Source organism: Pseudomonas sp. F-14 TE3482 (genome assembly GCF_053629455.1).
On record NZ_JBRJII010000001.1, the window covers coordinates 2,146,717 to 2,204,236 of the forward strand.

Below are 57,520 nucleotides of genomic sequence, written 5' to 3' on the forward strand. Positions count from 1 at the left end.
CGCCCATGGCGTTTCCCAGGCCGTGCGTACCGAAGCCGCAGGCCGTGGCCTGAAGGTGTTCGACGCTACCTGCCCGCTGGTGACCAAGGTACACATAGAAGTCGCGCGCTACAGCCGCGACGGCCGTGAATGCATCCTCATCGGCCACGCCGGTCACCCGGAAGTCGAAGGCACCATGGGCCAGTACGATGGCAGCAATGGTGGCGCGATCTATCTGGTCGAGGACGAGAAAGACGTCGCCGCGTTGCAAGTAAACAACCCTGAAAAACTGGCCTTCGTCACCCAGACCACCCTGTCCATGGACGATACCAGTCGCGTGATCGACGCCCTGCGTACTCGGTTTCCGGCCATCGGCGGCCCACGCAAGGACGATATCTGCTACGCCACGCAAAACCGTCAGGACGCCGTCAAGCAACTGGCAGACGAATGCGACGTGGTGCTGGTGGTCGGCAGCCCGAACAGCTCCAACTCCAATCGCCTGCGTGAACTGGCTGAACGCATGGCCACCCCGGCCTATCTGATCGACGGCGCCGAAGACCTGCAAAAGAGCTGGTTCGATGGTGTCGAGCGTATTGGCATCACCGCTGGTGCCTCCGCTCCGGAAGTATTGGTGCGTGGCGTGATCCAGCAGTTGCAGGCTTGGGGTGCCACCGGGGCCGATGAGTTGGCCGGGCGTGAAGAGAACATCACGTTCTCGATGCCTAAAGAGCTACGCGTCCGCTCCCTGCTCTGAATCTTCTCCTCCCGCGCACAGCGCCTGTTCAGTCTTATCGCTGCGCAGGCTGACCCGTCCGGTCCGGGACAGCACCACCTGGTGCAGGCTGACCGGTTTGCGGCTGGCGCAAATATGTAACGTCCCCGCTTGAAAGGCACCACTGGGCAACTGCGGTTCGCCCAGGCTGCTGAACTGTACGAAATTCTTGACCGGCCGATTACCGACAATGGGCACTCGAGCGTCGCTCTGTTGCTCGACCAGCAGCGGATTGCTGCTGTCCTCCGGGCCTTTACCGCTGACATCCAGAATGATCCGCCAACCCTGGCCCCAGTCGCCGTTGATTCCGTGTATCACCACACTCTGATTGCGTGTGATAGCAGCGGTTCTGGCATTGCGCATACCACTGACAATCGACTGCGCCGCCTGCTCTCGATGGTTCGATTCTGTCAGTGCCGCGAACGCCGGGCTGACCAGTTGCAGAACAATCCCGACAATTGTCAGTCCCATGAGCAGTTCGATCAGGCTGAAACCTTGCTGATGCATGTTATCTCCCTCCCTGGAGTGCTGCGGCCCGCGCGATCCCTGCGCGAGTAATGGCAAAACAACCGTACATCTGCCGGTCGAATGTTCTAGCGTGTAGAAGCAGGTATAGCCGACGGCAACGGAGGGCACCGATGGATCATCGTACAAAAGGTTTCACGCTGATCGAGCTGCTGATCACGCTCGCCGTGTTTCTGATCCTGATCAGCCTGGCCGTTCCGGCGTTTACCCGCTCGGTGCAAAGCACCAAGGCCGACACCGAGATCGGCGACCTGCAACGCGCGCTCAATTTCGCCCGGCTTGAGGCGATCGACCGGGGTATTACCACCCGGGTTCGCCCGACAGCAGGCGGGAGTGTCTGGACCGGCGATCTGACCGTTTATGACGGTACCGGCAATCCGGCCAATGTATTGCGGGTTGTTCCAGCGATGAGCAGTGGCGCCACTCTGACGCTAACCTCAGGAGTGACCGCTATTGATTTCAACAATCTGGGTGGTTTGTCGGCGCCGTCCACGGCCGTCGTGATCAGTTATGTACTGGGGGCACAGAGCAGGACGCTGAATGTGTGTTTGAACGGACGAATTCTATTGGGTGGAAGTTGCGGATGAGGGGTTGGAGCAAGCGCGCACAGGAGGGCATGACGCTGATCGAGGTACTCGTCGCGTTGTTGGTTCTGGCCGTGGGGTTATTGGGCGCGGCGGCGATTCAGCTCAATGCGCTGAAGTACACCGACAGCTCGCGGATGACCAGCCAGGCGAGTTTTATCGCCTACGACATGATGGACCGCATTCGTGCCAACTCCGGCGCTGATTACACCGTCACGCCACCGACCTCCGGCAATTTGAGCGTGGCCCGGGATCAGGACCTTTATGATTTCACCAGCAACATTGTCAATTTCGGCGGCGCCACGGCGACTGGCAGCATCACCCGAAACCAACGGGTGTACACCATCACCATCACCTGGGACGACTCACGGGCCGCCAATACCGCCGACTCGCGCCGCAGTTTTGTCCTTACCAGCCGCGCCACCGTTGATCCGGCGACGACACCATGAACAGAAACAGCAAAGGTTTCGGCCTGATCGAGTTACTGATCGCCCTGGCGTTGAGTCTGGTCGTGGTTCTTGGTGTGGCGCAGATCTTCATCGCCGCTAAAAACACCTACGTCAGCCAGAGTACCGCCGCCGGCATGCAGGAAGATGCACGGTTTGTCCTGAGCAAGATGATTCAGGAAATCCGCATGGTCGGCATGTTCGGTTGCCTGGGCACGATTATCGATGCCAGTTCGGCAGGGAGTTTCAATGCCAGTCAGATCACGCCGATCAGTTGGGACAATGCCAACCTCAAATTAACGCTTGTCACTGCCGATGTCGGCGGCAGTGGCGGGACGCCGACCTGGACGGTGGTTTCGGACTGTCGTAACACTGCAACGGCCTACTCCGGCCTACGAACGACCACATCCGGGCAATTGGCGTTTCCGATCCGGCGGTTGATCTACAGCTTCAGCAATAACCAATTGCTGATGGGCTCTGGTGTCGACACGCCGACCCAGCAGGTGCTGGTGAACAATGTCAGTGCCTTCAATGTGAGCTTCGGCCTCGCGAGTTCCGCCACGGATACGGCCGCCTCCAGCTACAGCAGCAACCCGTCCGATCCGGCACGGATCCGAAGTGTGCGACTGACCCTGACACTGAGCGACCCGAACCACCGGGTCAGCGATCAAACCTTCAACGTGGTTGCCGCCTTGCGCAACCGGTTGCCATGAGGGGAGAGCCGATGAGTATTGCTCCCATGACCCCTCACGCCCAGCGCGGCATGGCGCTGCTGGTCAGCCTGGTGTTTCTCCTGGTGCTGACGTTGATCGGGCTTTCATCAATGCAGAGCGCCACGTTGCAGGAAAAAATGGCCAGCAGCGTGATCCTGCGCAATCAGTCGTTCCAGGGCGCAGAAGCGGCATTGCGTGTTGGCGAAAGCGCGGTGCAACTGGACACCTATTCATTGCCGGTTTGCAGCGGTACCAGCCAATGCGCGCCACCGGCCGAAGCGTCGGTCATTACCGCCACCGGGTTCAACTCCACCTCGGGGGTGACCTGGATCGCCTCCGGCAGTGGCTTTTACGGGGTGCAGAACATCGGCACCACCTTGACGGCCGTGAACGTACCGAGCAACACGTCGGCAACGCTGTACCGGGTGACCGCCGTGGGCATCGCGGGCAATTCGCGCAGTGTGGTGGAGAGTATCTATGCGAAGTACTGAGACCCGCCCAGGCTGGCGCCGCTGGTTATTGCAGCTGTTCTGCGGCGCGGCATCGAGCCTTTATCTGGCAGCGCCGACTTACGCCTTCACGCCCTCGGATTCGCCGCTGTTGAACGCCGCCGCCGTGACGCCCAACGTGATGCTGTTGCTCGACGACTCGAAGAGTATGAACAGCATTATCTGGGCGCCAGGTTTCGACCCGACAATCGCACGCACCCCGGTGGCTATTTGCCTTTCGAATGGTTCGTGTTTGAAAGGCCGCGAACTTGACATGACCGATAACAATATTGCCCTGTCGAGTTTGACTCACGGGACATGTTCGAAGGATGGATGGTACGGTTTTTATAAAAACAGCCTTCTCGGTCTGGATTCACTTTGCCTGAAGCTTCCCGATCCGGTGGGACGCGAGGACACGCTCTATTCGGCGAAATACTTGTCGTACCTGATCAGCCTGGCCAACAACTCCGACCGGGATTTCACCGATGGTTCGATCCCCAATGATTACCGCATGAACGTAGCGCGCAACGTTTCCAAGACGTTGGTGGCCAGCAACCGCTCGCTGCGCATTGGACTGTCGACGTTTAACCTGGCGGTCGGCAACCATAAGAATGACGGCGGTTACATCGTCCGCTCGATCAGTGATTTGTCGGCCGTCAGCGGCACCGTGACTCAGGCTCAGGCCGATACCAACTACAACGAGTTGATCGCCGGAATCGATGAACTGAGCGCGCAGGCCAATACGCCCTTGGCTGAAGCCTATTACGAGCTCACCCGTTATTTTCGTGGAATGACGCCGTACAACAACGCGACGCCCACCACCTACACCAGTCCGATTCAGTATCGCTGCCAGAGAAATTACGGGGTGGTGATCACCGGTGGTCTGCCAACCTTCGACCATACCTTTCCGACCGACGATCCACTCGGTGGCGGTGCATTACCGAACTGGGACGGTATCAGCAGTAACGATGGCGCCGATCCTTTCGGTGACAAGGAGGGCGATACCTTTTATCTGGATGACATCGCCAAGTTCGCCTTTGACATCGACATGCGCTCCACGGGGACCGATGCCACGGGCAAAAGCTGGAATACCCCTGATTTTCCAAAACAAAACATGAATACCTACACCCTGGGTTTCACCGCGGCAAACCAGATGCTGGCGGACGCCGCGACCTACGGGCAGGGCAAGTATTACCAGGCGATCGACGGTGCCGAGCTCAACAGCGCATTGTCTTCAGCCCTGAGCGACATCACCGCCAAGGCGGGCTCAGGTGGCAGCGGTGTGGCCAATGGCACGACTTTGACCAGCAGTTCCAGCTACTTCCAGACCAGCTACGATCCCAAGGACTGGCGCGGCACCATCAAGTCTTTTGGCTTCACCTCGGCGGGCGCGGTGAACACGGCCGCGGCGCTGTGGACGACCGATACCACGATCGTGCCCGGTGCTACCGCCCCGACCTACCAGTCCTGGAATACCCTGACCAACGCCGTCGTTACCCTGGCCTATAACAATTTCTCTTCGGTCCAACAGACTTCCCTCAACCAGAGCCTGCCCGTCGGTATTACCGGCAGCGATCTGGTGGAGTGGAGCAAGGGCACCAACAAAACCGGATTGAAAACGCGCAGTGTATTACTCGGCGATATCATCAATTCGCCTCTCGTACTGGCCGCGCCCACGGACCAAACCGCGTCCGATTTGGTGGGTGATACCACCTACAGCACCTACCTAGCCACTAAAGCCGCCAACATGAATTCCAGCCTGGTGGTGAACGCCAACGACGGTTTTGTAAACGTCATCAACTCGACCAACGGTGTCAGGCGCTACGGCTATATGCCCTCCAGTGCGTTGCCATCATTGCGCTACATCGCTGATCCCACTTATACCAACGGTGTGAGCCACAAATATCTGGTCGACGGTCAGGTCGGCGTGTTCGATGCCCAACTCGACAGCGCCTGGAAAACCCTGGCGATTGGTGGAACAGGGGCGGGCGGCAAAACCTTCTATGCGCTGCAACTGTTCGACGCCTCGGCCGGGAACGTGATTAACGCGTTGTGGGAAATCAGTGCGCCGACCACGGCCAGTACGACGAATGTTTTCAATGATCTGGGTTATGCCTATGCGCGCCCCGAAGTGGCACGCTTGGCCGATGGTCGCTGGGCCGCGTTTATCTCCAACGGTTATGGCAGCAACTCCGGGGTGGCTGCACTTTATGTGGTGGATATCCGCGACGGTTCGCTGATCAAGAAAATCGTGGTCGACAGTACAGAAACCACCAACGGCCTGTCGTCGGTGAAGCTCAGGGTCAACTCGCAGAATGTGGTGCAGGCTGCCTATGGTGGCGACCTGAAAGGGCGGTTGTGGAAGTTCGATTTGAGCGGTACCACTACCGATACCTGGGGTGTGGCGTTTTCCGGCAAGCCGTTGTTCACCACCGCGGGCGGCGCGACTCAGCCGATCACGGTACAACCGCTGCTCGCCGATCATGCATCGGGCGGCAAGCAAGTGTTTTTCGGTACCGGCAAACTCAACGAGAGCGCTGACAAGACCAACAAGGATCTACAAGCGTTCTACGCGGTATGGGATGCGGAGGGTGGCGCGGGGCAAATCACCGCTTCCAGCCTCCAGGCGCAGGCGGTGACCGGCGTGTTCTCTGGCAGCAGCGGGCAATTCATCACCACCAGCCAGAATGAGGTGACCTACCCGGCAAAGAAAGGCTGGTACTTGCCGCTGGTCTACAACAACCTACTGACCGGGGAGCGGGTGATCAATCAGGCCAGTCTCGTGGCAGAGCGAATCGTTTTTACCACAGCCAGTATGGATACCGTTGACCCCTGTGCCGGCTTCGGCACCGGCAAACTGGTCGAACTCGATGCGTTCAGCGGTAAGATGCTCAATTACGCGGTGCTCGATACCAACGCCGACGGGGTGGTCGATAGTACTGACACGATTTCCAGCGGGGTGATTTTCACCGGTGGTATCCCGACCCTGAACGCGGTCGTCGATGACGCAACCCGCAAGGTTGTAAACGACTCCGGCGGTGGCGTGACCACTCTGGTGGAAAAATCCGGTGGCGGCAGCGGCCGTCGCATCATGTGGCGACAAATACAGTGAGTGAGAGTTGAGGCATGCGCAGATCCAACCGAGGTTTTACCCTGATCGAAATCATGATCGTGATTGCGATCATCGGGATCGTCATCACCATTGGCTATCCGAGCCTCACCGAGTACGTGAAAAAGGGCCGCCGTACTGAGGTGGCCGGTCTGCTTTCCGAACAGGCGCAGATTTTGGAGCGTTTCTATTCGAAGAATAATGTCTACACCAATGCTACCGGTCTGAGCGCCGGCAATGATTTCTATACCATCACCCCGACCCTGACCGATCAGACCTTCTTGCTGACGGCCACACGCAAGGCCGGTTCGACCATGGCGAGCGACAAGTGCGGTGATTTCACCCTCACCAATACCGGCGTCAGAAGCATGGTCAATGCAACATCCGGCCTGACCACCAGGGATTGCTGGGGTCGCTGAGTTTCTCTTTCGGGCGCCCTTTGCGCCTCTGTCTATCTAACGGTTGGATCAGAACATGAGCAGGCAACAGCAAGTGGTGATTGTCGGCGGCGGCGTGATTGGCCTGCTGACGGCGTTCAATCTCGCGTCCGAAGTACAGAGCGTTGTGCTGCTGGACCGCTCGAATGTCGGTCAGGAGTCGTCCTGGGCCGGTGGCGGGATCGTTTCGCCACTCTACCCGTGGCGCTACAGCCCGGCGGTCACTGCGCTGGCTCATTGGTCCCAGGATTTTTATCCACAGCTGGCGGAACGTCTGTTCGCCGCCACGGGTGTCGATCCTGAAGTGCACACCACCGGGTTGTACTGGCTGGACCTGGATGACGAAGCCGAAGCGCTCGCCTGGGCCAAACGGGAAAACCGCCCGCTGCGGGCTGTGGATATCTCTGCGGCACACGATGCGGTGCCGGTATTGGGCGCCGGTTTTTCGCGGGCGATCTACATGGCCGATGTGGCCAATGTGCGTAATCCACGGCTGGTGAAATCCCTCAAGGCCGCCTTGCTGGCGCTGCCGAACGTGACGATTCATGAGCAGTGCGAGGTCAGCGGGTTTATCCGTGAAGGTGCTGCGGTGGTCGGGGTACAGACCTCGAGGGGGGCCATTGCGGGTGATCAGGTGGTTTTGACCGCAGGGGCCTGGAGCGGTGACTTGCTGAAAAGCCTGGGCCTGGAACTGCCGGTCGAGCCGGTCAAAGGCCAGATGATTCTCTACAAGTGCGCGGCGGACTTCCTTCCAAGCATGGTTCTGGCCAAGGGTCGTTATGCCATTCCTCGGCGTGACGGGCACATTCTGATCGGCAGTACGCTGGAGCATGAAGGCTTCGATAAAACGCCGACCGACTCAGCGCTCGAAAGCCTGAAGGCCTCGGCGGTGGAGTTGATTCCGGCGCTGGCGGATGCCGAGGTGGTGGGGCATTGGGCCGGGTTGCGGCCGGGGTCGCCGGAAGGGATTCCCTATATCGGTCGGGTACCGGGGTTTGACGGGCTCTGGCTTAACTGCGGGCACTACCGCAATGGGTTGGTGCTGGCGCCGGCGTCGTGTCAGTTGTTTGCGGATGTGATGCTGGGTCGGGCACCGATTATCGATCCTGCGCCGTATGCACCGGCCGGGCGTCTTTGACCGCATGATTTTTGTTGTCGGTCAGATCGCCTTCGCGGGCAAGCCTCGCTCCTACAGGTTTGTAGTCGATCAATAAGTTTGTGAACGACATCAATCTGTAGGAGCGAGGCTTGCCCGCGAAGAGGCCCTCAATCCAGCCCCAATTTCTTGAGCCTGTAACGCATCGAGCGAAACGATAGATTCAACCGCTGAGCCGCCGCCGTGCGGTTCCAGCGGGTTTCTTCCAGGGCCTGGAGGATGAGTTTGCGTTCGACGTTTTCCAGATAGGCTTCCAGATTGTCGATCTGCGTCAGGTCCGGCACGTCGCCGTCCGGGTTGCAGTTGCCTTCGGCCAGCCGCAGGTCGCTGGCTTCGATTTGTTTGTTCTCGCACAAGGTGTGCGCCCGCTCGAGCATGTTCTCCAATTCCCGCACGTTTCCTGGAAAACGATAGCTTTTCAGTGCGTCGAGGGCTTGCGGGTGGAGTTTTGCCGCGGGTTGGCCAGTGCCAGTTGCCAGTCGCTTGAGCATATTGTTGGCCAGAAGCTCAATGTCGTCGCGACGTTCGCGCAAGGGCGGCACCCGCAATTCGATCACATTAAGGCGGTAGTACAAGTCCTGGCGAAAGCGTTCGGCGGCGACTTCGGTATCGAGATCTTTGTGGGTGGCGCAGAGAATGCGTACATCCACCACGGTTTCCTGCTGTCCACCGATGCTGCGCACGGCTTTCTCTTGAATGGCCCGCAAAAGTTTGACCTGCATCGCCAGCGGCAGGTCTGCCACTTCATCGAGGAACAAAGTACCGCCATGGGCGGCCTGGAATAGCCCGGGTTTGTCTTCGATGGCACCACTGAAACTGCCTTTGCGATGGCCGAAAAATTCGCTTTCCATCAATTCCGACGGGATAGCCCCGCAGTTCACCGGCACGAATGGGCGGGTGGCGCGTGGGCCTTGATCGTGGATCAGTCGGGCGACCAGCTCCTTGCCGCTGCCGGACTCGCCGCTGATGTACACCGGGGCCTGGCTGCGGGCCAGTTTGTCGATTTGTTTGCGCAGGCTGCGCATTGGCAGGGAGTCGCCCAGTAGGCGACGGTCGATGGTACTGCTGGCGCCGCCTGGCGCAGGCAAACTCAGCGCGCAGGTGACCAGTTCGCGCAAACGGGTGAGGTCGACCGGTTTGGTCAGAAAATCGAAGGCGCCAGCCTTGAGGGCGTTGATTGCCGTTTCCAGGCTACCGTAGGCGGTAATCATCGCCACTGGCACTTGCGCATAGCGCTGCTGGATGTGCTGCACCAGTGCCAGACCGGTGCCGTCGGGCAGGCGCATGTCGGTCAGGCACAGGTCGAATGTCTCCCGTGCCAGCAGTGCTTGCGCTTCTGCGAGGTTGCGGGCACTAAAGGTGTCGAGTTTCATCCGTCCCAGGGTTATTTCCAGGAGTTCGCGGATATCCGGCTCATCGTCGACGATCAGGATTTTTTGCCGTGGGCTCATGTTCAACTTTGTTTCCGTCCGTGAGCAAAGGTGATGCGAAAGCAGCCGCCGCCTTGGCGTGGTTTGAAGTCTAGGCGGGCTTGATTGCTTTCGCACAGCTCACGGGACAGATAAAGCCCCAGGCCAGTGCCCTGGCTGCTGGTGGTGAAGAACGGTTCGAACAAATGCGAGCGCTGGTCCGGCGCCACGCCGGGGCCATTGTCCAGGACTTCAAGGATCGGCAACTGGCTGTCCGGGTCAATAAACAACTCGAGCCAGACCTGCGCCTGATCATGGTTCAGGGCACTATGGCGCCAGGCGTTGCGCAACAGATTGTCGAGAATCTGGGTCAGTTGATTCGGATCCATCAGGGTTGTGAAGTCCCCCGAACCGATTCGCAGGTGAACTAGCTGACGCTCGGTCGCACCCTCGCGGGTTTCGGCCACGAAGTGCTCCAGCCACGGCCGCAGATCCAGCCGTTGCGGCACGGTTTGCTGACGACGGGACAGCTGCAGGACGTTTTCGATTACCCGATTCATTCGCTGAGAGTGGTCTTGAATAATCTGCGTCAGACGCCGATCCGCGCCGTTCAGTTCCTCGGATTCTTGCAGTAACTGCGCGGCATGACTAATGGCGCCTAGTGGATTGCGGATTTCATGGGCAATACCGGCAGTCAGGCGGCCGAGGGCGGCGAGTTTAAGTTGCTGGGCCTGCTGGGCGATTTGGGCGAGGTCTTCGAGAAAAACCAGCGTCTGGTGGTGCGGGCTTTGGTCCAGGGCAATGAAGCTCGGTTGCAGCTCCAGGCCATTGCTGGCGATTTTCAGGCTTTGCGGGCGCAAAGTCGGATTGTTGAACCACAGTTGGAGTCGCTCGACCAACGGCATCGAATGGTCGTCGATCAGTTGGCCATCGAGTTTTTCCTGCCCCAGCAAGGTCAAGGCGCTGTGATTGGCCAGTTGCACACGCCGCTGGTCGTCGAGCACCAGAATGCCCGTGCGCATACGTTGCAGGATCAGTGCGTTGAGGGCTTCGAGACCGAGCACTTCACTGGCCCGCTGCTCGGCCAGGGTTTCGCTGACTTCAACTCTTCGGATCAAGCCTTGCACCAGCAATGCCGCGACAAAACACAGAGCACCGAGCGTGCCGATTTGCAGGTAATCATTGGGACTGGTGGGGTGGCTGAAGCTCAGAAGAAAGCTCAAACCCACGATGCCGAGGGCGCCAACAGCCGCAATCAGCAGACCGATGCGCCCGCGCAGCAGGGTATTACTGATAACCACCGACACGATCAACAGGTTGCCAATGGCACTGGGCATGCCGCCAGCGGCATAGAACAGACCGCATAGCAGCAGGACATCGACCAGCGCCAGACCGAACAACTGCGCCGGGCGACGGGTGTTCTCCAGAAAGACCACCAGCAGGATATTCAGCACCAGGTACAACCAGCTGCCGTTGCGCAGCAGGTCGTCATTGGCAAACGTCAGCAACTGGCTGTCCATGTTGCTGGAAATCAACAGCACCAAGGTGATGCCGATGCTTAAACGGTAGAGGTGATAGAGGCGCAGCAGTCGCTGGGCCTGTTTGTTGCCGGGACTGGACGTCTCAGCGATCACTGGAACCCGGGCCTTGCTCAAGGTGAGCCTGGCTGCAATACCACTGTTGTTGAAGGCTCAGCGCGCGGTCGCGGGGCAGATGTACGCCGCAATGAGCGCAACGGACCATGGGTGGAGCATCTTGCTCTCGCGGCGTGTTGGCGCCCGAAACCGGGGCCTTGAACTTGCGCCAGAGCCATACCGCAGCGGCAATCAGTGCGATCCAGAATAATAAACGAAGCATGGTGAGCTGCTTTTTGAGTAGTGAATTGGCAGTTTAGCCAAGGACGGGTCGGTCGCACAGCGCAATACGCTCACCCCTGAAATCCGGTAATAAAAAAGGCGCCTCGAAAGGCGCCTTCTCGGCACAACACTCAGCGTCAGTCGAACACGCCGAAGGTCATGTAGCTGAACCACGAGCGGTCGGCGTTGTTGGCTTCAGACTCGTGCTGCTCTTCTTCGATCACATCGCCGTTCTCATCTTTAGGCTTGAGCTCGTTCGGAATCGAGTCCTTGGCGTCCTGGAACTGTCTCTGCACGTCCTGGTTGGCGCGGGTTTCACCTGGCGGCAGCGGCGGACGGGATTCGATCAGGCCCAGGGTGGCCTTACTCAGCCACGAACGGTTGTCGGCTTCGTCCTTCGAGGGCACGAACTGACCGTCCACCAGGCTTGGGTGGTTCGGGTAGTTGAGCTTCAGGGTTTCGAGCGTGGTCGCGGCCAGTTCGTCCAGGTGCAGACGCTGGTAGGCTTCAGTCATCACCGCCAGGCCGTCACCGACCGAAGGGGTTTCCTGGAAGTTTTCCACCACGTAACGACCACGGTTCGCGGCGGCGACATAGGCCTGACGGGTCAGGTAATAGTCGGCCACGTGAATCTCGTAGGAAGCCAGCAGGTTGCGCAGGTAGATCATGCGCTGCTTGGCGTCCGGCGAGTAGCGGCTGTTCGGGAAGCGGCTGGTCAGCTGGGCGAACTCGTTGTAGGAGTCGCGAGCGGCGCCCGGGTCACGCTTGGTCATGTCCAGCGGCAGGAAGCGCGCCAGCAGGCCGACGTCCTGGTCGAAAGAAGTCAGACCCTTGAGGTAGTAGGCGTAATCGACATTCGGGTGCTGCGGGTGCAGGCGAATGAAACGCTCGGCGGCGGATTTCGCAGCCTCGGGCTCGGTGTTCTTGTAGTTGGCGTAGATGAGCTCGAGTTGAGCCTGATCGGCGTAGCGACCGAACGGATAACGCGACTCCAGCGCCTTCAGCTTGGCTGTGGCGGCGGTGTAGCTATTGTTGTCCAGATCGTGCTGAGCCTGCTGGTACAGCTCGACCTCGCTCAGGTTTTCGTCTACGACTTCCTTCGATGAGCAAGCAGCGGTCAATGCGAGGATGGCGATCAGCAGCAGGTGTTTCACTTGCATGGCGGCTTGCGTCCCTATGACGGCCGCTGTCTTGGGCGGGGCCGTCCTGTTATGATGAGCGCCCCGTTGAAAAGCCTCGGGGCAAAAGACGCCGTATTTAACCACAAGCGCGCAGCCGAAACCAAAGGCTGTGCCGACGCCTAGTCTGAGCATGTCCGATAAAATTGAACTTCGCGCAGAGGTGCCGTCCGAATTGGGCGGCCAACGCCTCGATCAAGTCGCCGCACAATTATTCGCTGAGCACTCGCGCTCGCGCCTTTCCGCCTGGATCAAAGACGGCCGCCTGACTGTGGATGGGGCGGTTATCCGCCCGCGAGACATCGTTCACGGTGGCGCCATTCTTGAACTGACTGCCGAGCAGGAAGCTCAGGGCGAATGGATCGCTCAAGACATCGAGCTGGACATCGTCTATGAAGACGACGACATCCTGGTGATCAACAAGCCTGCGGGCCTGGTGGTGCATCCGGCTGCCGGCCACGCCGACGGCACCTTGCTCAACGCCTTGCTGCACCACGTGCCGGACATTATCAATGTGCCCCGCGCCGGTATCGTGCATCGCCTGGACAAGGACACCACCGGTCTGATGGTGGTGGCCAAGACCATTCAGGCGCAGACACAGCTGGTCACGCAATTGCAGAGCCGCAGTGTCAGCCGGATCTACGAGTGCATCGTGATTGGTGTGGTGACGGCCGGCGGCAAGATCAACGCGCCGATCGGTCGTCATGGCCAGCAACGCCAGCGCATGGCCGTGATGGAAGGTGGCAAGCAAGCCGTCAGCCATTACCGCGTGCTCGAGCGTTTCCGTTCCCACACGCACGTGCGGGTGAAGCTGGAAACCGGCCGTACGCACCAGATTCGCGTACACATGGCGCACATCAACTACCCGTTGGTCGGAGATCCTGCCTATGGCGGTCGTTTCCGAATTCCGCCGGCCGCTAGTGTGACCATGATCGAATCCCTGAAAAATTTCCCGCGTCAGGCGCTGCATGCGCGATTCCTGGAGCTGGATCATCCGACCACCGGTAAACGCATGAGCTGGGAATCGCCGCTGCCGGACGATTTCGTCTGGTTGCTGTCGCTGCTCAAGCAAGACCGTGAGGCGTTCATCGGATGAATGACTGGCTGATTCCCGACTGGCCTGCGCCTGCCGGGGTGAAAGCCTGCGTTACCACCCGTGCGGGCGGCGTCAGTCTGGCGCCGTTCGACAGCCTCAACCTCGGCGATCACGTCGACGACAGCCCCGAAGCTGTTGCCGAGAATCGCCGTCGCCTCACTGATCATTTCTCTATTCAACCGGCCTGGTTAAAGCAGGTTCACGGCATTGTCGTGAACCAAGCGGATCCAAGCCTGGTAGCCACTGCCGATGCCAGCTGGACGGCAACACCCGGTATCGCCTGCGCGGCGATGACCGCTGATTGCCTGCCAGCGCTGTTCTGCGACCGCGCCGGCACCCGCGTCGCTGCCGCCCATGCCGGTTGGCGCGGGTTGGCGGCGGGTGTGCTGGAGGCGACCCTCGACAGTCTGGCCGTACCGCCTGAAGACGTGCTGGTCTGGCTTGGCCCGGCCATTGGCCCACAAGCCTTTGAAGTCGGCCCGGAAGTACGCGATACCTTCGTCCAGCAATTGCCTGAAGCCGCCAAAGCCTTTGTGCCGAGCCAGAACGCCGGCAAGTTCATGGCCGACATCTATGAGCTGGCGCGTTTGCGCCTGGCCGCTCGCGGCGTTACCGCTGTTTATGGTGGTGGTTTTTGCACCGTGACCGATCCTCGTTTCTTTTCTTACCGCCGTAGTCCACGCACCGGCCGGTTTGCCTCCTTGGTCTGGCTTGAACGCTAGACTTCTCTGATCTACATCAACACCACGACGCTTGAATCTCCCAGAATCGACCGCATCTATAGCGGTATCTGGCAGGTTTCTTCATTCAGGATGTTTATAGGTCCGGCCTGCTCAAAAGGAAGGTGACCCATGCGTATAGACCGTTTAACCAGCAAGTTGCAGTTAGCCTTGTCCGACGCCCAATCCCTGGCCGTCGGCCTCGATCATCCCGCCATTGAGCCGGCGCACTTGATGCAGGCCATGCTTGAACAGCAAGGTGGTTCGATCAAACCCCTGCTGATGCAGGTGGGTTTTGACGTCAACAGCTTGCGTAAAGAACTGACCAAAGCCCTCGATCAGCTGCCGAAAATCCAGAATCCCACCGGCGACGTGAACATGTCGCAGGATCTGGCGCGCCTGCTCAACCAGGCTGACCGCCTGGCCCAGCAGAAGGGTGATCAGTTCATCTCCAGCGAGCTGGTGCTGCTCGCCGCCATGGACGAGAACAGCAAACTCGGCAAATTGTTGCTGGGCCAAGGCGTGAGCAAAAAAGCCCTGGAAAATGCGATCAACAACCTGCGCGGCGGTGAGGCAGTCAATGACGCCAACCACGAAGAATCCCGTCAGGCGCTCGACAAATACACCATCGACCTGACCAAGCGTGCCGAAGAGGGCAAACTCGATCCGGTGATCGGCCGTGACGACGAAATTCGCCGCACCATTCAGGTCCTGCAGCGCCGCACCAAGAACAACCCGGTGCTGATCGGTGAGCCTGGCGTGGGTAAAACCGCCATCGCCGAAGGCCTGGCCCAGCGCATCATCAACGGCGAAGTGCCGGATGGCCTGAGAGGCAAGCGTCTGTTGTCTCTGGACATGGGGGCTCTGATTGCCGGTGCCAAATACCGCGGCGAGTTCGAAGAACGCCTCAAATCCCTGCTCAATGAACTGTCAAAGCAGGAAGGGCAGATCATTCTGTTCATCGACGAACTGCACACCATGGTCGGCGCCGGCAAGGGCGAAGGCTCGATGGATGCCGGCAATATGCTCAAGCCGGCACTGGCTCGTGGTGAGCTGCACTGCGTCGGTGCGACCACGCTCAACGAATACCGCCAATATATAGAAAAGGACGCTGCTCTCGAGCGACGCTTCCAGAAAGTATTGGTGGATGAGCCGAGCGAAGAAGACACCATCGCCATCCTGCGTGGCCTGAAAGAGCGTTACGAGGTTCACCACAAGGTGGCGATCACCGACGGCGCGATCATCGCCGCGGCCAAACTCAGTCATCGCTACATCACCGACCGCCAGCTGCCGGACAAAGCCATCGACCTGATCGACGAAGCCGCCAGCCGCATCCGTATGGAGATCGACTCCAAGCCGGAAGTGCTGGACCGCCTGGAGCGTCGCCTGATTCAGCTGAAGGTGGAATCCCAGGCGCTGAAGAAAGAAAGCGACGACGCGGCGAAGAAACGTCTGGAAAAACTGCAGGAAGAAATCGCCCGTCACGAGCGCGAATACTCGGACCTCGAAGAAATCTGGAACTCGGAAAAAGCCGAAGTGCAAGGTTCGGCGCAGATCCAGCAGAAAATCGAACAATCCCGTCAGGAACTGGAGGCTGCGCGCCGTAAGGGCGACCTGAACCGCATGGCCGAGCTGCAATACGGGGTGATCCCGGACCTGGAGCGCAGCCTGCAAATGGTCGACCAGCACGGCAAAAGTGAAAACCAGTTGCTGCGCAGCAAGGTGACTGAAGAAGAGATCGCTGAAGTCGTGTCGAAGTGGACCGGCATCCCCGTGGCGAAAATGCTCGAGGGCGAGCGCGAAAAACTGATGAAGATGGAAAGCCTGTTGCACCAACGTGTGATCGGTCAGGACGAAGCGGTGATCGCTGTCTCCAACGCGGTGCGGCGTTCCCGCGCCGGGTTGTCCGACCCGAATCGCCCGAGCGGTTCGTTCATGTTCCTCGGCCCGACCGGTGTCGGTAAAACCGAGTTGTGCAAGGCGCTGGCCGAGTTCCTGTTCGATACCGAAGAGGCGATGGTGCGGATCGATATGTCCGAGTTCATGGAGAAACATTCCGTGGCTCGACTGATCGGTGCGCCACCGGGCTACGTGGGCTATGAAGAGGGCGGTTACCTGACCGAGGCAGTGCGTCGCAAGCCTTATTCGGTGATCCTCCTGGACGAGGTCGAGAAGGCCCACCCGGACGTGTTCAACATTTTGCTGCAAGTGCTCGAAGATGGCCGTTTGACCGACAGCCATGGCCGCACGGTGGATTTCAAAAATACTGTGATCGTCATGACCTCCAACCTTGGCTCGGTGCAGATCCAGGAGCTGGTGGGGGATCGCGAAGCGCAGCGCGCGGCGGTGATGGATGCGATTTCCACGCACTTCCGGCCGGAGTTCATCAACCGGGTCGACGAAGTGGTGATTTTCGAGCCGCTGGCTCGGGATCAGATCGCCGGCATTACCGAGATCCAGTTGGGGCGCCTGCGTAGCCGCCTGACCGAGCGCGAGCTGAAGCTTGAGCTGAGCCCGGAAGCGATGGACAAGCTGATCGCCGTCGGTTACGACCCTGTGTATGGCGCACGGCCGCTGAAACGGGCGATCCAGCGCTGGATCGAGAACCCGTTGGCACAGCTGATTCTGTCGGGTCGATTCATGCCCGGCGATACCGCCAAAGGTGTCGTGGAGAACGACGAAATCGTTTTCGTCTGACGCTCGGCGGCAGTGCAATAAAAGGAGGCCTCGCATTGCGAGGCCTTTTTTTCGCCAGGCTGTTGAACTCAAAGGAAAAGGCTTGTAAAGTGCGCCCCGCAGTAAGTCGCCCTGAAGGGTTTCTGCTCCCCAAGCAGGAATCTGAAATAAGTTGCAAATCATTAACTTGAAAGCAATTTAGGGGGTTGACAGAGGTGCTTAAGATTGTAGAATAGCGCGCCTCAGACACACGAACGCAGCGATGCGATCGGGTCGAAGAGGTGAAGCAAGCTTCACAGTTGTAAATTGAAATATCAGTTGTAATTGAAATATCAGTTGTAATTGAAATATGTAGTTCCGTGATAGCTCAGTCGGTAGAGCAAATGACTGTTAATCATTGGGTCCCAGGTTCGAGTCCTGGTCACGGAGCCAATTTCAAACCGGGGTATAGCGCAGTCCGGTAGCGCGCCTGCTTTGGGAGCAGGATGTCAGGAGTTCGAATCCCCTTACCCCGACCATTTTTGGGTCGTTAGCTCAGTTGGTAGAGCAGTTGGCTTTTAACCAATTGGTCGTAGGTTCGAATCCCACACGACCCACCATTTTTGAAACCAGTTAACGCTGGAATCGAATCTTAAGATCAGACGCCAAAAGCTCTGTTCGCAGAAGGCGCCTTTCAAAGGTGCCTTTTTTTACCGGGGTATAGCGCAGTCCGGTAGCGCGCCTGCTTTGGGAGCAGGATGTCAGGAGTTCGAATCCCCTTACCCCGACCATATTAAAAATCCTCGTATCGAAAGATACGGGGATTTTTTTTGCCTGCTGTAAATGCAAAAAAGCCCTGCTTCTCGACGAAGAGGCAGGGCTTGGGCCTTCAGAGGCTTAACTATTGTCTTTCAGGTGCTCGAACAAGCCCTTTGGCATCTTTTTACCATTGGCTTCGTAGTTGGCTTTCACGTTATCAAAAGCCTCTTGTTCCGAGATTTGGCCGTCATGGTTGGTGTCGATCTTGTCGAAGTCAGCCTTGGGCGCCACTTTCAAAAACTCCGCGCGGGATACCTTGCCGTCATCATCGGTATCGGTCCGGGCCATCGAAGCATCGCCGCACTTGCCTTCGCCACATTTGCCTTCCGGCGTCTTCACGACCTGTTCCGCCGAGGCCAGCAGGTAGCCCTGAGTCAGCGGCTGCGAAGCGAATACGGAGCCGGACAACATCATGCCTCCGGCCAGGACAGCGCCGAGCAGGCCAACAGTGTTTTTGCTGAGAGTAGTGGTACGGGACATTACAAATCTCCTGGGTTGCACAACACAACCGCTCGATAAAGGACGCCACGTGAGTGCGGCGATGACCGAAGCAGGCAGTGCCTTGCTCGGGTGTGGCCATTTAGCGGGCGTGGTGTATCGCTACTGTGTCGCACAAGGGGGGGCTTTGTAAGCGAAGGGATGGAATTAGCGGGGGAGATACAGTGAGACACACAAGTGTCCGCAGGTTGGACCGAGGCGCCTGCATCGCGGGCAAGCCACGCTCCCACAGGTTATGTATCGACCATGGATCTGGGTCCAACACATAACCTGTGGGAGCGTGGCTTGCCCGCGATGGGGCCCTGACAGACGCCGAGTATTTAGTGCAGCTTCAGCCGCGGCTCAGTCCCGCGCCCAATTTTGCTTCCCAGCATCAACATCGCCGTGCGGAACGCGCCATATAGCGCCATCTGGTGCATGCGATACAGCGACACGTAAAACATCCGCGCCAGCCAGCCCTCGAGCATGACGCTGCCGGTCAGGTTGCCCATCAAGTTACCCACAGCCGAAAAACGCGACAGCGAAATCAGCGAACCATAGTCGGTGTACTTGTACTCCGGCAGGGCTTTGCCTTCGATCCGCAGTTTCAGCGATTTGGCCAGTAACGAAGCTTGCTGGTGCGCGGCCTGGGCACGCGGTGGCACATTGCGGTCGGTGCCCGGTTGTGGGCAGGCCGCGCAGTCACCGAAGGCGAAGATGTTCTCGTCACGAGTGGTTTGCAGGGTCGGCAATACTTGCAGCTGATTGATGCGGTTGGTTTCCAGGCCATCGATGTCCTTGAGGAAGCCCGGTGCACGAATCCCGGCGGCCCAGACTTTGAGGCTGGCGTTGATCTCTTGGCCATCGGCGGTAATCAGGCTGTCTGCCGTCACTTCGCTGACTGCCGCATTGGTCATGACGTTGACCCCGAGTTTCTCCAGGGTTTTATGCACAGGGCCGCCGATCCGTTCCGGTAGCGCAGGGAGCACCCGTGGCCCGGCTTCGATCAGGGTAATGTGCATGTTTTCCGGTTTGATCCGGTCCAGGCCGTAGGCCGCGAGTTCATGGGCGGCGTTGTGCAGTTCCGCGGCCAATTCGACCCCGGTGGCACCGGCGCCGACGATCGCTACGCTAATCTGCTCGACCTTATCGGTCTGCCCGGCGTGGGCGCGCAGGTAATGATTGAGCAATTGCTGATGGAAGCGCTCGGCCTGTTTGCGGGTGTCGAGGAACAGACAGTGCTGCGCCGCGCCCTGCGTGCCGAAGTCGTTGGTGGTGCTGCCGACGGCAATCACCAGCGAGTCGTAAGGCACTTCGCGCGCCGGCACCAGTTCCAGGCCTGCCTCGTCATAAGTGGCGGCCAGCTGGATTCTCTTCTGTGCGCGGTCGAGCCCGCTCATGCGCCCCAGCTGGAACTCGAAGTGGTTCCATTTTGCCTGGGCAACATAGTTGAGTTCGTCTTCGGAAGAGTTCAGGGAACCTGCCGCCACTTCGTGCAACAACGGTTTCCAGATGTGGGTCAGGTTCGCGTCGACCAGCATCACACTGGCCGTGCCGCGCTTGCCCAGAGTCTTACCCAGACGGGTAGCCAACTCCAGACCGCCGGCGCCGCCGCCAACGATGACAATACGATGAGTCATGGGGATATCTCGCAAGGCTAAAAGAAATCGGTGCAGTCAACCGAGCGAGCGCGATGCAGCTCATAGCGTCAGGTAACTGATAAGTCGGCTCAACAGGCCTAAACCCATGGTCACTGCCAACACCACCACCAGGAGCATCCACGGCCGGAAAGGCCGGCGCTCGACTTGGTGCTGGGACAGGTTCAGGTACTCTTCGACATGTTTCTGGTCGTCGGGGTTCAGGCGGCTGGTCATAAAGGCCTCGTCAGGTAGACGTTGCTGAATGTGTAGACGCTACAGCGCGCAGCGATGTTGCGACCTATCCGGTGTGGAACGGAGCATAGTTGCTGGCGGGAATGGCGAATGATTCCACTTTGTAACACTCGGCGACCAACGCCTGCAACGGACTCACAGGCTGATCCCGACGTCGAAAACGATGCTGCGCCCCAGGTTGCTGCGCAGGAAATCCGGGGCTTCCGGGTGTGCGAACAACACTCGGGCGAAGGTCGGGCCGACCAGCGACAACGAGCGCCAGCCCTGACGCAGGTATTCGGTGGGCGGCGGAAAGTGGCTGTTGAGGTCCAGCACTTCGCGCTTGAGGCTGGCGAAGGCGATGATGTCCAGCTCCCCCAGGTCCATGCCGCGCTCTTTGTAGTTGTGGGCTTTTTTGCGCAAGGTCGGCGCCAGTCTCAGCAGAAATTCATTGGCCGGGATGCGCCGGGGCTTAGCCTCGCGGCGCACTAGCTGGCTCAGGGAAAACGCGCTGCGTCGACGTTGCAACTCGTCGCGCCATTCATCGTTGAGGCGCCGACCCTCGTCGAGCACGAAGAACACTTCGAAGTTCGCGTCGCGGAACAACACGTCCGGTGGCTCCCCGGCGGGGGCAAATTCGTCGGCGCGATAGGGAATGTTCAGGCCTTGCAGCAGGCGCTGGCAAACCCAACGCTCACGCTCCCATTTGCGGGCATTGGAGAGGAACGTGTTGGCTTGCTCGGCCGCAATGGTCAGCAGGCGTAAATAATCTGAATCATCCATAGGCCCAAGCTTAGCGTTCAAATGTGATCTGAATAATAAGTCTGTCGCAAAAGAAAAAAGTCTGTCGGGATTTCTTCAGCCGTTTTTTCTGGCATGCCTATGGGGGTTTATCAGCGAATATCTTCTACCGCCGTATCAGGTCCTTGATTATCTGGCCCGGGCTCTTGCGCTTGATCCACCCATTCCCAGAACAGCTGATAGCCGACCGCGAGTATCACAGGGCCGATAAACAGGCCGAGGATACCGCCCGTGACCATGCCACCCAAGGCGCCGATCAGCACCACGGGCATCGGCACATCGACACCACGACCCAGCAGCAGCGGTTTGAGGACGTTATCGACCAATCCCGCGATGAAGACATAAATGGCAAACACAATGGTCGCCGTACTGGCACCTTCGCTCATGAAAACAAAGACGATGACCGGAAGGGTAATCAGGGTTGCCGGTAATTGCATGATGCCAAGAAGCAGCACCGCCAAGGCGAGAAGGCCGGCGCCGGGGACGCCCATGAATACAAAGCCGATGCCCACCAACAGCATCTGGATGAACGCGATGCCGACCACCCCCAATGCCACTGCCCGGATGGTGGCGGTGCACAGATCGGCGATTTTCGGCCCCTTGATCGGACCGCTGAAGCGCGAAACGATTTGCACCGCGCTGCGGTGGCCGCTCTCGCCATACGCTAAAAAAATACCGGCAATAATCAGGGCGACGATGAATAAAAGGAGCCCCATGCCGACACCCGCAAGCTTGCTCAGCAGGGAGAGGCTGACACCTTTGATCTGCGGCATGAACTTGTGTGCCAGATCGGGCAGGTCAGTGGTGGCTTGCGCCCACAAGTTATAAAGAGGTTCGCCCACCAGTGGCCAGCTGGCTATCGCATCGGAGGGTGGCGGAATATGGAAACTGTCGGTTTTGACCATGGTCATGACCCTTTCCACCGAATCCGCAAGTGAGGCTCCCAATAAATAAATAGGCACCATAAGAATACTGATGACGATGAATACGATCAGCGTCGCGGTGATCCCGTCCTTGTTTCCCAGCTTGCCTTTGAATCTGATCTGCAAGGGGTAGAGGGTGATTGCCAGGATCACCGACCACAGCATCAGGTCGAGGAACGGGCTGAATATCTGAAAGCAGAACATCACCAGAACGGCAATCACTCCGGCACGAATCAGTACATCGAGCAGGTCTCGGGAAAAAACCTTTTCGAGAAGGGGTATGGGAACCATGGATTACCTCCTGTAGAGAGTGGCAAGGGCCTGCATTTGGTAAGTCCGGCCCTGGTCGCAAGTGAGCCGGTGAACATGTCGCTCAGCGACTCTTGTCATCCCGACCCATCCAATCCACCGGATGTATCGCGAGATAGCTGTCGACTGCAGAGCCTATTGTTGGAAAGAACGCTGTTTCGCCAAGCCGCGCAAAAAGCCCGAATCGCTTCAGCTTGTCCTTGACCGGGTCCTTCATCTCGGCCACGCACAACTTGATACCCGCCGCGTGCAACGTTTCATCAAGTTCCGCCAACATGTCGGCGGAGGTCACGTCCACGCTGGTGACGGGTTCCGCCGCAACAACCAGCCAGCGCACTGGCGTAGGCGATGCGGCCACGGCGTCCAGCACTCGGTCATGGAACAATTCGGCGTTGGCGAAAAACAACGGCGCATCCCAGCGAAACAGGACCAGGCCGGGTACAAGGCGCGCGTCGGGATAGCGCTTGATGTCGTGATAACCCTTCACGCCGTCCGCGCGTCCCAGGACGGCAGAGTAAGGACGCCAGCCATCCCACAGAAATTCGATGACGGCGATCACGATGGCCAGGCCGATCCCCTCGATCGCACCCAGCACGGCCACGCCGACGGTGCAGACGATTGACAACCAGAACTCCCAACGCTGGATTCGATAAATGCGTCGCAGGTCGCTGACCTCAATCAGGCCGATGGCGGAGGCGATCACCACCGCAGCAAGTGCGCTGGTAGGTAAGTCCTTCAACAGGTCCGGCGCGACCATTAGCAACATGGCAACCGCAAGCGCGCCGACGACTCCGGTCAACTGGGTTTTGGCGCCTGCGGCTTCGGCCACGGGCGTACGGGACGAACTGCTGCAAATCGGAAAACCCTGAAACAATCCGGCGGCGAGATTGGTAAAACCGAGCCCCACCATTTCCTGGTTCGGGTCCACATAGGTACGGCTTCGTGCCGCATAGACACGTGAGAGCACGCTGGTATCGGCGAACGAAACCAGGGCAACGGCGCAACCACCGATCAGGACGGGGACGATGTCGTCCCTGGTGATCCAGGGGATGGCGAACGCAGGCAGGCCTTGTGGAAGAGAGCCGAGGACTGACACTCCCGCGCGCGCTGCAAGGTCCAGCACACCCACAACGACGGTCGCTCCCACCACGGCGATCAAAATGCCCGGCACGCGCTTGTTGCCCTTGAGCAAAAGAATCACGGCCAAGGTGGCTGCGCCGACCATGAAGGCGGTCCAGTTGGTTTTCCCCTCCATTACCGCCGTAGCGATCGCCCACAGGTTTCTCAGCGGGCCATCGGACTCAATCGAAAAACCGAAAAGCTTGGGCAGTTGGCTGATCAATACCGTCAGCGCGATCCCGTTCATGTACCCGTAGCGGATCGGTTTGGAAAGAAGCTCCGTGACGAAGCCCAGGCGCGCGATGCCAGCCAGGATGCACACAGCCCCCGATACGATCGCCATCATGCCCGCAAGGGCGATTGCACGATGCGGGTCGCCACCGGACAGTGGCAGGACGACTGCGAGAATGACGGCCGCCAGCGAGGAATCGGGCCCCAGCACCAGAATTCGGCTGGGGCCGAACAGCGCATACGCGAGTAGCCCGACGATGGTCGCGTAAAGGCCATAGATGCCGGGTACGCCCGATGCCACTGCGTAGGCGATGCCGACAGGTACCAACATCGTGGTCAGCACCAGTCCGGCCACGAGGTCGTGCCGCAACCAGGTTATTTTGTAACCGCGCAGCGTGCGTAGTCCGGGAAGCCAGCGACTCCAACCGGTGTCGCCGCCGGTGTTGCGATGGGCAATGCGGCCCGGTTCCGGGACGGGAGGCGAAGCATCCGAATGGCTCATAGGACTGTGGCCCTTTGGTGTACAGCGCAGATCCGCTTGAACGTGCCGGTCAGAACTTTTCCGGAATTCGCCGCAACGGATAATCCGGTTCACGATAGCCGCCTGATTTCTGCCGCTTGGGCAAAATCACCTTCTCGCGCGGTACATTCTTGTACGGAATACGGCTGAGCAAATCAGAGATGATGTTGAGGCGGGCCCGCTTCTTGTCGTTCGAGTTGGCCACAAGCCACGGAGCATGATCGGTGTCGGTCGCCTTGAACATGTCATCACGTGCGCGGGAGTAGTCGTACCAGCGGCTGTATGACTTGAGATCCATTGGCGTCAGTTTCCAGATTTTGCGGCCATCCTTGATCCGCGCCTCGAGCCGACGGGTCTGCTCCTCTTCGCTGACCTCCAGCCAATACTTGAACAGCATGACGCCCGAGTCGACCATCATGCGTTCCATCAGGGGGGCCAGGGCCAGGAAACGGGTCACCTGCTCATCGGTACAAAATCCCATCACACGCTCGACCCCTGCGCGGTTGTACCAACTGCGATCGAAGATCACCACTTCGCCAGCCGCTGGCATGTGCGCCAGGTAGCGCTGTATATACATCTGGCTCTTCTCGCGATCGGTCGGGGCCGGTAGCGCCACCACCCGAAAGACACGCGGGCTCACCCTCTCAGTGAGCGCCTTGATCGTCCCACCCTTGCCGGCGCCATCGCGCCCCTCGAAGACGATACAAATCTTGATGCCCTTTTGTTTCACCCATTCCTGCAACTTGACCATTTCGACATGCAGTCGGCGTAACTGCTCAAGATAGTCTTTGTTCTTCAGTTTCAAGGGTTCAGCGGAGTTGCTTTTAACAGGGGTTTTCTTCTTGTCCTTTGCCATGACCCAAGCCTCACCTATGCCAGTCGCTGACTGCCGATAGATAGACCCTGCAGGTGCAGCTATCAGCTTGCAGATCGCGCATTGCTTCGAGCAAACCTGGCGTCAGTCGTGGACGGCCCTCTGCTCTTGACGTTCAACTTCATCACTAACCGCGTGAGTCTAGTCCATGAATCAACCCTCTACAGGGTTGCTACAGGGCCTTGCACAAAACGGATAACGATCTGCGCAAAGCGGCTATTGCCCCGTGCCCGGCGTCTCTACCCTCGGCTGTACGGACGTTAGCCGCGTTACCGACTCTTAAAAAAACAACAACAAGAGATAGATGCCATGCGCAAGATCGACGTACATGAGGTGATCGACAACGCTCGATTCAACCGCTTTCACTGGATGGTGCTGTTCTGGTGCGCCCTGATCATCATCTTCGACGGATACGATTTGGTGATCTACGGCGTGGTGTTGCCGATGCTGATGAAAGAGTGGGGGCTCAGTCCCCTGCAAGCTGGCGCGCTGGGAAGTTATGCACTGTTCGGGATGATGTTCGGCGCGCTGTTTTTCGGCCCGCTGTCAGACAAGATTGGCCGCAAGAAAGCCATCACCCTGTGCGTGATGCTCTTCAGCGGTTTTACCGTGCTCAATGGTTTTGCCCGTAACCCCACCGAGTTTGGCCTCTGCCGGTTCGTTGCCGGGTTGGGCATTGGCGGGGTGATGCCCAATGTCGTGGCGCTGATGAACGAGTACGCGCCGAAAAAAATCCGCAGCACGCTGGTGGCGATCATGTTCAGCGGCTACTCGGTGGGCGGCATGCTCTCGGCGGGGCTCGGCATCGTGCTGATCCCCAGTTTCGGCTGGCAGTCGGTGTTTTACGTGGCGGTGCTGCCGTTGCTGTTGTTGCCGTTGATCATGTACTTCCTGCCTGAATCGGTGGGTTTCATGCTGCGTCAGGGGCGTAATCAAGAGGCGCGCAACGTTCTGGAGCGGGTTGACCCGGCTTACGTTGCACTCGCCAGCGATCAGTTGCACATGAGCGAAGTGAAGGGCACTGGCACCCCGGTGTTGCAGCTGTTCCGTGAGGGGCGTGCGTTGCGCACGCTGATGCTGTGGCTGGCATTTTTCTGCTGCTTGCTGATGGTCTACGCCTTGAGTTCCTGGCTACCGAAACTGATGGCCAACGCCGGTTACAGCCTGGGCTCGAGTCTGTCGTTCCTGCTGGTGCTCAACTTCGGCGCCATTTTCGGCGCGGTCGGCGGCGGAATGCTGGGCGACAAGCTCAACTTGCCGCGCGTGTTGGCGGTGTTCTTCGTCGTGGCTGCGGTATCGATCACCTTGCTGGGCTTCAACAGTCCGATGCCGGTGTTGTACCTGCTGATCGCCCTTGCCGGCGCCACCACCATCGGCTCGCAGATTCTGCTGTACGCCTGCGCCGCGCAGTTCTACTCAATGACCATTCGCTCCACCGGTTTGGGCTGGGCGTCGGGCATCGGCCGCAACGGCGCCATCGTCGGCCCACTGCTGGGCGGTGCCTTGTTGGGGATCAGCCTGCCACTGCAACTGAACTTCATGGCGTTTGCCTTGCCGGGTGCGGTGGCCGCCCTCGCCATGACCGTGTTCGCCATCAGCAGTCAGCGCAGCGCCAAAGGTGCCACCCAGACGCTGGCGCCGACCAGCGCTTGAGCCAGGCAGCGGTCGGCACGGCGTCATGCCGTGTCGCCTGCCTGGTCACCCGCACTTTTTTCCGAACAAGAGCGGCCGGGCCTGTGCCACGGATCGCCTGACGAGTCTTGCGGCGAGGTTTCATGAAAGCGTTAATTCAGGACTTTTCCCTGTCTGCTGCCGTCGCCGGATTTATCGCCACGGTGATTTCCTACGCAGGCCCCTTGGTGATCATCTTTCAGGCCGCCGAGACCGCACACCTCTCGCGGGAAGTGTTGTCGTCCTGGGTCTGGGCGATTTCCATCGGCAGCGCCGTGCTCGGTATCGGTTTGAGCCTGCGTTACCGCGTCCCGGTGATCATCGCGTGGTCGGCACCGGGCTCTGCGTTGCTGGTGGCACTGTTGCCGGGAATCTCCATGCCGGAGGCGGTGGGCGCTTACCTGGTCAGCAGCCTGATCATTTTCCTGGTCGGCGTGTCGGGGGCGTTTGACCGGATCATCGGCAAACTGCCCGCGGCGATTGCGGCGGCGATGCTGGCGGGGATTCTGTTCAGCTTCGGCACGGGGTTGTTCGTCTCGTTGCAAGGCAAGCCATTGCTGGTGCTGGCGATGTTTGCCACGTACCTGATCTGCAAGCGGGTGATGCCGCGCTATGCGGTGTTGATGGTGCTGCTGGTGGGCTGTTCGATGGCGTTTCTTTCCGGTGATTTGCACCGCGAAGCGCTGGTGATCGGTTTGGCCACGCCGGTGTGGATCACCCCCGCGTTCAGCTTGAGTGCAACGCTGAATGTCGCCTTGCCGCTGGTGATGGTGGCGCTGACCGGCCAGTTTGTTCCCGGCATGGCGGTGCTGCGTGCCAGCGGTTACACAACGCCGGCCGGCCCGATCATCGCCAGCAGCGCGTTGGGCTCTGCGCTGTTGGCACCGTTCGGTTGTCACGGGTTGAATCTGGCGGCGATTACCGCCGCCATTTGTACCGGTCGCGAGGCCCATGAAGATCCGCGCAAACGCTATGTGGCCGGGGTCGTGGGCGGGCTGTGTTACCTGGTGCTGGGGATCTTCGGTGCCACGCTGGTTTCGTTGTTTTCGGCGTTCCCCAAGGAACTGATCGCAGCCCTGGCCGGGCTGGCGCTGTTCGCCGCGATAGCCGGGGCGTTGGCCGGCGCAATGGCCGTGCCGAGTGATCGCGAAGCCGCGCTGGTGACCTTTCTCACCACCGCCTCGGGCATGTCGCTGTTTGGTTTGTCCGCCGCTTTTTGGGGGCTGATTTTCGGCATGGTCACGCACGTGCTGTTGAGTGCCCGGCGTCCCGCACCGGCGACTCAAGCGGCCCCTGCGCAGGAGGTGGCGCGCTGACCGAGTAAGTAATCGCAACCCCGATCCTTATCCGTTTTTAACCATCCCCCGTGGCGAATCCGCCACGGGTGGAGCACTTCAACCTGTCGATCAATAACAATAAGAGAACAGCGATGAAACAGATTTTTCCAGCAACCGGTTCAGTGTTGTCCCTGGCGGTCGTCTCGGGTTTTTCCGGTGGCGTGATGGCCGCCGAGGGCGGCTTCATCGAAGACACCACGGCCACCTTGCAGGCGCGTAACTACTACTTCAGTCGGGACTTTTCCGACATCGTCGGGGCCAATCAACAGTCGAAGGCCGAAGAGTGGGCGCAAGGCTTCATCCTCAACGTCAAATCCGGTTATACCCAGGGCCCGGTCGGTTTTGGTGTGGATGTCATCGGCCTGCTCGGCCTCAAACTCGACAGCAGCCCGGACCGGGTCAATACCGGTTTGCTGCCGGTGCACGATGATGGTCGCGCGGCAGATGATTACAGCCGTCTGGAAGGTGCGCTGAAGATGCGTTACTCCAGGACCGAGCTGAAAGTGGGGGAGTTGCAACCCAACGTGCCGGTGCTGGCCTTCAGCGATATCCGGCTGCTGCCGCCCAGCTATCAGGGCGCAAGCATCAGCTCCAATGAAATCGATGGCCTGACCTTGCAAGGCGGCCACTTGAATTCGACCAGCCTGCGCAACGAAGCCGGCGACGAAAAGATGCAAGCCATGCTCGGTCATGTACCGCAGCGTCAGGTCAGCAGCGATGGTTTCAACTTTGCTGGCGCCGACTACGCCTTCAATGACAAGCGCAGTTCGGTCAGTGCCTGGTTCGGGCAATTGGAAGATATCTACAACCAGCGCTTTCTCGGCCTCAAACACAGCCAGCCGATGGGCGACTGGACCCTGGGTGCCAACCTCGGCTACTACGATTCGCGCGAAGACGGCAAAAAGTTGCTGGGCAATATCGACAACCAGGCGTTCTTCTCGTTGCTGTCGGCCAAGCGCGGCGGCCACACGTTTTATGTCGGCTATCAGGGCATGTTCGGCGACAGCGCCTTCCCGCGGGTGTTTGCCAACATCTCACCGCTGGGCAACGAGGTGCCGACCTACGAGTTCGCCTACACCGATGAACGCTCCTGGCAAGCGCGTTACGACTACGACTTCGCGGCCCTCGGCATGCCCGGCCTGACCAGCACCGTGCGTTACATCACCGGCTATAACGTCGACACCGGCAAGGGCTTTGAAGGCAAGGACCGCGAGCGCGATCTGGATATCGGCTATGTGCTGCAGAGTGGCAGCCTCAAAGGCCTCGGCATCCGTGTTCGCAATGTGATGGCGCGTTCCAACTACCGCAGCGATATCGACGAAAACCGCCTGATCCTCAGCTACACGTGGAAGCTGTTATGAGCCCGGGTGCAGTCACCTATGGCTTCGTACGTTACGCGATGGGTCTGGCCCTGATGGTCGACATGCTCCATGGCGCATGCCGTCCACCCGGCCAAGACCTTCCAGCGCAATGTTGGGGCCTGGTTGCTCGTTTACGTCATCCCCAGCGAGTTCGGCAGAACCAGAGAAATCCACGGGACATAGGTAATCAATACCAGGAACAGCAGCAGGATGATCAGCCAAGGCATTGCTGCACGAATGGTGGCGGTCAGTGACATGCCGGTCACCGCCGATGTGACAAACAGGTTCAGGCCCACGGGCGGCGTAATCAGACCGATCTCCAGGTTCACCACCATAATGATTCCCAAATGAATCGGGTCGATTCCCAACTTCATGGCAATCGGGAACATGATCGGCGCCAGGATCAGGATGATTGCCGAGGGCTCCATGAAGGCGCCAGCCACCAACAACACGATGTTCACCACGAGCAGGAATGTCACCGGTGTCAGGCCCGCGCCGATGACCCAGGCGGTGATTTGTTGAGGTAATTGCTCGGTGGTCAGTACGTGGGCGAAGAGCATGGCGTTGGCGATGATGAACATCAGCATGATGCTCAGCTTGGCAGATTCGAGCAGTACCTTCGGTATCTCGCGAAACGACATGTCCTTGTAGACGAACAGCGCAATGAATGCCGCATAGACCGCTGCCACGGCCGCCGCCTCGGTCGGGGTGAACATTCCGGAGTAGATGCCGCCCAGGATGATGAACATGAGCAGCAAGCCCCAAATGGCCTTGCGTGCCGCACTCAACCATTCACGAACAGTCGCCCGTGGCATGGCAGGCAAGTTTTTCCTCACGGCGACGACGTAGATGGCCACCATCAGCGCTGTACCCAGCAGCAGGCCTGGCACCACGCCGGCCATGAACAGCTTGCCGACCGAGGTTTCCGTCGCTGCGGCATACACCACCATCACAATAGAAGGAGGAATAAGAATCCCCAGGGTGCCGGCGTTGCACACAATACCGGCACCGAACGCCTGTGGATAACCGGAGCGGACCATCCCGGCAATGGCGATGGAGCCCACGGCAGCTACCGTTGCGGGGCTTGAGCCAGACAACGCGGCGAACAGCATGCACGCCAGCACCGCCGCGATGGCCAGGCCGCCGCGAATATGCCCAACGCACGCGTTGGCAAAGTCGATCAAGCGCCGCGCCACCCCTCCCGTGGTCATGAAGGCACCGGCCAGCAAAAAGAACGGGATGGCCAGCAACGTGTAATGTTCGGAGGTCTCGAACAGCTTGATGGCCAGTGAGCGCACGGAGTCAGGGCTGAAAAAGATGATCGTCAGCGAACCGGCCAGGCCAAGGGAAATGGCGATCGGCACGCCGATAAACATCAGCGCGAACAGGGCAGCAAAGAGGAAGAGAATAGTCATTTTTTGTCATCCTCATGCTCGGTCAGTTTCATCACCTCCGCGGCCTCGTCGGCCAGGCCCAGGCCCGTTTGACGGTTTTGCACGATGCGCACCAGGATTTCGGCAAAGCGGATGAACACCAAGGCAAAACCCACCGGCACAATCAGCCCGATGTGCCATTGCATGATGCCGTAATGACCGAGGTCCTCGGCACCGATGCCGGCGATGAACAAGGTTTGAATCCATTCGAAACTGGCGACGCTGAGCAGGCCCGCATAAACCAGACTGCAGAGGCAGGCAATGATGCCAATGATTCGCTGAACCGGTTTGCTGGCCAGTTTCACCAAGGCATCGACACCAATGTGCCCGGCCGTGCGCACGCCATAGGACAGGCCAAAAAAGATCAACCAGGCGAACAAGGCCTTGGTCAGCGATATGCTCCACGTCATGGCTTGGGCCATCCCCATGATACTGTCGCCAATCGCGAACAAGGGTTCACTGGCGCTCTGCCACTGCTCGGCGAGGCTGTAGAAAACGCTATAGAGATTGTTAAGGATGACGTAGACGAACGTTACCAGCGTCATTGCCGCCAGCAGGAAGACGATAAAACCTTCTTCGAAGTGATCCCAGATTCGCCGTAAGGCATTCATGAGTGGCATCTCCCGATCGAGTGACGACGATGAAACAGGGGCCGCCCTTTCAGGCGGCGCCCGCCGGCAGATTACTGAGCCTGGTTGGCGGCTTCGGCGGCCTTGATCAGGTCGGCACCGATATCACCTTCAAACTTCTTCCAGACCGGTTTCATTGCTTCGCGCCACTCGCCACGTTGCTCTGGGGTCAGGGTGATGATTTCAGTGGTTTTGGCGTTGATGATGTTCTGTTTGGCATCCTGGTTCAGTTTCTCTGCGTCTTTGTTCACCTGAGTGGTGACCTCGACGATGATCTTGTCCAGTTCGTTTTTTGTATCCGGCGGCAGGCCACTCCAGAACTTGGTGTTGGTGATCAACATGTAATCGAGCAAGCCATGGTCGGATTCAGTGATGAACTTTTGCACTTCGTGCATTTTCTGGCTGTAGATATTCGAGTAAGGGTTTTCCGCGCCATTGACGACACCGGTCTGCAAGCCCTGATAGACCTCGGCGAAGCTCATTTTGCGAGGGTTGGCGCGCACCGCCTTGAATTGCTCTTCAAGCACGGCCGAAGCCTGCACGCGGAATTTCAAACCACGGGCATCGCCCGGTTTACGCAGCGCCTTATTGGCGGACAACTGCTTCATGCCGTTGTGCCAATAGGCCAGACCGGTGATGTTTTTGCTTTCCATGGACTTGAGAAGCCCCTGGCCTTCAGGGCTTCGCTGGAAGCGGTCGACTGCCGAGATGTCGTTGAACAGGAAGGGCAGATCGAACAATTGCAGCTTGGGTGTGTATTGCTCGAATTTGGCCAGCGACGGCGCAATCATCTGCACATCGCCCGACAGCAGCGCCTCCATTTCCTTGCCATCACCAAACAGCGAAGAGTTTGGATAAACCTCTACCTTGACCTTGCCGGACAGGCGTTCTTCGACGAGTTTCTTGAACAGCAGGGCGCCTTGGCCTTTAGGCGTTTGTTCGGCAACCACGTGAGAAAACTTGATAACGACTGGATCAGCCGCCAGCGCCAGGCTCGACGAGCCCAGCGCGAGTGTGCAGGCGAGCGCGCTCCACAATGATTTGAGCATTTGGACGTTCCTCTTGTTTTAGTTCTCGTGCCGTTCATGTCTGAAACGCGTTTGCACGGTGGACAAGAGGAGTCTAGGCAATAAATCACCATTGGTCGTCAGGGTAGGGGGCGTTCTCAATTGATTCCCGGCGCGGCGGGGAAACTCATTGAGAACGCCCCTAGTACTTCCAGAAAACCGGGATAAACAACACCAGAACAGTGAGGATCTCCAGTCTTCCCAGCAGCATGCCAATGGTCAGCAGCCATTTGGCCGAATCGGGCAGTGTCGAGAAGTTACCTGCCGGGCCAATGATCGAACCAAGGCCAGGCCCCACGTTACAGACGGCGGTGGCCGCGCCACTCAATGCCGTGGTCCAGTCCAGGCCGATGAGCGCCAACCCCATGGCGATCGCCCCGATGGTGATGGTGAAAAAGAATGAAAACGTCAGGAGTGAGCGGGCGATATCTTCATCGATGGGGCGATTGTTGTATTTCTTCTGGATGACGGCGCGAGGATGAATCAATTGTTTCAGGCTGCCCATGAGCAGGGCGCCAGCCACTTGAAAACGGAAGATTTTAAGACCGCCGGCAGTGGAGCCGGAGCAGCCGCCGACAAAGGTCAGATAAAAAAACAGCAACACGGAGAAGCTGCCCCATAACGTGTAATCCCCTAGCGCCACCCCGGTCGTCGTGACCACCGACGTCACGTTGACCGCCACGATCCGGAACGCGTCCCACCAGCCGTACTCGCTGTTCAAGCACAGCCAGGTGCCGAACAGCAGCCAGGTGATGAGCAAAAAACCAATGAAGCCGCGTACCTGATGATCGTTGAACAAGGCCTGTTTATTCCCGCGCACCATGCTCACGTACAGCGTAAAAGGCAGGCTGCCCAAAATCATGACAACCACCGACACCCAATGAATGGCCGGTTGCGTCCAGTGCGCCAGAGAAGAATCGGAGGTGGAAAATCCTCCTGTAGAAATCAGCGCCATTGCATGGTTGATGGCTTCGAACGGCGTCATTCCGGCTATCCACAGGGCCAGCGTGGAAACAGCGGTAAGCCCGACATACAGCCCCAGAATATATTTGGCGGCGACATGGGAGCGTGGTGTGACCTTCTCTGACCAGTCGGATGATTCGGTCTGGAACAGCCGCATCCCCCCAACCCGCAATAGTGGCAGGATGGCCACGGCCATGCCGATGAAGCCGATCCCGCCCAGCCAATGCAGCATTGAACGCCAGATCAGCAATCCGGGGGAGGCGGTGTCCAGACCGGTCAGAATGGTCGATCCGGTGGTGGTGATGCCGGACATCGTTTCAAAAAAAGCGTCGGTGTAGCTGATGTTCTGGATAAAGACCATGGGCAATGCGGCAAACATGCAGACGACCACCCAGCTGGCGGTCGTCAGCATGTACATATCGCGGGGACGCAACTGAGCGTTTTCAGGACGTCCCTTGTTGATCAGCAGCAGCCCGGAGACCACGGTGATCAGGATTGACCACAGAAAGGCTGACATCTCATCGTTGCGTTCATAGATCACCAGCGTGAGCAGCGGTATCGCCATGCTCACTGCCAGTGTGATCAAAAAAATACCCAGGATGAAACCGATAAACCGCAATACCGCAATGGACATAAATAATGCCTGTCTTATTAGCGCCGCGCAGTATCGATCGGCTTGTCGTTTTGTCTCGTAAAGTTTGCGTAACTTTTTTTTCGCTCCCTCGGATTTTCTATTCGTCGGGGTGGACGCGCGATACGGCCATTCAGAATCGCCGGTATAGACTGAGAGCTATCACGACGGGAGAGACGCGTGAAATATAGAACAGTGTTGCTGCTCAGTCTTTTGCTTTTATGGGCCCAGGCGCCGAAGAAGGCACGCCCATGATCGGCGCCGAACTGCTATCACCACAAAGCCTTACAGTTGGCTGGCTTATTTACGTGCCGGCAGTGATCTGGGCTGTCTGTCGAGCACCCTGGGTCGAACTGTTCAGCGACAGCCGCCGCCAGCATCTATTGTTCGGCACGGTGTTCGCGCTGTTCATGCTCTGGCTGGTGCGACGGGACTTCGACACCGGCGTGTCCTATCACTTCATCGGCATGACGGCGGTGACGTTACTGCTGGATTGGCCGTTGGCGATTGTCGGCGGATTGGTCGCGCAAACGGGATTGGTCCTGCTGGGGCGGCAGGACATGGCGGCGATGGGGGTCAACGGCGCGCTGCTGATTCTGCTGCCGGTGCTGGTCACCGAGTGCTGCGCCATCCTGGTGGAGCGCGCGCAGCCGCGTAATCCCTTTGTGTACATTTTTTGTTCGGGTTTTTTTGCCGCTGCGTTGTCGGCCCTGTTGTGCCTGATTCTGGCGCTCACGCTGCTGTGGTACGACGAACGTTTCGCCATGCCGTACTGGCTGACAGATTTTGTCGGCTACCTGTGGCTACTGATTTTCCCGGAAGCCTTTATCAACGGCATGGTGGTCAGCGCATTGGTGGTGTTCTGTCCCGAATGGCTGGAGACGTTCAATCGCACCCGCTACCTTTCGGCGCCCTGGAAAGACGACGATCCCAAATCTTGATCCACATCAAATCCAAAAAACGTTGCCGAATCCATGCTCTGGAAAACCTTCAGGAGCAATGGCATGAGTGTGTATGAGTGGGCCCGGCAGGAGTTGCGTCAGAGTCTGGATGTGGCGCAAGAGGTGGGCTTCGATCCGGGATTGAGCCTGCGCGCCTTGCTCAGTGCGGTAGTGCAGCAGAGCAAGGCGGTACGCAATATAGAAGACCTGGCCGATGAGTTGCGGTTTCTCGCCGAGAACCTCGACGAGGGCCAGGACTATGGCTTTATGCGGCCCTGAGGGGCGGGATCAGTGGCGCGGGTCGAAGTCTTCGCTGAACATTTCGTCTTCGGCATCCGGGCTCACCGGGATCTTGTGTTCTTCCGACGCCCAGGCGCCCAGGTCGATCAGTTTGCAACGGTCTGAACAGAATGGCCGGAACTTGTTCTCCGGGCTCCATTCGACAGGGGCGCCACAGGTTGGGCAATCGACGGTAGGGGTTTGGCTCATGACTGGCCTCCACGCAAAGTAAGGTAAAAATGATGCAGGCGTTCGACCTCGCTGTGCAGCCAGGCGAGGTCGCGGTCGTTGACCACCACATCGTCGGCATGGCTCACGCGGTCCTGTCGGCTGGACTGGGCCTTGAGGATCGCCTGGACCTGCTGTTCGCTGGTCTGGTCACGCTGCAGGGTGCGTTCGATCTGTAACTGTTCCGGGGCATCGATCACCAAAACCCGTTGGGTCATGGCGTACTGCCCGGACTCGATCAGCAGCGGCGAAACCAGAATCGCATAAGGCGATTGTGCCTTGGCCAGATGGTGAGTGATTTCTTCGGCGATCAGCGGATGCAACAGCGCTTCGAGCCAGCGGCGTTCATCCGGCACTTCGAAGATCAGCTTGCGCAGCGCCGCACGATCCAGTTGGCCGTCGGCTTGCAGCACGCCGGGGCCAAAGTGCTCGGCGATCTTCGCCAGTGCCGGGCGACCGGGTTCTACCACCCAGCGAGCCGCATGATCGGCGTCCACCACGTGCACGCCCAGATCGATGAAGTGCTGGGCGGCCGCGCTTTTGCCGCTGCCGATGCCGCCGGTCAGACCGAGAATCCAGGGTTTTTCCACAGGGGTATTCATTTCAAACCGACAAACTGCCAATAGAAGCCGGTTATTTGACCACCCCAGAGCAAGGCAATCCAGCCGGCAATCGCCAGATAGGGGCCAAAGGGCAGCGGAGTCGAGGTTTTCGCATCCCGCAGGCGCAGCAAAATCACCCCGATGACGGCGCCCAGCAGCGATGACAGCAGGATGGTCAGCGGCAGGATCTGCCAGCCGCCCCAGGCGCCGAGCATCGCCAAGAGCTTGAAGTCGCCGTAGCCGATGCCGTCCTTGCCGGTGATCAGCTTGAACAGCCAGAACACCGTCCAAAGCGCCATATAGCCGGCCACCGCGCCCCAGAGCGCGTCATGCAGTGAGACGAAGAGCCCGAAACTGTTGACGATCAACCCCAGCCATATCAACGGCAGCACCAGCACGTCCGGCAACAGCTGGTGTTCGGCGTCGATCAGGCTCATTGCCAACAGGCCCCAGCTTAGGACCAGCACCATGCAGGCCTGCCAACCGAAGCCGAAGTGCCAGGCGACGAACGCCGACAGCACGCCGCAAGCCAGTTCGGTCAGCGGGTAACGTTTGCTGATCGGCGTCGCGCAGTTCGAGCATCGCCCGCGTAAAAACAGATAACTGAGCAGGGGAATGTTTTCCCACGCTCGAATCCGATGGCCACAGTCGGGGCACTCGGAGTGAGGCAGTATCAGGTTGTAAGCCGGGCCGGGGGCTTCGGGTGGCAAATCCAGGACGTCATGGGCTTGCAAGCGCCATTCACGCTCAAGCATTTTCGGCAGGCGCCAGACCACCACGTTGAGAAAACTGCCGATCAGCAAACCGATCACCCATGCGGTGATCACGAAGGCCAGCGAGTTGTGACTCAGAAATTCGTTCAAGGACATATCAGATCGCTGAGCCAAGTTGGAAGATGGGCAGGTACATTGCAACCACCAGTCCGCCGACGATAACCCCCAGCACCACCATGATGAAAGGCTCCATCAGACTGGTCAGGTTATCGACCATGTTATCCACCTCGTCCTCATAGAAGCTCGCGACCTTGTCGAGCATGTCATCCAGTGCGCCAGACTCTTCGCCAATGGCCGTCATCTGGATCGCCATGTTCGGAAATATACCGGAGGTGCGCATCGCAAAATTCAGCTGCATGCCGGTGGAAACATCCTGCCTGATGCGTAATACCGCTCGCTTGAACACGATGTTGCCGGTTGCGCCTGCCACTGAATCCAGAGCTTCGACCAGTGGCACGCCGGCGGCGAACGTCGTCGACAAGGTACGGGCGTAACGGGCCACGGCGGACTTGTACATGAGCGCGCCAACCAACGGCAGTTTCAGCAGCCAGGTGTCCATCCGGTCCCGAAAGCCCGGGGACTTTTTAAAGGCATGGCGGACGCCGAAAACCAGCGCACCCAACAGGCCGAGCACCATCCACCACCAGGCCTGCAGGAACTCCGACAAGCCGATGACCATCACGGTGAACGCTGGCAGTTCGGCGCCGAACCCCGAGAACACTGACTCGAACTGCGGCACAACCTTGACCAGCAGAATCCCGGTCACAATGATCGCGACGAACACCACCGCCAGCGGGTAGGTCATGGCTTTCTTGATCTTGGCCTTGAGGCTTTCACTCTTTTCCTTGTAGGTCGCCACCCGTTCCAGCAGGGTATCCAGAGCACCGGCCTGCTCGCCGGCATCCACCAGATTGCAGTACAGCTCATCGAAATACTGGGGCTTTTTGCGCAAGGCCGCGGCGAAGCTGTTACCGGCCGCGACTTCCTGTTTTACCTCGTCCACCAGTTTGCGCATGTTCGGGTTATCGAAGCCCTCGCCGATAATGTCGAACGATTGCAGCAACGGTACGCCGGCTTTCATCATGGTCGCCATCTGCCGGGTAAACAGGGCAATGTCCAGGGCCTTGATGCGTTTGCCGGCACTGAAAATGGACGCGGTTTTTTTCCGCACCTTGCCCGGGTTGATGCCTTGCTTGCGTAACTGGGCCTTGATCAGCGCGGGATTCTGGCCGGTCAATTCGCCGGTCATTTTTGTGCCTTTTTTGTCTGTGCCTTCCCAGGCATATACGCTGATTTTCGCTGCTTTGACCGCCATGTTCAGTCCTTGGTGACCCGATTGATTTCTTCAAGGCTGGTGATGCCTTGCATGGCCTTGAGCAGGCCCGAAGTACGCAGGTCGTTGAAGCCGTCCTTACGCATCTGGATGTCGATTTCCAGTGAATTGCCTTCGGCCATGATCAGCCGTTGCAGGTCTGGGGTGTTCTTTACCACTTCATAAATCCCTACTCGCCCTTTGTAACCGTTGTTGCACTGATCGCAACCAACCGGTTCATAGATCGTGAACGAGCCGATGCGTTCCTCGGGAAAGCCTTCCTTGAGCAACGCCTCGCGGGGAATCTCGATGGGTTTTTTGCAATGACTGCACAATTTGCGCGCCAGGCGCTGGGCGATGATCAGGCTGACCGAGGTCGCGATGTTGAACCCCTGAATCCCCATGTTGTGCAAGCGGGTCAGGGTTTGCGCGGCGCTGTTGGTGTGCAGGGTGGAAAGCACCATGTGCCCGGTCTGGGCGGCCTTGATGGCGATTTCGGCGGTTTCGAGGTCGCGGATTTCACCGACCATGATCACGTCCGGGTCCTGACGCAGAAACGAGCGCAGCGCTTGGGCGAAATCCAGTCCCTGCCTGGGATTGACGTTGACCTGGTTGATGCCTTCGATGTTGATTTCTACCGGGTCTTCGGCAGTGGAAATATTGATGTCGACGGTGTTGAGGATGTTCAGCCCGGTATAGAGCGACACGGTCTTGCCCGAACCGGTGGGGCCGGTCACCAGGATCATTCCCTGTGGCTGTTTGAGCGCGGCCATGTACAGGTCTTTCTGGTCGGGCTCGTAGCCGAGGGCATCGATGCCCATTTGGGCACTGGACGGGTCGAGGATCCGGATTACCACTTTCTCGCCCCACAAGGTCGGCAGAGTGTTGACCCGGAAATCGATGGACTTGCTTTTGGACAGGCGCATCTTGATTCGCCCGTCCTGGGGTTTGCGCCGCTCGGAGATATCGAGACTGGCCATGACCTTCAGCCGCGAGGCAATGCGGTTGGCCAGTTGTGTCGGCGGCCTGGCGACCTCCCGCAGCATGCCATCGGTGCGCATGCGTACGCGGTAGATTTTTTCATAGGGCTCGAAATGCAGGTCGGAAGAACCGCTCTTGATCGCGTCGAGCAACATCTTGTGGACGAAGCGCACCACCGGCGCATCATCGGCATCTTGCCCTACGATAGAGTCCTGTTTCTGGTCATCGACCGACTCGATGTCCAGCCCGTCGAGGTCGACATCGGCCATGTCTTCCAGGCCGGTGGAGTGGTTGTCGAAGAATTTTTCGATAGCGTCGCTGAGCTTGTCTTCCTCCACCAGAATGGCTTCGGTGCTCAGCCCGGTGCTGAACTGGATGTCGTTGATGGCTTGATGATTGGTCGGGTCGGAAATCCCCACGAACAGCTTGTTACCACGCCGCCAGAGGGGCAGGGCGTGGTGCTGGCGGATCAGCTTCTCACTGACCAGCCCTCGGGGTTGGGTGTCCTTGTCCAGGCAGTTGAGGTCCAGCAGGGCCATGCCGAAATGCTCCGAAGCGACCTCGGCGACCTGCCAGCTTTTCAGCAGTTTGTTTTGCACCAGATAGCTGACCAGCGAAATTCGATTGCGTTGGGCTTGTTGATACGCCTGTTGCGCACTTTGGTCAGTGATCAGCTCGGCCAGTACCAATTGCTTGGCCAGACCGCTAAGGGCGATGTCATTCATTGGAATACCGGACGCAGACAGTGAATGACTTATAGCCTAGTCAAGCAGTGGAACCAAACCAGCCGGGGTGAGGTGACAAAAAGTGTCAGATAGTGCGGATCCTTGGAGTAGGAAAGGTCTTTGCCGCGATCTCGCGCCCAGCAGGCAGAGGCGCGCGCGACTTGGCATGACCTGTGCTGTGCCTTGTTCAGATCATGAGATTTCGACTCATGCATGGAGCCTGTCTATGAAAAATCAAAAAGGTTTTACTCTGATCGAGCTGCTGATCGTGGTGGCGATCATCGGGATTCTGGCGACGTTTGCGTTGCCGCAGTATTCGAAGTACCAGGCGCGGGCGAAGGTAACTGCTGCTCTTGCAGAAATATCGGCACTGAAGGTGCCTTTCGAAGACATTATCAACCAAGGTACTAATCCGACCCTCGCTCTGATCGGCGGTACGGCGACCACAGGTAATTGCACAATTACAGCATCGGGTACCGCCGCTGACGGCGCAGGTACTATCGGCTGCACGATCCTCAACGCTCCTGGGCCGGTGCTCAGCAAAACCATCACGCTTACACGCACCCTTACCGGTGGCTGGACATGCGCCACCACAGCTGAACAGGAATATGCGCCTAAAGGCTGCACCGGTGCTGCCGCTGCTGGCTGATCCATTGTCATCCTGCCAATGCCCCGCGTTTCACGACGCGGGGCATTTTTTTTGCTCGTCATTTGTGGGCCAATTCAATAATCAAGAAAATCCCCGACAATTCATGGCCTTAGGCCTGCGTTAAAACCCGCAAGTTGCATGTAGATAATTTCGCAGTCATGCAATTTGCATGATTCCGGAAATTGCCATTATGGTTAACCTATTGATTTAAAAGGTTTTATTTTTTGTGTCGCTGTTGGCACAGCGTTCGCACTATCTCCTGTAACCCTGCTGACAAGACACGCAGCAGACTTTCCAGAAATACAGGAGTTACTCGTATGAAGAAGTTCGCTATCGCTGCCGCTACTGCTACCGCGTTGACCCTGACCATGGCCAACGCTGCATTTGCACAGACCACCCAAGCGACTCAGGCACCCATGATGCTGGCCGCCGGTGAAGTCACTGAAGCGAAAGAGGATGTTTCCGATACCTGGATCACAACCAAAGTCAAAGCAGACCTGGTCACCGAAAAAGGCATCCCAGGCACCGACATCAAAGTCGAAACCAACAAAGGCGTTGTTTCCCTGTCTTCGATGACCGTTCTGACAGACGCTCAGAAAACCACCGCCGTGGCTATCGCCAAGAAAATCAAAGGCGTCAAAGCGGTGTCCGCTGACGGCCTGAAATCCGAGTAAGACAAGGCTTCTCGCCTGGACCGGGAGAAGGAGCGGTAGACGGGCCGAGTCATACGTCTGCCGCAACTTGAGAGTTCATGCGAAGGCCACAAGGATGTGGCCATTACAGGCCCTGGCATTCGTGTCGGGGCCTGTTCTATTGCGGGCTACGCAAAACAACTGTGGGAGCGGGCTTGCTCGCGAATGCGGTGTGCCGGTCAACATTGATGCCGACTGACACACCGCATTCGCGAGCAAGCCCGCTCCCACATTGGTTTGTGGTGGATTTAATTCCCACGCTTGCTGGTGATTCGAACCAACCGGTTGCCTTCAAAGCGCAGGTACTGGTACATCCCGCTGTTGGGCCCGTAGGTCCATTCCTCGACCTGAAACTCTTCCCGCCGATTGGCGCTGCGCTTGTAGCCCAGCAAGTCGCGGGCAACGGGCTCTCCGCATTTTTGTAGCACTTCGCTGGACCTGTCCCCGACGCTGATCAATTGACTGCCACAACGCAAGGTCTCGGCCGCCGCTGTCTGGCCGGCAACCAGCAACAGAGCCAGGCTCAGAAGCCAATGTGCGCCCATCATTCGGCATCCAGATGCATGGGCGTGATAACGCGGCCATCGCTCTCTGCCTCGCCAAGGCTGGCGTCGATGAAGTACACGCGGTCATCGGCCAATTGCCCCTTGTCCACCAGATAATCCTTGATGCTGCTGGCCCGTTCTTGCCCCAGTTGACGCAACAGCACCTCGCTGGAACTCCAGAACGCGATCACGCCTTCCCGCATTTTTTTGCTGCGTTCTTCCTTGCCCAGATCCTTCCAATCGGCGGGCGGCTGGGTCTTGAGGCGTGTGCGGTAGATCCCTTCAAGCAGCGGGCCTTTCTCGTTGTCCGGTACGTCCAGCAACGAGGCTTGGGCCGGTACTTTGTCACCGCGACGCTGGAGCATTTTGTAGTAGTTGTACTGGTATTCCCGCTCCAGGCGTTGCTCGGCAATCAGCGGGCCATCGCTGCTCTTGGCGGCGGTGCCTTCGATTTCCAGGCGCAGGGCCGGACGCTCCTTGAGCGCTTGGGACAGTTTGACCAGCGCCGCTTCGGCATCTTTGCTCAGGTCACTTGAGCCCGGTGCGAACGCCACGCTGCCCAAGTCTTCCGAACCACCGCCGCTGACCAGGCCGCCAATCATTTTGAATGGCGCTGCGGCCGCTTTCACGATCAGGTTGCGCAGGGTCTGCCAGATAATCGGCATGACACTGAACTGCGGGTTATTCAGGTCGCCGCTCACTGGCAGTTCGATGGAAATCTTGCCGTCGACATCCTTGAGCAAGGCAATCGCCAGCTTCAGCGGCAGGCTCACGGCATCTGGACTGTCGACCTTTTCACCCAGTTGCAACTGCTCGACCACCACTTTGTTTTCAGCCAGGAGCTGGCCGTTGGTGATCTTGTAGTGCAGGTCGAGATTGAGCCGGCCTTTGCGGATACGGTAACCGGCGAACTTGCCGGAGTAGGGCGTCAGGGTGGTCAGTTCCACCCGTTTGAAACTGGTGGCGATGTCCAGGCTGGCCATCGGGTCGAACGGATTGACCGAGCCCTTGATGGTCACCGGTGCATAGCGGTCGACCTTGCCTTTGATGTCGACGCTGGCCGGTTTTGCCTGGCGGCTGTCGATGGTGCCGATCTTCCCGTTGAGCTGTTGAACGGCGGTGGCGAAGTTCGGAGTCAGGCTGAAGTCGGCGAAGTTTGCCGAACCGTCATTGATGGCAATGCCGCCAATGTGGATACCCAACGGTTTTTCTTTTCCGGCTGCCGGTTTGGCCGCAGTGGTGGTTGTGGCGCCGGAGTCGGCCGGTTGCGGGATCAACAGGTCATCGACGTTGGTGGTGCGATCATCGTTGATCATGAAGCGTGCATAAGGCTGGAACAGGTTGACCTTGTCGATCGACAGGCTGTCGCCATGTTGATAATTCAGGCCTTCGAGCACCAACTGTTGCCACTTGAGGAAGTCGCGGGTTTTCAGAGTGTCGAGGGTATGCAGCTGATCGACCTGGGCTTTGCCTGTGACGCTGAACGCCAGCGGTTCGGTGCTTTTCAGGTCGACCGCCAGATCACTGCCCAGCATGCCGCTGCGCAGTTCGAGACGAATGAACGGGTTGATGTAGGACTGTGCGACGCGCAGGTCGATGTCCTTCGTCTGCACGTTCAGTTTGGCGCTGATCGGGGCCAGATTGACCACGCCGTCCGCTGTGATCTTGCCTTGCTTGCCCACGCCGGTGTCGAGCTTGAGGTTGAAAGGTGAGCCATTGAGGCTGTCGAAATTTTGCAGGTCCAGGTTCAGCGGACCCACCTCCAGCGCGACCTCCGGTTGTGCCTTGCGGTCGGCCAGATGTACCTGATAGTCACGTAGCTGCACGTCTTTGAGCAGCACCTGCCAAGGCTTGCTCGGCGCGGTCGGTTCAGGCTTCGGCGAATCGGCTGCTGCCGGCGTGCTGGCTGGCTCGGCATTGGCTTTGTTGGCCGCTTTGGATGGCTGACTGGCGAACAGTTTTTGCCAGTCCAGTTGCCCGTCGGCTTCGAGGGCGGCCCAGGTTTCCAGTTTTTTGCTGCGGATCTTGCCGACCACCACTTGCTGTTTGGCCAGGTCTACGGTGGTTTCGCTGATGTCCAGTCGCTCGAGCTTCGCCAGCGGTCGACCGACCGGAGTCTTGATAGCGAAAGGCGCGACGCTGACGGCAACGTTGCTCAGCAGCAGTTCGGTTTCTTTGGCCAGGTTGAGTTTGTAATCGGTGCTGAGGCTGACCACGCCGTCTTCGAGTGCAAGTGGCACAGCATCACGCACATAGGGCCAGAAGGATTTCATCTTGCCGTCGGTGATTTTCAGCTTACCTTCGGAGGCGATCGGGATCAGGCTGAAATTACCGGTCCAGTCGATCTGTCCACCTGCCGGGCCGACGGCGACCAACGTCATGTCGGCGCTGTCTTCGGGCAGGGTGCTGAGGTTTTTCAGTTCGAAATCGAGTTTATCGTAGAGGAACTCGATGGGTTCGCTGGGCCGTGCATCCTCGAAATGCAAGGAGCCGCCGGCCAGTTTGATCCTCTCCACGCGCAGCGGGAATGGTTTGGCGTCCGGATCGACCGGGGTCGGTTCGCTGGCGGGGATTTTGAACAGGACGAGCAGGTTGAGTTTGCCGTCCTTGCCGAAAAGGATTTCGGTCTTGGGTTTGTCCAGTTCGATATCGGACAAGTGCAGCGCCTTGGTCCAGAGGCTATCGATCTGCAGGTTAGCGTACAGACGTTCGAAGCCCACCTGTTCCTTGCCCGGCTCGCCGATGACCAGGCCCCAAAGGGTGACTTCAAGGCTGAAGGGGTTGAGTTCGATCCGCTGAATCGTCGCAGGTGTCGTGGCGTAGTTGGCCAATTGTTGGTTGGCGATTCGCAACGCGATGCCCGGCAAAATCAGAAACCCCAGCAGGCTATAAAGAGCCAGGGCAGTCAACAAGGCGCCGATAGCGCGAATCAATCCTTTGGGCATGTGCGGCTTCATCTGTCGGAATCTGAGTGCCTTGGAGTATGGCATGCGTTTGCGGTTCCGAAGCAACCAAGCTTTATAGGATTTATCTGATTATCGGTGCGAATTTTCAGAGCTGCAGAATCAGCGTTTTCAATGGCGGCTGCTGATCCATCGACGGAAAATCGCTGCCCGGTGTCAGCGCTGTCCACTCGCGCACCGGGCGCCCGGCCTTCTCTGCGCAGCGCAAAACCTGCTCGCGCCAATCGTCCATGCTGACCTTCGCCAGGTTGTTGCAGCAGATCAGTACGCCATTGTCGGCGGTGGTCAGCAGCGCCGGTTTGAGCAGGCTTTGGTAGTCGCGCAACAGGTCGACCGTGCCGAACGCACTCTTGGCCCAGGCCGGAGGATCAAGCAACACCAAATCGTACTGACGCGGTTCCAGACGTTGATAGCTCGGCAGTTTCTGGCCGCGACGCTGGCTGATCGGCAGACCGGCCAATTGACGAATCGCGGGGAAATAATCTGACTGGATGAATTCCATCGTCGGCAATTGCGGGTTGAGCAAGCCGTTCTCACGACCGACCGCCAGATTGCCTTCGGCAAAGTCCAGGTTACACACCTCGCTTGCACCACCCGCCGCGGCGCTGAGGCCGACGCCACAGGTGTAGGCAAACAGGTTCAGCATACTTTTGTTTTTGCTGTGCGCCTTGACCCAGCCGCGAGCGTTGCGCAGATCGAGAAACAGCAACGGGTCCTGGCCGGCGTGGCGCCCGCGCACCCGGTAGTTCAGTCCCCATTCGTGGCCGATCAAATCTTGCAGGGCGGCTTCGTCGGCGCGGTAGACGGTGTCTTCGCGGTCGATGCGCGAGTTACCACGGGAACGGTCGTTGTAGACCAGCAGGGTGTCGAGGCCCAACTGCTGATTGACGATCTCGTGCAGTTGCAGAAGAGCGTCACGCTCCAGCGCCTGATGAAAACTCTGCACCAACAGTTGCGGACCGTAGCGGTCGATGGTCAGGCCGCCGGCGCCTTCCTGGCTGCCGTGGAACAGGCGATAGCAATCGGTGCCTTGCTGATGCAACTCGGCAAGCAGGTCCTGACGATGATCGAGGGCGGCGCGCAGCGCCTGATTCAAGGAAGACATGCTGGGCGCCTTGCAGGAGGGAGTTGGGCGCGGGAGTTTAACAGCTATGGGCTTTGAGTTTTGTGGGCAAATGTGAGGGATGTGGTGGCTGCGAGGCCGTCTTCGCGGGCAAGCCCGCTCCCACACTGGATGTGTGACGTTCAAAAATCCAATGTGGGAGCGGGCTTGCTCGCGAAGCTTTTAAGCTCTTTCGCTCGCAGTGCTACGCCTTGGCCTCCGCCGATGCACAACACGAGTTCATTGGTTCAGCCGCTGATCGATCAGCCCTTGCACCACGCTCGGGTCGGCGAGGGTCGAGGTGTCACCCAGGCTGTCCAGTTCGTTGCAGGCGATCTTGCGCAGAATTCGTCGCATGATCTTGCCCGAGCGGGTTTTCGGCAGGGCCGGGGCCCACTGGATCAAGTCCGGTTTGGCGAAGCTGCCGATTTCCTTGCTGACATGCGCCAGTAACTGTTTCTTCAATTCGTCGTTGGGTTCGGTGCCATTCATGGGCGTGACAAAGGCATAAATGCCCTGGCCTTTGACGTCGTGGGGGTAACCGACCACGGCGGCCTCGGCGATGCTGTCGTGCAGCACCAGCGCGCTTTCCACTTCGGCTGTGCCGATGCGGTGCCCGGAGACGTTGATCACGTCGTCGATGCGGCCGGTGATCCAGTAATCGCCGTCCTCATCGCGACGTGCGCCGTCGCCGGTGAAGTAATAGCCGGGGTAGGGCTTGAAGTAGGTTTCGATCATCCGTTTCGGGTCGCCGTAGACGCTGCGGATCTGCGCCGGCCAGCTGGACTTGATGGCCAGTATGCCGCTGCCGGCGCCTTTGATTTCCTTGCCGTGTTCGTCGAGCAATACCGGTTGCACGCCGAACATCGGTTGCGTGGCGCAACCGGGTTTGACCCGTTGGGTGCTGACCAGCGGGCTGAGCATGATGCCGCCGGTTTCGGTCTGCCACCAGGTATCGACAATCGGGCAGCGCTGCTCGCCGACTGTATTGAAATACCACTCCCAGGCTTCCGGATTGATCGGCTCGCCGACGGTGCCGAGCAATCGCAGGCTCTCGCGGGACGTTTCCTTCAACGGCTCGGGACCTTCACGCATCAGTGCACGCAGGGCAGTCGGGGCGGTGTAGAAGATGTTCACATGGTGCTTGTCGATCACCTGCCAGAAGCGCGAGGTGCTGGGGTAGCTCGGCACGCCTTCGAAGATCAGCGTGGTCGCTCCGTTGGCCAGTGGCCCGTAGACAATGTAGCTATGGCCGGTGACCCAGCCGACATCGGCGGTGCACCAGAAGACTTCACCGTCGCGATAATCGAACACGTACTTGAAGGTCATGGCGGCTTGCAGCAAGTAGCCGCCAGTGGTGTGCAGCACGCCTTTGGGTTTGCCGGTGCTGCCGGAGGTGTAGAGGATGAACAGCGGGTCTTCGGCGTCCATCGGCTCTGGCGGGCAGTCATTGCTGACGTCGCGCAAAGCCTGGTGGTACCAGATGTCCCGATCGTCGACCCAGCTAACCTGGCCTTGGGTGCGTTCGACCACGATCACGGTGTTCACGTCGGGGCAGCTTAGCAGCGCGGTGTCGACGTTCTGTTTGAGCGGCACGAATTTACCGCCGCGCACGCCTTCGTCGGCAGTGATCACGGTGCGGCAATCGGCGTCGAGAATCCGGTCACGCAAAGAGTCCGGGGAGAAGCCGCCGAACACCACCGAATGAATCGCACCGATTCGCGCGCAGGCGAGCATGGCGTAGGCGGCTTCGGGGATCATCGGCATGTAGATGCACACGCGGTCGCCTTTCTTCACGCCGCGGCCTTTGAGCACGTTGGCCAGTCGGCAGACGTTGTGATGGAGTTTTTTGTAGGTGATCTGGGTGGATTCGGCGGGGTCATCGCCTTCCCAGATAATCGCGATTTGATCGCCGCGTTTTTCCAGGTGACGGTCGATGCAGTTGTAACTGACGTTTATCTGTCCACCCGCGAACCAGCTCGCTTCACCGGTTTTCAGGTCGTAACGCTGGACGGTTTGCCACGGCGCGCTCCAATCGAGAAAGCGTGTGGCCTGTTCGGCCCAGAAGGAGCTGGGGTGCTCGATGGATTGGCGGTACAGGCGTTGGTAGTCGTCTTGACTTAACTGTGCAGCCCGGCGGACGGCATCGGCTTTGGGGAACGTGCTGATATCGAACATGACGGTTCCTTATTCTTGTTACGACAAGCAATAAAGATGCGCCCTGTGAATTTTGAGTTCAAGTGTACATAGAACCAATGTGGGAGCGGGCTTGCTCGCGAAAGTGGTGTGTCCGCTTTCGCGAGCAAGCCCGCTCCCACAGGGTCAGTGATGACCTGTGGGAAAGAGTCTCAAATCACCCGCGGTGACGACCGCGGAAGTAGTTGATCAAGCCTTGGGTGGAGGCATCGTCGGCCGGGGTTTCTTCGCTGCCGACCAGGCGGTTGTAGACGCCTTTGCCCAGCTCCTTGCCCAGTTCCACGCCCCACTGGTCGAAGGCGTTGATGCCCCAGACCACGCTTTGCACGAAGACTTTATGTTCGTACAGCGCCACCAGTGCGCCAAGACGACGCGGGCTGATGCGCTCGACGACCAGGGTGTTGCTCGGACGGTTGCCCGGGATCACCTTGTGCGCCGCCAGCTTCTGCACTTCGTCCTCGCTCATGCCCTTGTCACGCAACTCGGCTTCAGCCTCGGCGCGAGTCTTGCCGAGCATCAGTGCCTGGCTTTGCGACAGGCAGTTGGCGTACAGCCACTGGTGATGGTCGGACACCGGATTGAAGCTGACGATCGGCACGATAAAGTCGGCCGGAATCAGTTGAGTGCCTTGGTGCAGCAACTGGTGATAAGCGTGCTGACCGTTGCAACCGACGCCGCCCCAGATCACCGGGCCAGTATCGGTGGACACTGGCGTGCCGTCCTGGCGTACGCTCTTGCCGTTGGATTCCATGTCCAGCTGTTGCAAGTGTTTGGTGATGTTGCGCAGGTAGTGGTCGTACGGCAGGATCGCGTGGCTTTGCGCGCCCCAGAAGTTGCCGTACCAGACGCCGAGCAACGCCAGCAGTACCGGCATGTTCTGTTCGAATGGCGCGCTCTGGAAGTGCTGGTCCATGGTGTAGGCACCGGACAGCAGTTCCTTGAAGTTCGACATGCCGATGGCCAATGCAATCGGCAAACCGATAGCCGACCACAGCGAGTAACGCCCGCCAACCCAATCCCACATCGGGAAGATGTTTTCTTCGCGAATACCGAACGCTACCGCTGCCGCGTTGTTGCTGGAAACGGCGATGAAGTGACGGTACAGCTCGGCTTCCGAACCGCCCTGAGCCAGGTACCAGGCGCGTGCGGCCTGGGCGTTTTTCAGGGTTTCGAGGGTGTTGAAGGATTTCGACGAGACGATGAACAACGTGGTCTCGGCGCGCAGCTTCATGGTCAGTTCGTGGAATTCACTGCCGTCGATGTTCGCCAGGTAATGGCAGCGCACGCCTTTCTGGGCATAGGACAGCAGCGCTTCGGACACCAGCTCAGGGCCGAGGAACGAGCCACCGATGCCGATGTTGACCACGTCAGTGATCGGCTTCTCGGTGTAACCGCGCCACAAACCATCGTGGATGCGACCCACGAGGTCGGTGATCTGGTTCAACACCTTGTGTACATCGGGCATCACGTTGACGCCGTTGACCGACAGCTTGTCGCCCACCGGGCGGCGCAGTGCGGTGTGCAGGGCGGGGCGGCCTTCGGAAGAGTTGACGATTTCGCCATCGAACAGCGCTTTGATCGCGCCTTTGAGGTCGACTTCGTTGGCCAGGCCCACCAGCAGATTGCGGGTCTCGGCGTTGATCAGGTTTTTCGAGTAGTCGAGAAACAGGCCGCAGCTGCTAAGGGTGAATTGAGTAAAGCGCTGCGGATCGGCATTAAAGGCTTCGCGCATGCTGAAATCTTGCATGGCTTGGCGGTGATCATTCAGCGCTTGCCAGGCGGGCAGAGCGGTAACGTCGTGAGGGGTGCGGTAATACGCCATCGCTGCGGTTTTCCTTTTTACTTGAACGGCCTTTTGAACACTAAAAATCCCGGAGCGCTGCGGGTGGGCGTCCGGTCAACTGCGTCGACACGATTTCATGGCGCAGGGCGAATACAGTAAACCTCGCGCTGCAATCTGTCTTGACTTTGTCTGACCTGCTCCCGGTACTTTTTTAACATTTAAACAGGGAGCGGTCCGACAAACGGAAGGCTGACAGGGGCGTCGGCTCGATCAGGCGACCTGAACCGGAATGGCATTGCTGGTGTGGCTCAACTCGTTACCCGGCGCCATGTAGAGCATGCGCGGCTTGAAGTTGAGCAGCTCGGCTTCGTTGTAGTGGGCGTAAGCGCAGATGATCACGCGGTCGCCGACCTTGGCCTTGTGCGCCGCGGCACCATTGACCGAAATCATGCGCGAACCTTCTTCGCCACGAATCGCGTAGGTGGTAAAGCGTTCGCCGTTGTCGACGTTGTAGATCTGGATCTGTTCGTACTCACGGATGCCGGACAGGTCCAGCCATTCACCGTCGATGGCGCAAGAGCCTTCGTAATCGAGTACAGCGTGGGTAACTTCGGCGCGATGCAGCTTGGCCTTGAGCATGATGGCGTGCATGAGTGTTTCCCCAGGTCGGAATCGAACGGCGGGCAGTTTGCCCGAAGGCTTTGGAGGCAGCAATACGATGTGGAAATTGGCGCAGGACCAATGTGGGAGCGGGTTTGCCCGCGATGGCGTACTAACAGTCAACATCTATGTCGACTGCTAAATCGCTATCGCGGGCAAGCCCGCTCCCACAGGGTTTGGTGGTGTTTATGCTAGCGCGTCGAGGTTCAGATGCAGGTTGTCGATCAACCGCGTCGTGCCCAGGAACGCCGCCACCAGAATCACCAGATCCCGATCTTCCGCCGTCGCCGGACGCAAGGTCAGCGCATGACGAATTTCCAGATAGTCCACTCGCAGACCGGCGGCTTCGAGTTGCTTGATCTGCTCATTGATCAACGTCGGGTAATCGCGCTCGCCCTGTTTAATTGCATCGGCAATATGGGTCAGGGTGCGATAGACCACCGGCGCGATGGCCCGCTGTTCTTCGCTGAGGAAACCATTGCGCGACGACAGCGCCAGACCGTCGGCCGCACGTACGGTAGGCTCACCGATAATCTGGATCGGCATGTTCAAGTCATGCACCAGGGCGCGAATCACCGCCAGTTGCTGGAAGTCTTTCTGGCCGAAGATCGCCAGGTCCGGCTGGACCATGTTGAATAGCTTGCTGACTACGGTCGCCACCCCTTCGAAATGCCCCGGACGGCTGGCGCCGCACAGGCCCTCGGACAGTTGCGGAACACTGACACGGGTCTGACCGGCCATGCCATCGGGGTACATTTCTTCGACGGTGGGTGCGAACAGCAGATGGCAACCGGCCTGAAGCAGTTTCTCCTGATCGGCGGCCAGGGTTCGCGGGTACTTGTCGAGGTCTTCGCCGGCGCCGAACTGCAGCGGGTTGACGAAAATGCTCGCGACCACGAAATCCACCCGTTGGGTGGCTTTGGTAATCAGCGCGATATGCCCGCTGTGCAGGTTGCCCATGGTCGGCACGAAGCCGATACGTTTGCCTTCGCTACGGGCGCGGGCCACGGCGGCCCGCAGTTCGCGTACGGTTTTTACGGTGTTCATGCAGAGAATCCGTGTTCGATGCCAGGGAAAGTCGCCGCTTTGACTTCAGTGACATAAGCGCTCAAGGCTGCCTGGACGCTGGTTTGGCCAGTCATGAAATTCTTCACGAATTTCGGCACGCGGCCGGTAATGGACAAGCCCAGCATGTCGTGCAGGACTAGCACCTGGCCGTCGGTGCCACTGCCGGCGCCGATGCCGATCACCGGGATCTTCACCGCTTGGGAGATTTCTTCGGCCAGTTCGCTGGGCACGCATTCGAGCAGCAGCATGGCCGCACCCGCCTGTTCCAGGGAAATCGCGTCGGCACGCATTTGCCGCGCCTGGTTCTCGTTGCGGCCCTGGACTTTATAGCCACCCAGGATGTTGACCGATTGCGGCGTCAGCCCCATGTGTGCGCACACCGGGATGCCACGTTCGGCCAGCAGACGGATCGAGTCCGCGAGCCACAATGCTCCTTCAACCTTGACCATGTGTGCACCGGCCTGCATCAACAGGGCGCTGTTGGTCATGGTTTGTTCGAGGGTGGCGTAGGCCATGAAGGGCAGGTCGGCGAGGATCAGGGCATCAGTGTTGCCGCGTTTGACGGCTGCCACGTGGTAGGCCATTTCGGCGGTGGTCACCGGCAGGGTGCTGTCGTGACCTTGCAAGACCATGCCGAGTGAGTCGCCCACCAGCAGCACTTCAACCCCAGCCTCGTTGCAGGCGTGGGCGAAGGTCGCGTCATAGCAGGTCAGCATGGTGATCTTTTCACCTTTCTGCTTGAGGCTCTGGAGCGTGGTCAGGGTGATGGCTGGCATGAAAAAAATCCTCATTACAGGCGCTATGGAAACTACTGCGAGTAACGCGCGTGATTCGTCATTTATACAGGCGCACCTTCTTTCGTGGTGCTTGTAAGGCCTGGATTGCGCCCTTTGGCGCCGCGTTGGCGGCAGCGGGACGCCTATAGTCGTGAGGAGAACCCGGGAAGTCAATTGCGTGTGTTACCGCATTGTTACGCGTGGGGTGTTACCGTCGTTACTGATGCGATTCAGCAGGTTTTTGCTGATGCAAATCTTTGATACGACAGAAACCATTGTGGGAGCGGGCTTGCCCGCGATGGCGGACTATCAGTCAACATTGATGTTGAATGTAAAGTCGCTATCGCGGGCAAGCCCGCTCCCACAGGGTTTTTTGTCAATTTTAAGAGAAGCGTTCCAACCCGACGAACGGGCAGGCGGCAAGCAATGCTGTGAGGGTGCGGCCATCGGCCAGGCGCAGATCAGCCGGTGCCAGCTCTGCCAGCGGATAGAGCACAAAGGCCCGTTCCTGCAGGTGATAGTGGGGAACTTTGAGGCGAGGTTCGTCGATCAGTCGATCGCCGAACAGCACGATATCCAGATCCAGCGTGCGCGGGCCCCAGCGTTCAAGGCGCTCGCGGCCCTGGCCGTTCTCGATGGTCTGCAGTGCATCCAGCAGGTCCAGTGGTGCGAGGCTGCTTTCGAGGGCGGCGACTGCGTTGGTGTAACGCGGTTGGCCAGGTAACAGCGAATCGCTTTGATAAAACCCGGAAACCCCGATCAGTTCGGTTTGCGGCAATTGCGCCAGCGCTGCGACAGCGCTGCGCAACTGTTCGGCGGGGTCAGCCAGATTGCTGCCCATGCCGATGTAGATGCGTTCCATGGCTTATTCGCCTGTAGCGCTCGGTGCGCCGGCCGCGCGCTTGCGCTTGGCGCCGCCGCTGCGTCGACGTTTGCGTGGAGCACCGGTACCGTCGTCCTTGCCGCTGAGGTCGCGGATCATGTCCCGGCGTTCGCTGTCGTTGGCGTCCTGATAATCGGTCCACCATTCGCCCAGGCCATCGGTCTGCTCACCGGCGCTTTCACGCAGCAGCAGGAAGTCGTAACCGGCACGGAACCGCGGATTGTCCAGTAACAGGTCGGCGCGTTTGCCGCTACGCCGTGGCAAGCGCTCCTGCATGTCCCAGATCTCGCGGATCGGCATGGTGAAGCGTTTCGGAATGGCGATGCGCTGGCACTGCTCGGCGATCAATTCGTGAGCGGCTTCCTGCATCGCCGGAATCGGCGGCATGCCGCGTTCTTGCAGGCGCAACACACGGGCCGGCAGGGCAGGCCAGAGCAGGGCGGCAAACAGGAATGCCGGGGTGACCGGCTTGTTCTGCTTGATCCGCAGGTCTGTGTTGATCAGTGCTTCACTGATCAACGTATGGGTGTAGGTCGGGCTGTACTCCAACGCTGCCGCACTCGCCGGGAACAGCGGATCGAACAGCTGCAGGTCGACCAGCATTTCGAAAGTGTCCGCGGCATAGCCGGAGAGGAACAACTTGAGCACTTCTTCGAACAGACGAGCTGACGGGATCTCACGCAACAACGGCGCCAGTTCGCGAATGGGCGTGGCGCTGTGTTTTTCGATGCCGAAATTCAGCTTGGCGGCGAAACGCACGGCCCGCAGCATCCGCACCGGGTCTTCCTGGTAGCGTTGCTTCGGATCGCCGATCAGGCGGATCAGGTGATTGCGGATGTCGTGTACGCCGTTGGCGTAGTCGAGAATGCGCTCGCTGACCGGATCGTAATACAAGGCGTTGATGGTGAAGTCGCGGCGTTGCGCGTCTTCTTCCAGGGTGCCGTAGACGTTGTCGCGCAAAATGCGCCCGCTTTCATTACGAGACGATTGGTTGCTGTCTTCGTCTTCGTCGTTTTGCGGGTGATTGGCGCGGAAGGTCGCGACTTCAATGATTTCGCGGCCAAAGTGGATATGCACCAGTTTGAAACGCCGACCGATAATCCGCGCGTTGCGGAATTCGGCGCGTACCTGTTCAGGCGTGGCGCTGGTGGCGACGTCGAAATCTTTCGGCGTGATGCCGAGCAGCATGTCACGCACACAGCCGCCGACCAGGTAAGCCTGGTAACCGGCGTTCTGCAGGCGTTCGACGATATTCACCGCGTAACGGCTGAATTGTGCCTTTTGCAGCGAATGTTGGCCGCTGTTGAGCACTTCAGGCGTACTGCGAATGTGTTGCGTATGACGCTTGGGAGAACGGAATGACTGGAACAACTTCTTCAGCATGGGATGCACTGTTTGAAGGAATGTTCGGCCATAACGAAGAATGACCGCATGATGGGCGGGGATTCTAGCATTTAGTCGGGGGATGGTGTAGGACACAGCAGATATGAGCTGCAAGCCACAAGCTACAAGAGAAAAGCGAAGCGCAGGCGGGGGAGGTTTTTCAAATCGCAGAAACCACAAGGGGAGCCGAAGCTCCCCAAGAAGTAGTTGCATGCTCTATTTTTATTATTGGTTTCGGGCTTCTTGTTTTTGTTGAGCGCCCTCGCCATGAAGTTTTCCTTCATGACCCTCCCAATCGGGAGCCAAGAGCAAACGGATTGCTTTGGTCGCTGTGTTGCTGTGATCGTTCGATCCAACCAGTTCAGGCACTGTCTTGAGACAGTTTTTTATTATTCTCGGCCTGGTCGTGGGGCAAGCCCCAAATGCAACGCCTCTCCAAAAGAATCAGTTAGCTACGCCTCTCGCCGTCTTGTTTTTATTGTGCGTGAGTCGATTCGTCTTATTTTTATTGTCTTGTACATTGCTTGTTATTGTTCTTGTATCAAACATATAGCAGGGTGCGTGCCAACTTTTGCGAGGCCCAGTAAAACAAGGGGTTAGGCGGGCTAATGGTGTTTTTCGAGGCCAAAAAAAACCGGGGCTTCGTTACCGTAAGCCCCGGCTTCTGTTACGCGAAAAAGCTGAGGTAACAGTTTTTTCACAATGTCATGTGTTACCCGCACATCCGACAGGTGCGGTTCAGCTCTCGCTGGCCACCCCGGTCTTGCGCCGCGGAATGCCCAGGCGCTGACGGCGCTCCCACAGGCATTTGCGACTGACCCCGAGTTTGCGGGCCAGTTCGGTTTCGGTCATGTGGTCTTGATGCTCGAGAACGAAATGCTGGAAGTAGTCTTCCAGGGACAAATCTTCGGTCGGTTCGTGGCTGGTGTTACCGGCGCCGTTGCCCTGCTGCGGCGCCAAGCCGATGAAGTCGTCGTCATCCAGATCGCTCAGTTCGATGTCGATGCCCAGCAGCTCGGCGGAAATCTCCGGGCTTTCGCACAGGATTACCGCGCGTTCGACCGCATTTTCCAGCTCGCGAACGTTACCCGGCCAGGAATAATGCCGAATGGCCTGTTCGGCATCCTGGGCGAACTTCAGATCGGTACGGCCGACCCGTGCGCTCTGTCGCGCGAGGAATGCAGTGGCAATTTCATTGACGTCCGCACCGCGTTCGCGCAAGGCCGGCAGTTTCAGGGCGATTACGTGAAGGCGGTAATACAAGTCTTCACGGAACTGCCCAATCTTCGCCAGGCTCTTGAGGTCCCGGTGCGTCGCGGCAATCAGGCGTACGTCGACCTTCTGCGACTGCACCGAACCTACCCGGCGGATTTCTCCTTCCTGCAACACACGCAGCAGGCGGGCCTGGGCTTCCAGTGGCAGTTCGCCGATTTCATCGAGGAACAAGGTGCCGCCGTCCGCCGCTTCCACCAACCCGGCACGCCCGGCACTGGCGCCGGTAAAGGCGCCTTTTTCGTGGCCGAACAGTTCGGACTCGATCAGGCTTTCCGGAATGGCCGCGCAGTTCACCGAAATCATCGGCGCCTTGGCGCGTTTGGACAGGTTATGCAGGGCGCGTGCTACCAGTTCTTTACCGGTACCGGATTCGCCCTGGATCAGGACATTGGAATCGGTTGGCGCGACTTTGCGGATCTTGCTGTACAGGTCCTGCATCGGCGGGCAGGAGCCGATAATGCCGATTTCGCCGTTGCTGTTGTCGACACCATTTTTCGCGGCACCATTGCTCGTCTTGCCGACGACCGGTTCACCGCTGGCTTGCGCCGATTGCCGGTCACGCAGGATTCGCGCGACGGCCTGGAGCATTTCGTCGTGATCGAAAGGCTTGGCGATGTAATCCACCGCGCCCATCTTCATGGAGTCGACGGCCGAACGCAGGCTGGCGTAACTGGTCATGATCAGCACCGGAGTGCCCTGGCCAAGTTTGATCAACTCGGTACCAGGCGCGCCTGGCAGACGCAGGTCGCTGACGATCAGGTCAAATGTGGGGATGCTGAAACGCTCTTGTGCTTCCTGCACGGATCCGGCTTCGCTGACCTGGTACTGGTTACGTTCCAGCAGACGGCGCAAGGCGGAGCGGATAATTGTTTCGTCTTCGACGATCAAAATGTGCGGCATTGATTCGATACTCTCGACGGTCTCAGTTCACAGCGGACGTCGCTTCGACATGACGCGGCAAAGTTACCCGGATACGGGTGCCGCGTTGGCTTTGAACATCAGCCGGGCTGTCGATGGTGATTTGTCCATAATGCTCTTCAACGATGGAATAGACCAGTGCAAGGCCCAGACCGGTGCCTTCGCCAGGGTCCTTGGTGGTGAAGAAAGGTTCGAACAATCGGTCCATGATGCTCGAGGGAATACCGCTGCCTTCGTCTTCGACGATCAGATCGACCGTGTGTTCGCCGGCTTCGCTCTTGACTCGTACCGCACTGCCCGGAGGCGAGGCGTCGCGGGCGTTTGAGAGCAGGTTGATCAATACCTGGGCGAGCCGCTGCGGGTCACCTTCGACCCAATGGTCGGGATCGCACAGATTATAGAACTGTACTTCGAAATTGCGCCGGTTCAAGGCCAGCAGGCCGATGGCATCCTGGGCCACTTCCGCCAGACAGACGGGCTCGTCACTGTGCTGATAACTGCCGGCATGGGCGAAGCTCATCAGCGACTGAACGATGCGTGACACGCGTTTGGTCTGCTCGAGGATCTGCCCGCTGATTTCCGTGAGCTCGGCGTCTTCTTCACGCTCTTCGCGCAAGTTCTGCGCGAG

General features: G+C 58.7%; 51 protein-coding genes and 4 tRNA genes (2 of these 55 running past the window's edge). 22 read left to right on the forward strand and 33 right to left on the reverse strand.

The annotated features are described in order from the left end of the window. Positions 1–733: the 3' portion of a 4-hydroxy-3-methylbut-2-enyl diphosphate reductase gene (gene ispH / locus AB7M26_RS09685; protein WP_033054296.1), read on the forward strand. Its footprint begins 215 nt before the window's first position; the window shows 733 of its 948 coding nt (coding positions 216–948); its start codon lies beyond the left edge, outside the window; the stop codon is at positions 731–733. Here the strand turns inward: ispH and AB7M26_RS09690 are convergent. After that, positions 710–1,258, reverse strand: a complete 549-nt coding sequence (locus AB7M26_RS09690; RefSeq protein ID WP_123497110.1) for a GspH/FimT family pseudopilin — start codon at positions 1,256–1,258, stop codon at positions 710–712. The genes ispH and AB7M26_RS09690 overlap by 24 nt on opposite strands. Before the next feature lie 131 nt (positions 1,259–1,389). On the opposite strand from AB7M26_RS09690, the gene AB7M26_RS09695 reads away from it, so the two are divergent. The 7 genes from AB7M26_RS09695 to thiO are packed head-to-tail and all read left to right on the forward strand — an operon-like array spanning position 1,390 to position 8,191. Beyond that, positions 1,390–1,863: a GspH/FimT family pseudopilin gene (locus AB7M26_RS09695; RefSeq protein ID WP_123497111.1), complete on the forward strand. Its 474-nt coding sequence runs from the start codon at positions 1,390–1,392 to the stop codon at positions 1,861–1,863. Beyond that, positions 1,860–2,309 carry a type IV pilus modification protein PilV gene (pilV, locus tag AB7M26_RS09700; protein ID WP_008068413.1) on the forward strand — a complete coding sequence of 150 codons (450 nt, stop codon included), beginning with the start codon at positions 1,860–1,862 and terminating at the stop codon, positions 2,307–2,309. The genes AB7M26_RS09695 and pilV overlap by 4 nt, the downstream gene beginning before the upstream one ends. Beyond that, the gene (locus tag AB7M26_RS09705) at positions 2,306–3,019 is read left to right on the forward strand and encodes a PilW family protein (RefSeq protein WP_123497113.1); all 714 of its coding nucleotides are present in this window, start codon (positions 2,306–2,308) and stop codon (positions 3,017–3,019) included. Before pilV ends, AB7M26_RS09705 begins: the two co-directional genes overlap by 4 nt. Positions 3,020–3,030: 11 nt before the next feature. Beyond that, on the forward strand, positions 3,031–3,510 hold the full coding sequence (locus AB7M26_RS09710) for a pilus assembly PilX family protein (protein WP_123497116.1): 480 nt from the start codon (positions 3,031–3,033) through the stop codon (positions 3,508–3,510). After that, a complete protein-coding gene (locus AB7M26_RS09715; protein WP_123497118.1) occupies positions 3,497–6,619 on the forward strand; it encodes a pilus assembly protein in 3,123 nt (1,040 codons plus the stop codon). Before AB7M26_RS09710 ends, AB7M26_RS09715 begins: the two co-directional genes overlap by 14 nt. A gap of 14 nt (positions 6,620–6,633) precedes the next feature. After that, positions 6,634–7,035, forward strand: a complete 402-nt coding sequence (locus AB7M26_RS09720; RefSeq protein ID WP_123497120.1) for a type IV pilin protein — start codon at positions 6,634–6,636, stop codon at positions 7,033–7,035. 55 nt (positions 7,036–7,090) lie between these two features. After that, a complete protein-coding gene (gene thiO / locus AB7M26_RS09725; protein WP_123497122.1) occupies positions 7,091–8,191 on the forward strand; it encodes a glycine oxidase ThiO in 1,101 nt (366 codons plus the stop codon). A gap of 128 nt (positions 8,192–8,319) precedes the next feature. Here thiO and AB7M26_RS09730 read toward each other — a convergent pair whose 3' ends face one another. The 4 genes from AB7M26_RS09730 to AB7M26_RS09745 all read right to left on the reverse strand — a co-directional run bounded on the left by AB7M26_RS09730 (position 8,320) and on the right by AB7M26_RS09745 (position 12,634). Next, the gene (locus AB7M26_RS09730) at positions 8,320–9,660 is read right to left on the reverse strand and encodes a sigma-54-dependent transcriptional regulator (protein ID WP_123497125.1); all 1,341 of its coding nucleotides are present in this window, start codon (positions 9,658–9,660) and stop codon (positions 8,320–8,322) included. Positions 9,661–9,662: 2 nt separating this feature from the next. Continuing rightward, positions 9,663–11,252, reverse strand: coding sequence for a sensor histidine kinase (locus tag AB7M26_RS09735; RefSeq protein ID WP_123497127.1), 1,590 nt, complete (start codon positions 11,250–11,252; stop codon positions 9,663–9,665). Continuing rightward, on the reverse strand, positions 11,242–11,475 hold the full coding sequence (locus AB7M26_RS09740) for a PP0621 family protein (protein WP_007901926.1): 234 nt from the start codon (positions 11,473–11,475) through the stop codon (positions 11,242–11,244). Before AB7M26_RS09740 ends, AB7M26_RS09735 begins: the two co-directional genes overlap by 11 nt. A 136-nt stretch (positions 11,476–11,611) precedes the next feature. Beyond that, positions 11,612–12,634 carry an outer membrane protein assembly factor BamD gene (locus tag AB7M26_RS09745; RefSeq protein ID WP_123497129.1) on the reverse strand — a complete coding sequence of 341 codons (1,023 nt, stop codon included), beginning with the start codon at positions 12,632–12,634 and terminating at the stop codon, positions 11,612–11,614. A 151-nt stretch (positions 12,635–12,785) separates the two neighbouring features. On the opposite strand from AB7M26_RS09745, the gene rluD reads away from it, so the two are divergent. From rluD to AB7M26_RS09780, 7 genes are all read left to right on the forward strand, one after another. Continuing rightward, the gene (rluD, locus tag AB7M26_RS09750; protein ID WP_123497131.1) at positions 12,786–13,748 is read left to right on the forward strand and encodes a 23S rRNA pseudouridine(1911/1915/1917) synthase RluD; all 963 of its coding nucleotides are present in this window, start codon (positions 12,786–12,788) and stop codon (positions 13,746–13,748) included. Next, the gene (pgeF, locus tag AB7M26_RS09755) at positions 13,745–14,470 is read left to right on the forward strand and encodes a peptidoglycan editing factor PgeF (protein ID WP_123497133.1); all 726 of its coding nucleotides are present in this window, start codon (positions 13,745–13,747) and stop codon (positions 14,468–14,470) included. The genes rluD and pgeF overlap by 4 nt, the downstream gene beginning before the upstream one ends. A 129-nt stretch (positions 14,471–14,599) precedes the next feature. Next, positions 14,600–17,164 (forward strand): ATP-dependent chaperone ClpB, encoded by a 2,565-nt coding sequence (gene clpB, locus AB7M26_RS09760; protein WP_123497135.1) that lies wholly within the window; start codon positions 14,600–14,602, stop codon positions 17,162–17,164. Between the two features lie 335 nt (positions 17,165–17,499). Continuing rightward, positions 17,500–17,575, forward strand: a tRNA-Asn gene (locus AB7M26_RS09765). 9 nt (positions 17,576–17,584) lie between these two features. Beyond that, positions 17,585–17,661, forward strand: a tRNA-Pro gene (locus AB7M26_RS09770). A 5-nt stretch (positions 17,662–17,666) separates the two neighbouring features. After that, positions 17,667–17,742, forward strand: a tRNA-Lys gene (locus AB7M26_RS09775). A 94-nt stretch (positions 17,743–17,836) separates the two neighbouring features. Further along, a tRNA-Pro gene (locus AB7M26_RS09780) sits at positions 17,837–17,913 on the forward strand. Between the two features lie 106 nt (positions 17,914–18,019). Here AB7M26_RS09780 and AB7M26_RS09785 read toward each other — a convergent pair. The 7 genes from AB7M26_RS09785 to ppk2 form a co-directional block, all read right to left on the reverse strand. Then, positions 18,020–18,421: an HvfA family oxazolone/thioamide-modified RiPP metallophore gene (locus AB7M26_RS09785; RefSeq protein WP_123497137.1), complete on the reverse strand. Its 402-nt coding sequence runs from the start codon at positions 18,419–18,421 to the stop codon at positions 18,020–18,022. Between the two features lie 338 nt (positions 18,422–18,759). Continuing rightward, positions 18,760–20,058 carry an NAD(P)/FAD-dependent oxidoreductase gene (locus AB7M26_RS09790; protein WP_123497139.1) on the reverse strand — a complete coding sequence of 433 codons (1,299 nt, stop codon included), beginning with the start codon at positions 20,056–20,058 and terminating at the stop codon, positions 18,760–18,762. 60 nt (positions 20,059–20,118) lie between these two features. Beyond that, a complete protein-coding gene (locus AB7M26_RS09795; RefSeq protein WP_123497141.1) occupies positions 20,119–20,292 on the reverse strand; it encodes a DUF3094 domain-containing protein in 174 nt (57 codons plus the stop codon). Between the two features lie 153 nt (positions 20,293–20,445). Further along, positions 20,446–21,072 carry a DUF1780 domain-containing protein gene (locus tag AB7M26_RS09800; RefSeq protein ID WP_008008717.1) on the reverse strand — a complete coding sequence of 209 codons (627 nt, stop codon included), beginning with the start codon at positions 21,070–21,072 and terminating at the stop codon, positions 20,446–20,448. Between the two features lie 110 nt (positions 21,073–21,182). After that, the gene (locus tag AB7M26_RS09805; RefSeq protein ID WP_123497143.1) at positions 21,183–22,304 is read right to left on the reverse strand and encodes an AI-2E family transporter; all 1,122 of its coding nucleotides are present in this window, start codon (positions 22,302–22,304) and stop codon (positions 21,183–21,185) included. Positions 22,305–22,386: 82 nt separating this feature from the next. Then, entirely contained in the window at positions 22,387–24,174 is a 1,788-nt protein-coding gene (locus AB7M26_RS09810) for a SulP family inorganic anion transporter (RefSeq protein ID WP_123497145.1), read from the reverse strand. 49 nt (positions 24,175–24,223) lie between these two features. Then, complete coding sequence (gene ppk2, locus AB7M26_RS09815; protein ID WP_123497147.1) at positions 24,224–25,048, reverse strand: polyphosphate kinase 2; 825 nt, start codon at positions 25,046–25,048, stop codon at positions 24,224–24,226. A gap of 327 nt (positions 25,049–25,375) precedes the next feature. On the opposite strand from ppk2, the gene AB7M26_RS09820 reads away from it, so the two are divergent. From AB7M26_RS09820 to AB7M26_RS09830, 3 genes are all read left to right on the forward strand, one after another. Then, positions 25,376–26,719, forward strand: coding sequence for an MFS transporter (locus tag AB7M26_RS09820; protein ID WP_123497149.1), 1,344 nt, complete (start codon positions 25,376–25,378; stop codon positions 26,717–26,719). Between the two features lie 122 nt (positions 26,720–26,841). Continuing rightward, positions 26,842–28,053 (forward strand): benzoate/H(+) symporter BenE family transporter, encoded by a 1,212-nt coding sequence (locus AB7M26_RS09825; RefSeq protein ID WP_123497151.1) that lies wholly within the window; start codon positions 26,842–26,844, stop codon positions 28,051–28,053. Between the two features lie 113 nt (positions 28,054–28,166). Next, complete coding sequence (locus AB7M26_RS09830) at positions 28,167–29,435, forward strand: OprD family porin (protein ID WP_123497153.1); 1,269 nt, start codon at positions 28,167–28,169, stop codon at positions 29,433–29,435. A gap of 131 nt (positions 29,436–29,566) precedes the next feature. Here the strand turns inward: AB7M26_RS09830 and dctM are convergent, their stop codons facing one another. From dctM to AB7M26_RS09850, 4 genes are all read right to left on the reverse strand, one after another. Further along, positions 29,567–30,850: a C4-dicarboxylate TRAP transporter large permease protein DctM gene (gene dctM, locus AB7M26_RS09835; RefSeq protein WP_123497155.1), complete on the reverse strand. Its 1,284-nt coding sequence runs from the start codon at positions 30,848–30,850 to the stop codon at positions 29,567–29,569. Further along, positions 30,847–31,479: a TRAP transporter small permease gene (locus tag AB7M26_RS09840; RefSeq protein WP_123497157.1), complete on the reverse strand. Its 633-nt coding sequence runs from the start codon at positions 31,477–31,479 to the stop codon at positions 30,847–30,849. Before AB7M26_RS09840 ends, dctM begins: the two co-directional genes overlap by 4 nt. 71 nt (positions 31,480–31,550) lie before the next feature. Then, on the reverse strand, positions 31,551–32,546 hold the full coding sequence (locus AB7M26_RS09845) for a TRAP transporter substrate-binding protein (RefSeq protein ID WP_123497159.1): 996 nt from the start codon (positions 32,544–32,546) through the stop codon (positions 31,551–31,553). A gap of 160 nt (positions 32,547–32,706) precedes the next feature. Next, positions 32,707–34,161, reverse strand: a complete 1,455-nt coding sequence (locus AB7M26_RS09850) for a TrkH family potassium uptake protein (RefSeq protein ID WP_123497162.1) — start codon at positions 34,159–34,161, stop codon at positions 32,707–32,709. 248 nt (positions 34,162–34,409) lie between these two features. Here AB7M26_RS09850 and AB7M26_RS09855 point away from each other — a divergent pair, with 248 nt between their 5' ends. After that, a complete protein-coding gene (locus AB7M26_RS09855) occupies positions 34,410–35,099 on the forward strand; it encodes an energy-coupling factor ABC transporter permease (protein WP_123497226.1) in 690 nt (229 codons plus the stop codon). A gap of 63 nt (positions 35,100–35,162) precedes the next feature. Beyond that, complete coding sequence (locus tag AB7M26_RS09860; protein ID WP_007938959.1) at positions 35,163–35,378, forward strand: hypothetical protein; 216 nt, start codon at positions 35,163–35,165, stop codon at positions 35,376–35,378. A gap of 9 nt (positions 35,379–35,387) precedes the next feature. On the opposite strand, the gene yacG is transcribed toward AB7M26_RS09860, so the two are convergent. From yacG to pilB, 5 genes are read right to left on the reverse strand one after another with little or no spacing between them, the layout of a single operon-like run. After that, positions 35,388–35,588, reverse strand: a complete 201-nt coding sequence (yacG, locus tag AB7M26_RS09865) for a DNA gyrase inhibitor YacG (RefSeq protein WP_077750267.1) — start codon at positions 35,586–35,588, stop codon at positions 35,388–35,390. After that, positions 35,585–36,208 carry a dephospho-CoA kinase gene (gene coaE, locus AB7M26_RS09870; RefSeq protein ID WP_123497164.1) on the reverse strand — a complete coding sequence of 208 codons (624 nt, stop codon included), beginning with the start codon at positions 36,206–36,208 and terminating at the stop codon, positions 35,585–35,587. Before coaE ends, yacG begins: the two co-directional genes overlap by 4 nt. Next, positions 36,205–37,077 carry a prepilin peptidase gene (locus AB7M26_RS09875; protein ID WP_123497166.1) on the reverse strand — a complete coding sequence of 291 codons (873 nt, stop codon included), beginning with the start codon at positions 37,075–37,077 and terminating at the stop codon, positions 36,205–36,207. Before AB7M26_RS09875 ends, coaE begins: the two co-directional genes overlap by 4 nt. A 1-nt stretch (position 37,078) precedes the next feature. Then, positions 37,079–38,296: a type II secretion system F family protein gene (locus AB7M26_RS09880; protein WP_123497168.1), complete on the reverse strand. Its 1,218-nt coding sequence runs from the start codon at positions 38,294–38,296 to the stop codon at positions 37,079–37,081. A gap of 2 nt (positions 38,297–38,298) precedes the next feature. Further along, positions 38,299–39,999, reverse strand: a complete 1,701-nt coding sequence (gene pilB / locus AB7M26_RS09885; RefSeq protein WP_123497170.1) for a type IV-A pilus assembly ATPase PilB — start codon at positions 39,997–39,999, stop codon at positions 38,299–38,301. A gap of 226 nt (positions 40,000–40,225) precedes the next feature. Here pilB and AB7M26_RS09890 point away from each other — a divergent pair, with 226 nt between their 5' ends. After that, complete coding sequence (locus tag AB7M26_RS09890; RefSeq protein ID WP_123497172.1) at positions 40,226–40,648, forward strand: pilin; 423 nt, start codon at positions 40,226–40,228, stop codon at positions 40,646–40,648. 317 nt (positions 40,649–40,965) lie between these two features. Continuing rightward, a complete protein-coding gene (locus AB7M26_RS09895) occupies positions 40,966–41,322 on the forward strand; it encodes a BON domain-containing protein (RefSeq protein ID WP_007901973.1) in 357 nt (118 codons plus the stop codon). 266 nt (positions 41,323–41,588) lie between these two features. Here the strand turns inward: AB7M26_RS09895 and AB7M26_RS09900 are convergent, their stop codons facing one another. From AB7M26_RS09900 to AB7M26_RS09955, 12 genes are all read right to left on the reverse strand, one after another. After that, complete coding sequence (locus tag AB7M26_RS09900; protein WP_123497174.1) at positions 41,589–41,885, reverse strand: DUF2845 domain-containing protein; 297 nt, start codon at positions 41,883–41,885, stop codon at positions 41,589–41,591. Beyond that, a complete protein-coding gene (locus tag AB7M26_RS09905; RefSeq protein ID WP_429388791.1) occupies positions 41,885–44,875 on the reverse strand; it encodes a DUF748 domain-containing protein in 2,991 nt (996 codons plus the stop codon). Before AB7M26_RS09905 ends, AB7M26_RS09900 begins: the two co-directional genes overlap by 1 nt. Before the next feature lie 61 nt (positions 44,876–44,936). Beyond that, the gene (locus AB7M26_RS09910) at positions 44,937–45,953 is read right to left on the reverse strand and encodes a class I SAM-dependent rRNA methyltransferase (RefSeq protein WP_123497178.1); all 1,017 of its coding nucleotides are present in this window, start codon (positions 45,951–45,953) and stop codon (positions 44,937–44,939) included. 237 nt (positions 45,954–46,190) lie between these two features. After that, complete coding sequence (acs, locus tag AB7M26_RS09915; protein WP_123497179.1) at positions 46,191–48,128, reverse strand: acetate--CoA ligase; 1,938 nt, start codon at positions 48,126–48,128, stop codon at positions 46,191–46,193. A 175-nt stretch (positions 48,129–48,303) separates the two neighbouring features. Further along, positions 48,304–49,968: a glucose-6-phosphate isomerase gene (gene pgi / locus AB7M26_RS09920; protein ID WP_038981528.1), complete on the reverse strand. Its 1,665-nt coding sequence runs from the start codon at positions 49,966–49,968 to the stop codon at positions 48,304–48,306. Between the two features lie 231 nt (positions 49,969–50,199). Continuing rightward, entirely contained in the window at positions 50,200–50,580 is a 381-nt protein-coding gene (gene panD, locus AB7M26_RS09925) for an aspartate 1-decarboxylase (protein WP_123497181.1), read from the reverse strand. A gap of 195 nt (positions 50,581–50,775) precedes the next feature. Beyond that, entirely contained in the window at positions 50,776–51,636 is an 861-nt protein-coding gene (panC, locus tag AB7M26_RS09930; protein WP_123497185.1) for a pantoate--beta-alanine ligase, read from the reverse strand. After that, complete coding sequence (panB, locus tag AB7M26_RS09935; protein ID WP_008068507.1) at positions 51,633–52,433, reverse strand: 3-methyl-2-oxobutanoate hydroxymethyltransferase; 801 nt, start codon at positions 52,431–52,433, stop codon at positions 51,633–51,635. Before panB ends, panC begins: the two co-directional genes overlap by 4 nt. A 382-nt stretch (positions 52,434–52,815) precedes the next feature. Then, on the reverse strand, positions 52,816–53,295 hold the full coding sequence (gene folK, locus AB7M26_RS09940) for a 2-amino-4-hydroxy-6-hydroxymethyldihydropteridine diphosphokinase (RefSeq protein WP_123497187.1): 480 nt from the start codon (positions 53,293–53,295) through the stop codon (positions 52,816–52,818). A gap of 3 nt (positions 53,296–53,298) precedes the next feature. Next, positions 53,299–54,699 (reverse strand): polynucleotide adenylyltransferase PcnB, encoded by a 1,401-nt coding sequence (locus AB7M26_RS09945; protein WP_123497189.1) that lies wholly within the window; start codon positions 54,697–54,699, stop codon positions 53,299–53,301. Between the two features lie 738 nt (positions 54,700–55,437). Beyond that, complete coding sequence (locus AB7M26_RS09950) at positions 55,438–56,874, reverse strand: sigma-54-dependent transcriptional regulator (protein WP_123497191.1); 1,437 nt, start codon at positions 56,872–56,874, stop codon at positions 55,438–55,440. Positions 56,875–56,896: 22 nt separating this feature from the next. After that, on the reverse strand, positions 56,897–57,520 hold the 3' portion of the coding sequence (locus AB7M26_RS09955) for a sensor histidine kinase (protein ID WP_185022148.1). 2,331 nt of this gene lie beyond the right edge of the window; only the last 624 of its 2,955 coding nucleotides appear in the window; the start codon falls outside the window, past its right edge; it ends in the stop codon at positions 56,897–56,899.

Coding starts and splice junctions, on each gene's coding strand:
- AB7M26_RS09905 (WP_429388791.1), bottom strand. CDS start 44,875: ATGCCATACTCCAAGGCACTCAGATTCCGACAGATGAAGCCGCACATG.
- AB7M26_RS09840 (WP_123497157.1), bottom strand. CDS start 31,479: ATGAATGCCTTACGGCGAATCTGGGATCACTTCGAAGAAGGTTTTATC.
- AB7M26_RS09860 (WP_007938959.1), top strand. CDS start 35,163: ATGAGTGTGTATGAGTGGGCCCGGCAGGAGTTGCGTCAGAGTCTGGAT.
- AB7M26_RS09800 (WP_008008717.1), bottom strand. CDS start 21,072: ATGGATGATTCAGATTATTTACGCCTGCTGACCATTGCGGCCGAGCAA.
- yacG (WP_077750267.1), bottom strand. CDS start 35,588: ATGAGCCAAACCCCTACCGTCGATTGCCCAACCTGTGGCGCCCCTGTC.
- AB7M26_RS09720 (WP_123497120.1), top strand. CDS start 6,634: ATGCGCAGATCCAACCGAGGTTTTACCCTGATCGAAATCATGATCGTG.
- AB7M26_RS09825 (WP_123497151.1), top strand. CDS start 26,842: ATGAAAGCGTTAATTCAGGACTTTTCCCTGTCTGCTGCCGTCGCCGGA.
- AB7M26_RS09690 (WP_123497110.1), bottom strand. CDS start 1,258: ATGCATCAGCAAGGTTTCAGCCTGATCGAACTGCTCATGGGACTGACA.
- pilB (WP_123497170.1), bottom strand. CDS start 39,999: ATGAATGACATCGCCCTTAGCGGTCTGGCCAAGCAATTGGTACTGGCC.
- acs (WP_123497179.1), bottom strand. CDS start 48,128: ATGTTCGATATCAGCACGTTCCCCAAAGCCGATGCCGTCCGCCGGGCT.
- AB7M26_RS09855 (WP_123497226.1), top strand. CDS start 34,410: ATGATCGGCGCCGAACTGCTATCACCACAAAGCCTTACAGTTGGCTGG.
- dctM (WP_123497155.1), bottom strand. CDS start 30,850: ATGACTATTCTCTTCCTCTTTGCTGCCCTGTTCGCGCTGATGTTTATC.
- AB7M26_RS09895 (WP_007901973.1), top strand. CDS start 40,966: ATGAAGAAGTTCGCTATCGCTGCCGCTACTGCTACCGCGTTGACCCTG.
- panB (WP_008068507.1), bottom strand. CDS start 52,433: ATGCCAGCCATCACCCTGACCACGCTCCAGAGCCTCAAGCAGAAAGGT.
- pgi (WP_038981528.1), bottom strand. CDS start 49,968: ATGGCGTATTACCGCACCCCTCACGACGTTACCGCTCTGCCCGCCTGG.
- AB7M26_RS09695 (WP_123497111.1), top strand. CDS start 1,390: ATGGATCATCGTACAAAAGGTTTCACGCTGATCGAGCTGCTGATCACG.
- AB7M26_RS09710 (WP_123497116.1), top strand. CDS start 3,031: ATGAGTATTGCTCCCATGACCCCTCACGCCCAGCGCGGCATGGCGCTG.
- clpB (WP_123497135.1), top strand. CDS start 14,600: ATGCGTATAGACCGTTTAACCAGCAAGTTGCAGTTAGCCTTGTCCGAC.
- AB7M26_RS09715 (WP_123497118.1), top strand. CDS start 3,497: ATGCGAAGTACTGAGACCCGCCCAGGCTGGCGCCGCTGGTTATTGCAG.
- AB7M26_RS09880 (WP_123497168.1), bottom strand. CDS start 38,296: ATGGCGGTCAAAGCAGCGAAAATCAGCGTATATGCCTGGGAAGGCACA.
- coaE (WP_123497164.1), bottom strand. CDS start 36,208: ATGAATACCCCTGTGGAAAAACCCTGGATTCTCGGTCTGACCGGCGGC.
- rluD (WP_123497131.1), top strand. CDS start 12,786: ATGTCCGATAAAATTGAACTTCGCGCAGAGGTGCCGTCCGAATTGGGC.
- AB7M26_RS09900 (WP_123497174.1), bottom strand. CDS start 41,885: ATGGGCGCACATTGGCTTCTGAGCCTGGCTCTGTTGCTGGTTGCCGGC.
- thiO (WP_123497122.1), top strand. CDS start 7,091: ATGAGCAGGCAACAGCAAGTGGTGATTGTCGGCGGCGGCGTGATTGGC.
- AB7M26_RS09845 (WP_123497159.1), bottom strand. CDS start 32,546: ATGCTCAAATCATTGTGGAGCGCGCTCGCCTGCACACTCGCGCTGGGC.
- AB7M26_RS09910 (WP_123497178.1), bottom strand. CDS start 45,953: ATGTCTTCCTTGAATCAGGCGCTGCGCGCCGCCCTCGATCATCGTCAG.
- AB7M26_RS09730 (WP_123497125.1), bottom strand. CDS start 9,660: ATGAGCCCACGGCAAAAAATCCTGATCGTCGACGATGAGCCGGATATC.
- AB7M26_RS09810 (WP_123497145.1), bottom strand. CDS start 24,174: ATGAGCCATTCGGATGCTTCGCCTCCCGTCCCGGAACCGGGCCGCATT.
- AB7M26_RS09790 (WP_123497139.1), bottom strand. CDS start 20,058: ATGACTCATCGTATTGTCATCGTTGGCGGCGGCGCCGGCGGTCTGGAG.
- folK (WP_123497187.1), bottom strand. CDS start 53,295: ATGGAACGCATCTACATCGGCATGGGCAGCAATCTGGCTGACCCCGCC.
- AB7M26_RS09850 (WP_123497162.1), bottom strand. CDS start 34,161: ATGTCCATTGCGGTATTGCGGTTTATCGGTTTCATCCTGGGTATTTTT.
- AB7M26_RS09950 (WP_123497191.1), bottom strand. CDS start 56,874: ATGCCGCACATTTTGATCGTCGAAGACGAAACAATTATCCGCTCCGCC.
- AB7M26_RS09890 (WP_123497172.1), top strand. CDS start 40,226: ATGAAAAATCAAAAAGGTTTTACTCTGATCGAGCTGCTGATCGTGGTG.
- AB7M26_RS09830 (WP_123497153.1), top strand. CDS start 28,167: ATGAAACAGATTTTTCCAGCAACCGGTTCAGTGTTGTCCCTGGCGGTC.
- AB7M26_RS09745 (WP_123497129.1), bottom strand. CDS start 12,634: ATGCAAGTGAAACACCTGCTGCTGATCGCCATCCTCGCATTGACCGCT.
- AB7M26_RS09740 (WP_007901926.1), bottom strand. CDS start 11,475: ATGCTTCGTTTATTATTCTGGATCGCACTGATTGCCGCTGCGGTATGG.
- AB7M26_RS09820 (WP_123497149.1), top strand. CDS start 25,376: ATGCGCAAGATCGACGTACATGAGGTGATCGACAACGCTCGATTCAAC.
- AB7M26_RS09705 (WP_123497113.1), top strand. CDS start 2,306: ATGAACAGAAACAGCAAAGGTTTCGGCCTGATCGAGTTACTGATCGCC.
- AB7M26_RS09805 (WP_123497143.1), bottom strand. CDS start 22,304: ATGGTTCCCATACCCCTTCTCGAAAAGGTTTTTTCCCGAGACCTGCTC.
- panC (WP_123497185.1), bottom strand. CDS start 51,636: ATGAACACCGTAAAAACCGTACGCGAACTGCGGGCCGCCGTGGCCCGC.
- ppk2 (WP_123497147.1), bottom strand. CDS start 25,048: ATGGCAAAGGACAAGAAGAAAACCCCTGTTAAAAGCAACTCCGCTGAA.
- panD (WP_123497181.1), bottom strand. CDS start 50,580: ATGCACGCCATCATGCTCAAGGCCAAGCTGCATCGCGCCGAAGTTACC.
- AB7M26_RS09875 (WP_123497166.1), bottom strand. CDS start 37,077: ATGTCCTTGAACGAATTTCTGAGTCACAACTCGCTGGCCTTCGTGATC.
- pgeF (WP_123497133.1), top strand. CDS start 13,745: ATGAATGACTGGCTGATTCCCGACTGGCCTGCGCCTGCCGGGGTGAAA.
- AB7M26_RS09945 (WP_123497189.1), bottom strand. CDS start 54,699: ATGCTGAAGAAGTTGTTCCAGTCATTCCGTTCTCCCAAGCGTCATACG.
- pilV (WP_008068413.1), top strand. CDS start 1,860: ATGAGGGGTTGGAGCAAGCGCGCACAGGAGGGCATGACGCTGATCGAG.
- AB7M26_RS09795 (WP_123497141.1), bottom strand. CDS start 20,292: ATGACCAGCCGCCTGAACCCCGACGACCAGAAACATGTCGAAGAGTAC.
- AB7M26_RS09785 (WP_123497137.1), bottom strand. CDS start 18,421: ATGTCCCGTACCACTACTCTCAGCAAAAACACTGTTGGCCTGCTCGGC.